Source organism: Cellulosimicrobium sp. GQ32, from assembly GCF_059758455.1.
In genome coordinates, this window is sequence record NZ_JCAXEP010000012.1 from 57264 (window position 1) to 114638 (window position 57375).

48 protein-coding genes (2 of these 48 running past the window's edge) are annotated in these 57375 nt (G+C 74.7%); 27 read left to right on the forward strand and 21 right to left on the reverse strand.

The window, feature by feature from the left end:
* On the forward strand, positions 1-168 hold the final stretch of the coding sequence (locus AC6CH9_RS17460) for an outer membrane protein assembly factor BamB family protein (protein ID WP_498156034.1). The gene continues 1554 nt to the left of window position 1, outside the view; 168 of the gene's 1722 nt are visible here — the last part of the coding sequence; its start codon lies off the left edge, out of view; its stop codon occupies positions 166-168.
* A gap of 39 nt (positions 169-207) precedes the next feature.
* On the opposite strand, the gene AC6CH9_RS17465 is transcribed toward AC6CH9_RS17460, so the two are convergent.
* Positions 208-1143 (reverse strand): transglutaminase-like domain-containing protein, encoded by a 936-nt coding sequence (locus tag AC6CH9_RS17465; protein ID WP_498156035.1) that lies wholly within the window; start codon positions 1141-1143, stop codon positions 208-210.
* 140 nt (positions 1144-1283) lie between these two features.
* Between AC6CH9_RS17465 and AC6CH9_RS17470 the strand changes: the two genes are divergently transcribed.
* Both AC6CH9_RS17470 and AC6CH9_RS17475 read left to right on the forward strand, forming a co-directional pair.
* On the forward strand, positions 1284-2753 hold the full coding sequence (locus AC6CH9_RS17470; protein WP_498156036.1) for a DUF1254 domain-containing protein: 1470 nt from the start codon (positions 1284-1286) through the stop codon (positions 2751-2753).
* Positions 2754-3127: 374 nt separating this feature from the next.
* Positions 3128-3358: a PIN domain-containing protein gene (locus tag AC6CH9_RS17475; protein ID WP_498156037.1), complete on the forward strand. Its 231-nt coding sequence runs from the start codon at positions 3128-3130 to the stop codon at positions 3356-3358.
* Between the two features lie 92 nt (positions 3359-3450).
* Here AC6CH9_RS17475 and AC6CH9_RS17480 read toward each other — a convergent pair whose 3' ends face one another.
* Entirely contained in the window at positions 3451-4278 is an 828-nt protein-coding gene (locus tag AC6CH9_RS17480; protein ID WP_498156038.1) for a MerR family transcriptional regulator, read from the reverse strand.
* Positions 4279-4351: 73 nt separating this feature from the next.
* Between AC6CH9_RS17480 and AC6CH9_RS17485 the strand changes: the two genes are divergently transcribed.
* A complete protein-coding gene (locus AC6CH9_RS17485) occupies positions 4352-6724 on the forward strand; it encodes a S9 family peptidase (RefSeq protein WP_498156039.1) in 2373 nt (790 codons plus the stop codon).
* Positions 6725-6763: 39 nt separating this feature from the next.
* The gene (locus AC6CH9_RS17490) at positions 6764-7726 is read left to right on the forward strand and encodes a hypothetical protein (protein ID WP_498156040.1); all 963 of its coding nucleotides are present in this window, start codon (positions 6764-6766) and stop codon (positions 7724-7726) included.
* Between the two features lie 80 nt (positions 7727-7806).
* Here AC6CH9_RS17490 and AC6CH9_RS17495 read toward each other — a convergent pair whose 3' ends face one another.
* The 3 genes from AC6CH9_RS17495 to AC6CH9_RS17505 form a co-directional block, all read right to left on the reverse strand.
* Positions 7807-8451: a zinc ribbon domain-containing protein gene (locus tag AC6CH9_RS17495; protein ID WP_498156041.1), complete on the reverse strand. Its 645-nt coding sequence runs from the start codon at positions 8449-8451 to the stop codon at positions 7807-7809.
* Positions 8452-8602: 151 nt separating this feature from the next.
* Entirely contained in the window at positions 8603-9520 is a 918-nt protein-coding gene (locus AC6CH9_RS17500; protein ID WP_498156042.1) for a diacylglycerol kinase catalytic domain-containing protein, read from the reverse strand.
* Positions 9521-9522: 2 nt separating this feature from the next.
* Entirely contained in the window at positions 9523-10593 is a 1071-nt protein-coding gene (locus tag AC6CH9_RS17505) for an SPFH domain-containing protein (protein WP_498156043.1), read from the reverse strand.
* Positions 10594-10689: 96 nt separating this feature from the next.
* On the opposite strand from AC6CH9_RS17505, the gene AC6CH9_RS17510 reads away from it, so the two are divergent.
* From AC6CH9_RS17510 to AC6CH9_RS17525, 4 genes are all read left to right on the forward strand, one after another.
* The gene (locus tag AC6CH9_RS17510; protein ID WP_498156044.1) at positions 10690-11541 is read left to right on the forward strand and encodes an NUDIX hydrolase; all 852 of its coding nucleotides are present in this window, start codon (positions 10690-10692) and stop codon (positions 11539-11541) included.
* A gap of 63 nt (positions 11542-11604) precedes the next feature.
* Entirely contained in the window at positions 11605-13353 is a 1749-nt protein-coding gene (locus tag AC6CH9_RS17515) for a hypothetical protein (protein WP_498156045.1), read from the forward strand.
* Between the two features lie 247 nt (positions 13354-13600).
* Positions 13601-14902, forward strand: a complete 1302-nt coding sequence (locus AC6CH9_RS17520) for an inorganic phosphate transporter (RefSeq protein WP_498156046.1) — start codon at positions 13601-13603, stop codon at positions 14900-14902.
* A 25-nt stretch (positions 14903-14927) separates the two neighbouring features.
* Positions 14928-15206, forward strand: a complete 279-nt coding sequence (locus AC6CH9_RS17525) for a hypothetical protein (RefSeq protein ID WP_047231082.1) — start codon at positions 14928-14930, stop codon at positions 15204-15206.
* A gap of 28 nt (positions 15207-15234) precedes the next feature.
* Here the strand turns inward: AC6CH9_RS17525 and AC6CH9_RS17530 are convergent, their stop codons facing one another.
* The 3 genes from AC6CH9_RS17530 to AC6CH9_RS17540 form a co-directional block, all read right to left on the reverse strand.
* A complete protein-coding gene (locus tag AC6CH9_RS17530; protein ID WP_498156047.1) occupies positions 15235-16287 on the reverse strand; it encodes a LacI family DNA-binding transcriptional regulator in 1053 nt (350 codons plus the stop codon).
* A gap of 236 nt (positions 16288-16523) precedes the next feature.
* Positions 16524-18299 (reverse strand): discoidin domain-containing protein, encoded by a 1776-nt coding sequence (locus AC6CH9_RS17535; protein WP_498156048.1) that lies wholly within the window; start codon positions 18297-18299, stop codon positions 16524-16526.
* 169 nt (positions 18300-18468) lie between these two features.
* Positions 18469-19683, reverse strand: coding sequence for a glycoside hydrolase family 3 N-terminal domain-containing protein (locus AC6CH9_RS17540; protein ID WP_498156049.1), 1215 nt, complete (start codon positions 19681-19683; stop codon positions 18469-18471).
* Positions 19684-19887: 204 nt separating this feature from the next.
* Between AC6CH9_RS17540 and AC6CH9_RS17545 the strand changes: the two genes are divergently transcribed.
* A complete protein-coding gene (locus tag AC6CH9_RS17545) occupies positions 19888-23484 on the forward strand; it encodes a DUF5979 domain-containing protein (RefSeq protein WP_498156050.1) in 3597 nt (1198 codons plus the stop codon).
* A gap of 97 nt (positions 23485-23581) precedes the next feature.
* On the opposite strand, the gene AC6CH9_RS17550 is transcribed toward AC6CH9_RS17545, so the two are convergent.
* Entirely contained in the window at positions 23582-24010 is a 429-nt protein-coding gene (locus tag AC6CH9_RS17550) for an SRPBCC family protein (protein WP_498156051.1), read from the reverse strand.
* Positions 24011-24094: 84 nt separating this feature from the next.
* Here AC6CH9_RS17550 and AC6CH9_RS17555 point away from each other — a divergent pair, with 84 nt between their 5' ends.
* Positions 24095-25021 carry a hypothetical protein gene (locus AC6CH9_RS17555; RefSeq protein WP_498156052.1) on the forward strand — a complete coding sequence of 309 codons (927 nt, stop codon included), beginning with the start codon at positions 24095-24097 and terminating at the stop codon, positions 25019-25021.
* Between the two features lie 13 nt (positions 25022-25034).
* Here AC6CH9_RS17555 and AC6CH9_RS17560 read toward each other — a convergent pair whose 3' ends face one another.
* The 3 genes from AC6CH9_RS17560 to AC6CH9_RS17570 form a co-directional block, all read right to left on the reverse strand.
* Positions 25035-25535, reverse strand: a complete 501-nt coding sequence (locus tag AC6CH9_RS17560; RefSeq protein ID WP_498156053.1) for a nucleoside deaminase — start codon at positions 25533-25535, stop codon at positions 25035-25037.
* A gap of 19 nt (positions 25536-25554) precedes the next feature.
* Complete coding sequence (locus AC6CH9_RS17565; protein WP_498156054.1) at positions 25555-26691, reverse strand: threonine aldolase family protein; 1137 nt, start codon at positions 26689-26691, stop codon at positions 25555-25557.
* Positions 26692-26759: 68 nt separating this feature from the next.
* Positions 26760-27155 (reverse strand): hypothetical protein, encoded by a 396-nt coding sequence (locus tag AC6CH9_RS17570; protein ID WP_498156055.1) that lies wholly within the window; start codon positions 27153-27155, stop codon positions 26760-26762.
* Between the two features lie 221 nt (positions 27156-27376).
* Between AC6CH9_RS17570 and AC6CH9_RS17575 the strand changes: the two genes are divergently transcribed.
* The gene (locus AC6CH9_RS17575; protein WP_498156056.1) at positions 27377-27616 is read left to right on the forward strand and encodes a hypothetical protein; all 240 of its coding nucleotides are present in this window, start codon (positions 27377-27379) and stop codon (positions 27614-27616) included.
* A gap of 49 nt (positions 27617-27665) precedes the next feature.
* On the opposite strand, the gene AC6CH9_RS17580 is transcribed toward AC6CH9_RS17575, so the two are convergent.
* Positions 27666-29369, reverse strand: a complete 1704-nt coding sequence (locus tag AC6CH9_RS17580; protein ID WP_498156057.1) for an alpha-amylase family protein — start codon at positions 29367-29369, stop codon at positions 27666-27668.
* Positions 29366-30349, reverse strand: a complete 984-nt coding sequence (locus AC6CH9_RS17585) for a TIGR03885 family FMN-dependent LLM class oxidoreductase (protein WP_498156058.1) — start codon at positions 30347-30349, stop codon at positions 29366-29368. The genes AC6CH9_RS17580 and AC6CH9_RS17585 overlap by 4 nt, the downstream gene beginning before the upstream one ends.
* 118 nt (positions 30350-30467) lie before the next feature.
* Between AC6CH9_RS17585 and AC6CH9_RS17590 the strand changes: the two genes are divergently transcribed.
* Positions 30468-30929, forward strand: a complete 462-nt coding sequence (locus AC6CH9_RS17590) for a VanZ family protein (protein ID WP_498156059.1) — start codon at positions 30468-30470, stop codon at positions 30927-30929.
* A 21-nt stretch (positions 30930-30950) separates the two neighbouring features.
* Here the strand turns inward: AC6CH9_RS17590 and AC6CH9_RS17595 are convergent, their stop codons facing one another.
* Positions 30951-31412: a YchJ family protein gene (locus AC6CH9_RS17595; RefSeq protein ID WP_498156060.1), complete on the reverse strand. Its 462-nt coding sequence runs from the start codon at positions 31410-31412 to the stop codon at positions 30951-30953.
* Between the two features lie 143 nt (positions 31413-31555).
* On the reverse strand, positions 31556-33361 hold the full coding sequence (locus AC6CH9_RS17600; protein ID WP_498156061.1) for a carbohydrate-binding protein: 1806 nt from the start codon (positions 33359-33361) through the stop codon (positions 31556-31558).
* A 111-nt stretch (positions 33362-33472) separates the two neighbouring features.
* Between AC6CH9_RS17600 and AC6CH9_RS17605 the strand changes: the two genes are divergently transcribed.
* Entirely contained in the window at positions 33473-34195 is a 723-nt protein-coding gene (locus AC6CH9_RS17605) for a DUF305 domain-containing protein (RefSeq protein WP_498156062.1), read from the forward strand.
* A 219-nt stretch (positions 34196-34414) separates the two neighbouring features.
* Here the strand turns inward: AC6CH9_RS17605 and AC6CH9_RS17610 are convergent, their stop codons facing one another.
* The gene (locus tag AC6CH9_RS17610) at positions 34415-35395 is read right to left on the reverse strand and encodes a glycoside hydrolase family 19 protein (protein WP_498156063.1); all 981 of its coding nucleotides are present in this window, start codon (positions 35393-35395) and stop codon (positions 34415-34417) included.
* A 340-nt stretch (positions 35396-35735) separates the two neighbouring features.
* Here AC6CH9_RS17610 and AC6CH9_RS17615 point away from each other — a divergent pair, with 340 nt between their 5' ends.
* The 11 genes from AC6CH9_RS17615 to AC6CH9_RS17665 all read left to right on the forward strand — a co-directional run bounded on the left by AC6CH9_RS17615 (position 35736) and on the right by AC6CH9_RS17665 (position 50795).
* Complete coding sequence (locus tag AC6CH9_RS17615; RefSeq protein WP_498156064.1) at positions 35736-36845, forward strand: LacI family DNA-binding transcriptional regulator; 1110 nt, start codon at positions 35736-35738, stop codon at positions 36843-36845.
* Positions 36842-37804 (forward strand): carbohydrate ABC transporter permease, encoded by a 963-nt coding sequence (locus tag AC6CH9_RS17620; RefSeq protein WP_052877368.1) that lies wholly within the window; start codon positions 36842-36844, stop codon positions 37802-37804. The genes AC6CH9_RS17615 and AC6CH9_RS17620 overlap by 4 nt, the downstream gene beginning before the upstream one ends.
* A gap of 3 nt (positions 37805-37807) precedes the next feature.
* The gene (locus AC6CH9_RS17625) at positions 37808-38635 is read left to right on the forward strand and encodes a carbohydrate ABC transporter permease (protein WP_277513661.1); all 828 of its coding nucleotides are present in this window, start codon (positions 37808-37810) and stop codon (positions 38633-38635) included.
* Positions 38636-38706: 71 nt separating this feature from the next.
* Positions 38707-39993, forward strand: coding sequence for an ABC transporter substrate-binding protein (locus AC6CH9_RS17630; RefSeq protein WP_498156065.1), 1287 nt, complete (start codon positions 38707-38709; stop codon positions 39991-39993).
* Between the two features lie 110 nt (positions 39994-40103).
* On the forward strand, positions 40104-41333 hold the full coding sequence (locus tag AC6CH9_RS17635) for an ADP-ribosylglycohydrolase family protein (RefSeq protein WP_498156066.1): 1230 nt from the start codon (positions 40104-40106) through the stop codon (positions 41331-41333).
* Positions 41330-42826 (forward strand): ADP-ribosylglycohydrolase family protein, encoded by a 1497-nt coding sequence (locus AC6CH9_RS17640; protein WP_498156067.1) that lies wholly within the window; start codon positions 41330-41332, stop codon positions 42824-42826. The genes AC6CH9_RS17635 and AC6CH9_RS17640 overlap by 4 nt, the downstream gene beginning before the upstream one ends.
* Positions 42823-43803: a ribokinase gene (locus tag AC6CH9_RS17645; protein ID WP_498156068.1), complete on the forward strand. Its 981-nt coding sequence runs from the start codon at positions 42823-42825 to the stop codon at positions 43801-43803. The genes AC6CH9_RS17640 and AC6CH9_RS17645 overlap by 4 nt, the downstream gene beginning before the upstream one ends.
* A gap of 53 nt (positions 43804-43856) precedes the next feature.
* Entirely contained in the window at positions 43857-46040 is a 2184-nt protein-coding gene (locus AC6CH9_RS17650) for an SUMF1/EgtB/PvdO family nonheme iron enzyme (RefSeq protein WP_498156069.1), read from the forward strand.
* Positions 46037-47257 (forward strand): CaiB/BaiF CoA transferase family protein, encoded by a 1221-nt coding sequence (locus AC6CH9_RS17655; RefSeq protein ID WP_253054470.1) that lies wholly within the window; start codon positions 46037-46039, stop codon positions 47255-47257. Before AC6CH9_RS17650 ends, AC6CH9_RS17655 begins: the two co-directional genes overlap by 4 nt.
* Positions 47254-48117 (forward strand): HpcH/HpaI aldolase/citrate lyase family protein, encoded by an 864-nt coding sequence (locus tag AC6CH9_RS17660; RefSeq protein WP_498156070.1) that lies wholly within the window; start codon positions 47254-47256, stop codon positions 48115-48117. The genes AC6CH9_RS17655 and AC6CH9_RS17660 overlap by 4 nt, the downstream gene beginning before the upstream one ends.
* 149 nt (positions 48118-48266) lie before the next feature.
* Positions 48267-50795 carry an alpha/beta hydrolase-fold protein gene (locus AC6CH9_RS17665; RefSeq protein ID WP_498156071.1) on the forward strand — a complete coding sequence of 843 codons (2529 nt, stop codon included), beginning with the start codon at positions 48267-48269 and terminating at the stop codon, positions 50793-50795.
* 150 nt (positions 50796-50945) lie between these two features.
* On the opposite strand, the gene AC6CH9_RS17670 is transcribed toward AC6CH9_RS17665, so the two are convergent.
* Positions 50946-51632, reverse strand: a complete 687-nt coding sequence (locus tag AC6CH9_RS17670) for a chitinase (RefSeq protein WP_498156072.1) — start codon at positions 51630-51632, stop codon at positions 50946-50948.
* A 209-nt stretch (positions 51633-51841) separates the two neighbouring features.
* Complete coding sequence (locus AC6CH9_RS17675) at positions 51842-53461, reverse strand: asparaginase (protein ID WP_498156073.1); 1620 nt, start codon at positions 53459-53461, stop codon at positions 51842-51844.
* A gap of 183 nt (positions 53462-53644) precedes the next feature.
* On the opposite strand from AC6CH9_RS17675, the gene AC6CH9_RS17680 reads away from it, so the two are divergent.
* Positions 53645-55072 carry a pyridoxal phosphate-dependent decarboxylase family protein gene (locus tag AC6CH9_RS17680; RefSeq protein WP_498156074.1) on the forward strand — a complete coding sequence of 476 codons (1428 nt, stop codon included), beginning with the start codon at positions 53645-53647 and terminating at the stop codon, positions 55070-55072.
* 126 nt (positions 55073-55198) lie between these two features.
* A complete protein-coding gene (locus tag AC6CH9_RS17685) occupies positions 55199-55741 on the forward strand; it encodes a hypothetical protein (RefSeq protein WP_498156075.1) in 543 nt (180 codons plus the stop codon).
* 97 nt (positions 55742-55838) lie between these two features.
* On the opposite strand, the gene AC6CH9_RS17690 is transcribed toward AC6CH9_RS17685, so the two are convergent.
* The gene (locus AC6CH9_RS17690; RefSeq protein ID WP_498156076.1) at positions 55839-56984 is read right to left on the reverse strand and encodes a ScyD/ScyE family protein; all 1146 of its coding nucleotides are present in this window, start codon (positions 56982-56984) and stop codon (positions 55839-55841) included.
* 277 nt (positions 56985-57261) lie between these two features.
* Positions 57262-57375 carry the 3' end of an endonuclease/exonuclease/phosphatase family protein gene (locus tag AC6CH9_RS17695; protein WP_498156077.1) on the reverse strand. 1200 nt of this gene lie beyond the right edge of the window, so only the last 114 of its 1314 coding nucleotides appear in the window; the start codon falls outside the window, past its right edge; the stop codon is at positions 57262-57264.

Consider the following 57375-nt stretch of genomic DNA (forward strand, 5'->3'; position numbering starts at 1 on the left):
GTGCTCGTCGACCCGGCCACCGGCACGGACCCGCGCGTGGTCGCGCTCGAGCTGTCGTCGGGATCGGTCGCCTGGGAGCAGGACCTCGAGGGCGAGTGGGCCTCGTTCGTCCCCGCGCAGGGGCGGCTCCTGCGCTGGGACGGCCAGACGGTCGCGCTGCTGGGCTGAGGCGCGCCCCGGCTCGGCCGACGAGACCGCCCGCCGTGCTCACCCGACGAGCACCGCGTCCCGCGGGACGGCGGCCCAGCCGGTCCGGCGCCCGACCAGGTCGGTCCAGCCGAGCCGGCCGGTGGGCGACCACGTCGTCACGTAGCGCCCGGGCCGGAGGCGGTCGTCCGTCGCCCACAGGACGGTGAGCGCAGCGTCGGCGGTCCGGTCGCCCGCGTCGGCCAGGACGGTGAGCTGCGCGACCCGGTCGGTGAGCGCGACGGTGGCCGGGTCGGGTGCGGCGCCGGGCATCGTGGACGCGCCCCACACGTCCCACAGGAGGAGCTCGTGCCGCTGCCGGTGCGCGAGGTCGGCGAGCACGTACCGCTGGACGAACCCGGGCCCGGCCAGCCAGGGCAGGTCGGGGCCGGCGCCGTGGTCGGCGAGGTCGCGCCGCCCGGCGCGGAAGGCCGTCCAGACCTCGGCGGCGGTCTCGAAGGGCGCTCCCTCGCCCGTCGGCAGGTCGTGGAGGTCGAACGCGCGGGAGCCCTGCTCGAGCTCCGGGTCGGACCGGACCCAGCGCTCGCCGTCGTGCCGCTCGACCACGACGTGGTCGTGGTGGAACCCGCCCTCACCCAGGTAGTCCGTGAACCCGAGCCGCGTGCGGGCGGGGACGTCGTGCTCGCGGAGCACGGCCACGGCGAGGAGGGAGTGGTCCCGGCAGCACCCGCCGGCCCGCTGCTCGGGGGAGCGCGGCGCGGCGAGCGGGCCGGGCGCGCGCTCCGTGACCGCGTCGAGGATCGACGAGACCCACCGCCGGTCGACGTCGTCGAGCTGGGCGGGGGTGGGTGCGGTCGCCCCGGCGCGGTAGTGCACGACGGCGGTCGTCACCGCGGCGTGCAGGCTCGCCGGGTCGGGTCGGACACCCGCGAGGAGGGCGCTGTGGTCGCCCGGGTCCGAGTACGGGCTGTGGTCGGCGTAGCGCGAGACGTCCATGCGTCGACCCTCGGGCCCGCCCCAGGGGCAGGGTCAAGCCTCCTTCCGGTGGCGGTGCGGTGGCCCCCGACCTACGGTCGGCGCAGCCGCTCGGCGTCGAGCGCGCGAGCCGTGCACCGACCGACGAGGGAGCCTGAGCCATGTCCGACGCGAGTACCGGGTCGAGCACCGAGGAGAGCACGGCGACGAGCGCCGCGGCCGACGCGCTGGCGGCGGCGGTCGCCGCGGTGAGCACGCCCTCCCCGGTGGACACCCCGCTGGGTCGGTTCGAGCTGGTGGACGGGGTCCCGACCCCGGAGTCCGTCGAGCGGCTCTACGGCTCGCTGGACTTCCTGCGCGGCGTGGAGGCGTTCCTCAGCGCGATGCCCGGGGCGTCGCTCGTGGCGATGCGGCGCGGGTTCCGCGAGCTCGGCCTCCTGCGCTCGAACCAGGTCGGCTACACCGACCCGCGGGCCGACTCGGGCGGCATCTTCCTCACGCCGAACACGGCGACCACGTACGGGTCGCTCTTCGTCGACCTGCGCGAGACGGGCCCGCTCGTCATCGAGCCCCCCAAGAACTCGCTGTGCGTGGTCGACGACTTCTGGTTCCGCTACGTCGCCGACATGGGCATCGCCGGGCCGGACCGCGGCGAGGGCGGCCGCTACCTGTTCCTCCCGCCCGGCTACGACGGCGAGGTCCCGGACGGCTACTTCGTCTACCGGACGCCCACGTTCACCAACTGGGTCGTGCTGCGCGCCCTGGGCGGCGTCCCGGCGATGAAGGAGACGCGGATCTACCCGCTCGCCGACGCGGGGGACCCGCCCCCGACCGAGTTCGTCAACATCGCGGGCACGCGCGTCAACACGGTCCACGCCAACGACGCCTCGTTCTTCGACGAGGTCGCCGAGATCGTCGCGGAGGAGCCGACGAGCGCGCTCGACCCCGAGCGCGCCGGGCTGCTGCGCGCCGTCGGCATCGTGCCCGGGCGGGCGTTCGACCCGAGCCCGGAGCTGCGCGCGACGCTCGACACGGCGGCGCGGGCGGGGGCGGCGATCAGCCGCGCGCTCGTCTACTCGCCGCGCGATCCCGAGGCGCGGGTCGCGCCCGGGTCGAGCTGGCTCCAGGCGTTCCTCGGGGGGTCGTACGAGTTCCTCGCCGACGGGGCGCGCCTGCTCGACGCGCGCGCGCAGTTCCACTTCTTCGCCACCGTCATCACGCCGGCGATGGCGCACGCCCAGGTCGGGGCCGGGTCTGCCTACGCCTACACGGCCCACGACGCGCAGGGCCGCATCCTCGACGGCGCGCGCACGTACCGGCTCGTGCTCCCCCCGAACCCGCCCGCGAAGAACTTCTGGTCGGTGGACCTCTACGACACCCAGACCCGGTCGCTGCTCCAGACCGACGACCCGTACCCGAGTCTCCTGAGCCTGAGCGGGACGGTCGCGACGGAGGAGGACGGCAGCACCGTGCTGTGGTTCGGCCCGGAGCCCCCGGCGGGGCGCGAGTCCAACTGGGTCGGGACCGTCCCGGGCAGGTCGTGGTTCCCCATGCTGCGCCTCTACGGGCCGCTCGAGCCGTGGTTCGACCGCACGTGGCTCCCGGGGGACCTGGAGCTGGTCGAGGACTGACACCCGAGGACTGTCTCCAAGACCGCCACGCGAGATCACGTCGACCTGCGGGCCGGTGAGGCCAAGCCCACGGTTGTGCGCGCGAACCCGCAGGCGTTGGCCCGGGCCCAGAAGCCCCTCGGCTACAAGTCCAACCAAGAGATGGTCATCGATCTGATCCAGAACGCCGTCGACGAGGAGGAGGCGCGAGGAGCGAGTCCACGCTCAGCGCAAGGCGCTGTCGATGCTCGACGACCTGGACGTCTCCGACCTCGCGGAGGTCACCCAGTTCCGACCCTTCGAACGGACTGTGTGAGGCGTGGCCGGCTCCATCGTCGACAACTCGGTCCCCGGAGGACTTCGACGAGCAGCAGCAGCTCCTCGACGCCGTCGGGGTGTACCTCGAGCCCGCTGACGACCTCGACGACACCTGCGAGGACATCCAGCGAGCGTTGGCGACACACGGCAAGCTGCGGTCGGTCGGTCCCGTCGACGTGATGATCGCGGCATACGCCTACCGGCACCGTCTCACCGTGCTGCACTACGACTCCGACGTCAGCGACCACATCGCCGCCTCCATCCAGGGGTTCCAGCAGGAGTGGGTCGTCCCTCGCGGCTCGCTCTGACCGAGGACCACGCCCTCCCGACGACCGACCCTCTCGTCTGCACCCGGTCGTCGGACGTCGCGACGCGCTGGTTCGCGACGAGACGGACACCCTCATGGCAGCCCGACGGCGAGCGCGACGTCCGCGACGATCGCGTCCGGCTCGTCGGACCACGGGACGGCGTACACCTCGCGGGACGTGGCGTGCGCCAGCCCGGTCGCGACGCGCAGCGCGTCGAGGTACCCGACGATCTGCGGAAAGCGGCAGTCGCGCGAAGGGACCTCGACGTACGCCTCCGTGCGGGCCGGGTCCTCGCGGAGCACGACCGGCCCGGCGGGGACGACCGCCCCGCGGTAGGGGACGCACGCCTCGACACGACCGGGGACGTCGCGGCCGACGGGCGAGTGGTAGATCACCCAGTGCGCGGCGCCCGCCTCCGCGCCTGCCGCGGCGAGGTGCGCCCGGATCGTCAGCAGGTCGGCGCTGAACGTGGGCACGAGGTCGGCCTGGGTCGTGGACGACGTGATCGTGGCGACCGTGCACGCAGGGACCTCGCGCCACCGGACCTCGGCCTCCCCGCGCCCGGTCGCGAGCGCGCGCGCGAGCTCCTCGGCGGTCGCGCGCTGCTCCGCGAGCGACCGCTGCCGCTCGTCCCACCACCCGAGGAGGACGTCGCGCACGTCGCGCGGGTCGGCGTCGAGCACCTCGGGGACGCGCGCGAGCGGCACGTCGATCCGGCGCAGGAGAGCCAGGGCGCGTCCCCGCTCCACCTGCTCGGGCGCGTACGCGCGGTAGCCCGTGCGGGGGTCGACGCCGGCCGGGACGAGCAGGCCGTTGGCGTCGTAGAGCCGCAGCGCCTTGATGGACAGACCCGACGCGCGCACCATCTCGCCGCTCGTGAGCGTCTCCGCCGTGGGGCCCTCCCCCTGCTCCTGCGTCACGCGTCGAGCGTAACGACGGGCGCGCGTCGCGCCACGGCGACGGCGCGCCGCCGGGCGGCACTACCCTGGCCAGATGCCTGACGACCTCACGCAGACCGCCACGCCGACCCCCGCGGAGCGGGAGGAGCCGCAGGCGCCCGTCGCGCCGCGCCGCCCCGCGCCGCGCACGCACCACGGGGAGACCGTGGAGGACGACTACGAGTGGCTGCGGGACAAGGAGTCGCCCGAGGTCGTCGCGCACCTCGAGGCCGAGAACGCGTACACCGAGGCGCGGCTCGCGCACCTCGAGCCGCTGCGCGAGCGGATCTTCGAGGAGATCAAGGCGCGCACGCTCGAGACGGACCTGTCCGTCCCGGTGCGCCAGGGCGCGCACTGGTACTACGCGCGCACGGTCGAGGGCTCGCAGTACCCGATCCGGGCGCGCGCGCCGATCGACGCGAGCCTCGGCAGCGACGCACCGTCGTCCTGGGTGCCGCCCGTGCTGGAGCCGGGCGTGCCCGTGCCGGGCGAGCAGGTGCTGCTCGACGACAACGTCGAGGCCGAGGGCCACGACTTCTTCTCGCTCGGGTCGTTCGACGTGTCGGTCGACGGGACGCGGCTCGCGTACGCGGTCGACATCGTGGGCGACGAGCGGTACACCCTGCGCATCCGCGACCTGGAGTCCGGCACGGACCTCGTCGACGAGGTCCCGGGCACGTTCCCGGGCGCCGTCTTCTCCCCGGACGGGCGGTACGTCTTCTACCCGACGGTCGACGACGCGTGGCGGCCCTGGCGCGTGTGGCGCCACGAGGTGGGCACGCCGGCGACGCAGGACGTCGTCGTGTTCGAGGAGCCCGACGAGCGCTACTGGGTCGGCGTGGGCGTCTCGCGCTCGCAGCGGTTCGTGCAGATCGACGTCGGCTCGAAGATCACGTCGGAGACCTGGCTGATCGACGCCGCGGACCCGACGGGCGAGGCCCGCGTCGTGTGGCCGCGCCGCGAGGGCGTCGAGTACACCGTCGAGCACGCGGTCCTGCCGAGCACGTGGTTCCCCACCGTCGAGCACGAGGAAAGTGGCGGGAGGGACGGGAGAACGACGGCGACATCGGGTTCGGTGGGGGAGCGGCGGGACGTGCTGCTCGTGCTGCACAACGACGGCGCGGAGAACTTCGAGCTCGTCGTGACCGGCGTGCCCGACGGCGGTGCCTCCGCGGGCGGGCCGGCCGGCCCGGGCGACGCGACCGTCGTCGTGCCGCACGACCCCGGGACCCGGCTGGAAGCGGTCGACGCCTTCTCCTCGCACCTCGTGGTGTCCTACCGGCGCGACGCGCTGTCGCGGGTCGGGGTGATCGATCTCGCGTCGGCCGAACCGCCGCGCCCCGCCGGTCTGCCGACACCGATCCGCACGGGCGACACCCCGGCACCCTCGGGCGACCACTGGCACGTGCACGAGGTCGCGTTCGACGAGCCGCTGTACACCGCGGCGCTCGCCGGGAACCCGGAGTGGGACCAGCCGAACGTCCGCCTGTCCTACGCGAGCTTCGTCACGCCGTCGACCGTGTACGACCTGCGGGTCGAGACCGACGAGCTCACGCTCCTCAAGCAGCAGCCCGTGCTCGGCGGGTACGACGCCGCGGACTACGTGCAGCGCCGCGAGTGGGCCACGGCCGAGGACGGCACCCAGGTGCCCGTCTCGCTCGTGTGGCGGCGCGACGCCGTCGGGCTCGACGCGACGGGCACGGGCGCGGAGCCCGCGCCGCTGCTGCTCTACGGGTACGGCTCGTACGAGATCAGCATCGACCCGGGGTTCTCGATCTCACGACTGTCGCTGCTGGACCGAGGGGTCGTGTTCGCCGTCGCGCACGTGCGCGGCGGGGGCGAGATGGGGCGCCGCTGGTACGACGAGGGCAAGACGCTCGCGAAGCGCACCACGTTCACGGACTTCGTCGCGGTCGCGCGGCACCTCGTCGACGCGGGCTGGACGAGCCCCGAGCGGCTCGTCGCGCAGGGCGGGTCCGCGGGCGGCCTGCTCATGGGCGCGGTGACCAACCTCGCGCCCGAGCTGTTCGCGGGCGTGCTCGCGCAGGTCCCGTTCGTCGACGCGCTCACGTCGATCCTCGACCCGTCCCTGCCGCTCACCGTCGTCGAGTGGGACGAGTGGGGCGACCCGCTGCACGACCCCGAGGTCTACCGGTACATGCGCACGTACACCCCGTACGAGAACGTGCCCGACGACGCGTCGCACTTCCCGCGGATCCTCGCGGTGACGTCGTTCCACGACACGCGCGTGCTGTACGTCGAGCCCGCGAAGTGGGTCGCGCGCCTGCGTGCCGCGGGTGCGCCCGCCCTCCTGAAGATCGAGATGCACGCCGGCCACGGCGGCGTCTCCGGCCGGTACGAGGGCTGGCGCGAGGTCGCGTACGAGGACGCGTGGGTGCTCGACGTGCTCGGCCTGGCCGACCGGTGACGTGCGCGCGGGCGTGAGGCCGCGGGCGGAGGGGGAGCGATGACCGACGAGACCGTCACGCCCGACCCGCGGACGGCGCGCGACGCGACGCCGCCCGGGAGGGCCGCGCTGCTGCTGCGCCCGGTCGGGTACCTCGCCGTCGGGCTCGCGGGGACGGCGGTCGCGCTCGCCCTCCTGGGCCTGTACCTCGCGCCCGCGGCGTACGGCCTGCTCGCGCCGCCGCAGGACCAGGAGCCCTGGGCCGAGCTCGTCGCGTCGCCGGGTGCCGTGCTCGGGCGGCTCGCGGTCGTCGCGCCGGTCGCCGTGGCGCTCGCCGGCCCGGTCGCGTGGTACCTGTCGTGCGCCGTCTGGCCGCTCGCCGCGCTGTCGTTCGTGCACGCCGGGCGGGCGCTGCGACCGTCGTCCCGGGGCGACCGGCTGTCGTTCACGAGCCGGGTCGCGCCGGGCACGACGCTCGGTCCGCCCGTGCCCGGGCCGCTCCCCGTGCCACTCCAGCCGCAGCGGCGCTCACGGCTCACGGACCCGCTCGTGCGCTTCGCCGTCTGCGGCTGGCACCCCGACCGCCGCGAGGCCGGGGCCGCGGTCCCGGCCGGCGTCGCGTGGGTGCTCGCGAGCGCGGGGGCGTCGACGGCGTTGCCGTCCGGCTGGCGGGTCGCGCTGCTGGTGGCCGCGGTGCCGTTCGCCGCGTGGTCCGTGGTGGCCCTGCGGCGCCGGTGGGACTGGCGGTTCCACCGCGAGCGCGTGCGCGCGGCGCGGCGCGAGCGGTGGCTCGAGCGGCACGCCGACGGGTACGTCATGCGCGACGGCCCGCGCGTCGTCCGGTCTCGCCCGCAGTCGGCCGAGCACCGGGCGCGCGTCGAGGCGGAGCGCGCCGAGGCGCGCGCCGCGCAGGACCGCCTCACGAGCCTGACGAGCGACGCGATCGGCGAGCGCCGCGAGGCGGTGCTCCGCGCCCGCCGCCAACGCGAGCAGCACCAGAACGACCCCCCGCAGGGAGACTGACCCCGCGAGGCCGCCGAGCATGGGGTTGCCGCCCGTCCGGACTCGGGGACGGGCTGCGACCGCATGCTCGGCGGCGGGGGTCAGACAGACTGGGGGCTGCCGCATTCCGCGCAGTAGCGTGCGGCCGCGGCGTTCTGCGTGCCGCACTCGCGGCACGCAGCCACCTGCGCCAGGCGCTCGCCGCACTCGGGGCAGAACTTGCCGCCGTCGACCTTCGCGGCGCACGACGGGCAGCGCGTCACGGCGGCCGTCCGGAGGTCCGCGCCGCCGACGAGGTCGGTCGTGCGGAGCTGCTCCTGGACCTGGTACCGGCGGGCCTCGGCCTGGAGCTGGGCGAGCTCCTCCACCTGCTTGGGCGAGCAGCGCACGCACTGCCCGACGACGTCGTTCCAGCAGACCTCGTGGCACATCCAGTCGCCGCACCCGTGGCACTGGCGGAACGCGTCGCGCACCTCGCCGACGGCGGCGTCGAGCGCCTTGTCCTTCGCCTGCGAGTTGGTCTGGCGGTCCGCGGCCCACGACCCCGCCGCGTAGGAGAGGTCGGCGACCTTGCCGCCGAAGAACCGGCCCGCCGCCTGGATGAGGCTGCTGCCCTTGGCGACCACGTCCGTCTGGTAGGCCGAGCGGTAGCCGTTGCCGCACCGCTCGCACCGGAACTCGAACTGGTACCCACCGGCGTTCGACAGGTCGCGGACGTTGTCGGTGAAGGCGATGGGCGCGCTCATGGCAGGGACCTCGGCAGGCTCGGGGGTCGGCGTCCCCGCAGGCCAGGCCCGCGGGAGGGGGACGTCATGGGGATCCCATGACCGCAGCGATGCTACCCACGGACCCTCGTCACCCGGACGGACCACCCGGGTGAAATCGGGCATCCGGAGGTCAGGGGCGGACGAGGCGGAGCGGGGCGTCGGCGGTGCGGACCGTCACGGTCTGACCCCAGGCGGCGACGAGGCGGTCGTCCTCCATGCCGTCGCCGAACACGACGAGCCGGTCCGAGGTGACGGTGAGCGCGACGTCCGCGCCGTCGTCCACGACGCCCTCCGTGAGCGTGGCGCCCGTCGCGGGCGACGGCCACGCCTCGCGCACGAACCAGCCGAGCCGGTGCTCGGTGCGCCCGGGCGCCGGGCGGCCGCCGCGGTCGTGCGCGAGCGACGCCCACCAGCCCGTCGCGCCGGTCCCCGTCGCGACCAGGACCCCTGACGACGACTGCCGCTCCTCGCCCGCCGCGCACCGGAGCGTGTAGCGCGCGCTCTGGTGGCTCGGGTGCCCGACGAACACCTCGTTGAGCGCCGTGAGGTGCTGCCCGTCGTCGAGGTCGGCGCGGACCATGGTGAGCGCGTCGACGGGCAGGACCGCGGCGGGATCGGGCGCGCCCGCGGCGACGTCGGCACCGAGCCCGCGCAGGAGCGAGGTCGCCGCCCGCACGGAGTGCCGCACGAGCACCCCGGCGTTGACCCCGGGCTCGGGGTCGACGCCGAGCACGGGCTGTCCGAGCAGGTACTTCGCGACGTTCGCGACGAGGCCGTCCTGCCCGACGACGAGCACGACGTCCTCCGGCGCGAGGAGGAACCGCGACAGGTCGGCCCGCTCGACGTCCGCGCGGGCCCATCCGTCGGGCACCGCGGCCGCGACCGCCGCGCGGGCCGTGGTGAGCGCGTCGTGCCGGGCCTGCACCTCGGCGAGCGACCGCCCGCGCGAGCGGAGGAAGAACTCCGCCTGGCCGCGGGTACCGTGACGGTCCAGCAGGTCGTCGAGCTCCGTGCGGCGGTGCACGACGACGGCGCGTCGCCGCAGCACGGTCAGGCCGCCTTCCCCGTGGTCCCCGACGCCGTCCCCGACCTCGAGCCGCCCGGTCCGCCGTCGGGCCCACCGAGCGCGCCGCTCAGCAGCGAGCCCAGCACACCCGTCAGGAGGTCGGGCGTGATGGTGAGGTTCTGGACGTCGGGGAGCGCGCCCGCCGCCTCGCGGACCGCGAGGGCGAGGAGCGTGCCCTGGCCGGCGCTCGCCCAGACGTCCATGCGGGCCTGCTCGGCGGCGGCCTCGGCCGCGCCGACGACGCGCACCTGCTCGGCCTTCGCGTCGGTCGCGAGCTGCGCGCGCTCGGCGGTCGCGCGGGCGTCGACCAGCGCGGCGGCGGCCTTCTCCTCCGCCTCACGCCGGGCGTTCGCGCCCTCCTGGGCGACGAGGCGCTCGCGGCGGGTCGCGAGCTCGATCGTGCTCGCGAGCTCGTTCTCGGCGATCGCGCGCTCGCGCTCGACGGCGAGGGCCCGGCGCTCGTACGTCGCGCGGTCGGCCTCGGCCTGCACCCGCTCGCGCGCAGGCGTCTGGAGGGCGCGCTCGACGTCCTTCTCGGGTCGGACGGCGAGCACCTGGACGCCGATGACGACGATGCCGGTCGCCGTGAGGCGCGGGTCCGTGGTCAGCGCGTCGGTGAGGACGTCGCGCACGCGCGGCACGCCGACCGTGAGCGCGTCGGCGAGGGGCATCGCGGCGAGAGCGTCGGCGGCGCGGCTCTGCGCGAGCCGTCCGACGATGCTCGTCACCTGGTCCCGGCCCGCGGTGCTCGTCTCGCCGCTGCCGGGGTCGACGGCGAAGTCGAGGCGCTGCGAGACGGTCACGGGGTCGGCGAACCGGTACGTGACGCCGGCCTGGACGGTGACGTCCTGGTGGTCGGCGGTGACGGCGTGGAAGAAGACGGGCAGCTCCTGGTCGTCGACGGGGACCTCCGAGAGGACCGACGTCGTCGGGCGGAACCAGAACGCCTGCCCGACGCCCTCGTGCGCGACGCGCCCGCGGCGCAGGTGCACGACGTGCCCGGTGGGGCTGCCGAGGAAGTGCCGCGTCCACGGGAAGGTGCGGATGGTGGCCATGGTCGTCTCCGTTCATTATCGTCGTTCTGACGATAATGACGCTAGACCGTCTCCATCGTTCTCGTCAATCTGACGCTAATGTGCGACGATGGCCGCATGACCTCCTCCGTCAGCTCGACGTCCGGCGTCCCGCCGACCGCCGCGCTGCTGCCCGTCACGGTCGACGTCGTCGCGCTCACGGTCCGCGACGACGCCCTGCACGTGCTCCTCGTCCAGCGCGGCATCGAGCCGTTCCGCGGCGCGCTCGCGCTCCCGGGCGGGTTCGTGCTGCCGGAGGAGGGGCTCGCCCGGGCGGCCCGGCGCGAGCTCGCGGAGGAGACCGGCGTCCGCCCCCCTGGCCACCTGGAGCAGCTCCGCACCTACGGGCCGCTCGACCGCGACCCGCGCGGCCCGGTCCTCTCCGTCGCCTACCTCCTGCTCGCCCCGGAGTTCGGCGTCGTCCACGCGGGGTCCGACGCCGGGGGAGCGGCCTGGCATCCCGTCGAGCCCCTGCTCGCGGCGGCCCCGGGCGGCCCGACGGCGTCGGGCGACCGGGCGTCGTCGGCCACCGGGCTCGCCTTCGACCACGCGCGGATCCTCGCCGACGGCGTCGAGCGTGCCCGCGCCAAGCTCGAGTACTCGGCGCTCGCGACGGCGTTCTGCCCGCCCGAGTTCACCGTCGCGGACCTGCGGCGCGTCTACGAGGCGGTGTGGGGCGTGCGGCTCGACCCGCGCAACTTCTCGCGCAAGGCCACGACCACCCCGGGCTTGCTCGCCGACACCGGCCGCACGACGTCGGGCGGCACCGGCCGCCCCGCGACCCTCTACCGCGCCGCGCCGAACCCGGGGTCCCTCCCCACGACCGGCCCCGCCTGGGGAGCGACCCCGGGTTCGGCAGCGGACCCGGACCTCGCGCCCGCGAGCGTGCCCGCCGTCCTCGACCCGCCGCTCATGCGTCCGCGACGCTGACTGCCCTGACGCGGGGGAGAACTCCCCCTCGACAGCGGCGCGGGGCTGAGTACGCTCGCGCGCATGTCGACGTACAGCTACTGGCGCAGCGACCAGGGCAACATGCAGGCCCTCTCGGACGAGCTCGCCGCGCAGGCCGCGATGGCGCGGTCGCGCGAGGCGTCGCTCAGCCGGCGGCTGCGCTCGCTCGAGGGTGACCTGTCGAGCCGCGTGGAGGTGCTCACGCGCCTCGTCAACGCGCTCATCGAGCTCGGTGAGGTGCGTGAGGAGCTCGCGCTGTTCACCCCCGCCCGACGTGCCCGGGACGCGGCACGCGCCCTCACGCGCGCGGTCGTGGCGGGCGAGGGCGACGTGTCGCACCTGCGCCGGTCGCCCGACCTCGCCGACGTGCCCGGCTACTGGCTCGTCCCCGCGGCGCTCGCCGTCGCCGAGCTCCCCGCGGGCAGGCTCGACGCCGAGGCGGCGCAGGAGGCGCTGCTGCGCGACCGCCGTCGGGCCGCGACGTACCTCGTCGCGGTGTGCGCGCTCGTCGGACAGCCCGGCCTCGCGCGCGAGTGGACGCCCTGGGTGCTCGACGCCCCCGTCGTCCCGGCGGCCGGCTGGGGCAGCGCCGACGGTGCGCCGGAGGCGGCGCCGGAACACCCCGGCGAGGCGCCGGACGAGGTCCTCGTGACGACCTCCGAGCGGGCGCTGTGGCGCGCGGCGGCCGCGGGGCACCTCGGGGACGACGGCGTCGCGGTCGTCCGCGCGGCGCTCGCCGAGCGCGTGGCCCTGCTCGACGACGACGCGCACGCCCGCTGGCGCGCCCGGCTCCTCGAGGCGGCGCCCGCGCTCCCCGGGAGCGGGGACTCCTGGGGCGCGCCCGACGCCGGGGCCCCCGACGGGTCCGGGACGCGTCGCCGGGCTGCGGCGCCCGACGCCCTGCCCCTGCTGCGGTCCTGGACCGCGTGGTCGCGGGCCGTCGTCGCGGGGGAGGTCGCCCTGCCCGCGGCGGCGCCCGGCCCGCTCGCGCTCGGGCCGTCGTCGGGCGGCACGGGCGCGGGCACGGCGCCCGGCGCCGCCGCGACGCCGAGCGGCGCACCGGCCCCGGGCGCGGCGCTGCTGCGGGTCGTCGGGTCGCTCGTGAACGAGGGGGCGCCCGTGGAGCGCGGGCTCCTCGAGCGGGCGGAGCTGCTGGCCGACCGGGTGGGCCGCGCGCCCGAGGACGACGGCCCGGAGTGGGACGCGTCCGCGGGGACGCTCGTCGACCTGCTCGTGGACGACGCACGCGGCACCGACCCGGGACTCGCGGCGCTCGCGGCGCCCCTGCTCGTGGACGACCTGCGCGTCGCGAGCCACGCGCGCGCCTCCGAGCTCGCGGCGACCCCGGCACCGTCGCGTGCGCTGCGCCTCGCCGGCCGGACGGTCACGATCACGCCGACCGAGGACGGTGCGGCACTCGCCGCGACGGCACGGTCGGAGCTCCTGGCGCGCCCCGTCGACGGGGTGTCGTGGGGCGTCGTCGGCGGGGTCGGGGCGATCGCCGTGGTGACGCTCGTGCTGGGGATCGCGGTCGCGCCGGCCTGGTTCGCGGTGGCCGTCGTCGCGGGCGTCGTCGCCGCGTGGCAGTGGTTCTCGGGCGAGCAGCGCGCACGGGACCAGCGCGCGGCCGCGCAGGCGAGCGCCGAGCGGTTCGACGCCGAGCTGGCCGAGGCGCGCACCGCCGTCGCGGCGGAGGCGGAGCGTGCGCGGACGCAGCGCGAGGCGGTCGCGACCGTCGTCGACGACCTCGACGACGCCCTCGCCGACCTGGGCGCGCCGACGCCCGCCTGACGCGAGCGACCCGGGCCTGCGCGGGGCCGGTCCGACGACCCGTCCGCCACCCCGCCCGACGCCCCTCGCGCGCGCCCGCCAGGGCCGGACCGCCCGTGCCCGCGGGCCGTCCGGCCTGCTCGGTACCTGCTCGAACAGGCCCTCGTGCGGCGTTCGAACAGCGGCTTCGAACACCGGATGAACTGTCGGTGAACAGTGGCGGAAGAATCCACAGGATGGTCGAGCGCGCTCCGGGGATGACCCCACCATGGACGACGTGACCGAGACGCTCCTGCTGGTGCTCGTCGTCGTGACCGCACTGGCCTTCGACTTCACCAACGGCTTCCACGACACGGGCAACGCGATGGCTACGTCCATCGCCACCAAGGCCCTCAAGCCCAAGACCGCCGTCGCCCTCTCCGCCGTCCTCAACATGGTCGGGGCGTTCCTCTCCCTGGCCGTCGCGGCGACCATCGCGAAGGGTCTGGTCGACGCGAACGTCATCACCCTCGAGGTCGTCCTCGCGGGGCTCGTGGGCGGCATCACCTGGAACCTGCTCACGTGGCTGCTCGGCATCCCGTCGAGCTCGTCGCACGCCCTCATCGGCGGCGTCGTGGGCTCGGTGCTCGCGGCCGTCGGCACGCAGGGCGTCATCTGGAGCGGCGTCGCCGCGAAGGTGCTCATCCCCGCGCTGCTCGCCCCGCTCGTCGCGGTCGGAGTCGCGAGCGTCGGCACGTGGGCGGTCGCCCGCCTCACGCGCGACGTCCCCGAGGACGTCTCGACCCGCGCGTTCCGCTGGGGCCAGGTCGGCTCGGCCTCGCTCGTCTCGCTCGCGCACGGCACCAACGACGCGCAGAAGTCGATGGGCATCATCCTGCTCGCGCTCATCGCGGCGGGCGCCGTCCCGGCGGACTCGGGCGTGCCGTTCTGGGTGATCCTCGCCTGCGCGTCCTTCATGGCCCTCGGCACGTACCTGGGCGGCTGGCGCATCATCCGCACGCTCGGCAAGGGCCTCGTCGAGATCGACACCCGCCAGGGCATGGCCGCCGAGACGTCGTCCGCGGCCGTCATCCTCATGTCCGGCCTGTTCGGCTACTCGCTCTCGACGACGCACGTCGCGACCGGCTCGATCCTCGGCTCGGGCGTCGGGATGCCGGGCGCCAAGGTCCGCTGGGGCGTCGCGGGCCGCATGCTCGCCGCGTGGGGCCTGACGCTCCCGGCCGCCGGACTCGTCGGCGCGGCCTGCTACGGCATCCAGCACGGGATCGGCGGCACGGCCGGCACGGTCGTGGTGTTCGCCATCCTCGTCGCGACGTCCGTCGCCATCTGGGTCGCGTCGCGCCGCAAGCCCGTGGACCACAACAACGTCAACGACGCCTGGGAGGAGGGCGCGGTGGACGCCGGGCTCGAGACCGAGGTCGTCGAGGCGCGCGAGGCCGCGCTGGAGCGCCGCCTCGACGCGGCCGACCCCTTCACCGACGCCGAGCCGCAGGCCGCCGCGTCGCCCGTGCCCCCCTCGGGCGCACCCACCGTGACCCCGACCGCCGCGCGCCAGCGCGCGAGCGTCTGACCCCGGCAGCCCGGAGGAGAGAACCGTGTTCGTCGAGATCGACTCGCTGCTCAAGGTCGTCGTCGCCGGCCTCGTCGTCGGCGCGGGCCTGCCCGCCCTCTTCGCGCTCGGGGTCCGGCTCGCCGCCGGCCGCGCCGTGCCCGTCGAGGTCGGCACCCCGGACGGCCGTTTCACGTCCGACGGTCGCACCGTGCGCGTCGAGCGCGCCACCCGCGGTCGCCAGGTGGGCGCGCTCGTGTGCTTCGCCGTCGTCGTCGTCGCGATCGCCGCGGGCATCGCCTTCATCGCGAGCGGCGGCCACTGACCCGGCTCAACCCCCGCTCGGCGCGGGGTCAGGCGGAGTCGCGCACCACGAGGGTCGGGTCGAACAGGACCGAGCGGGCCTCGGTCTCCGGGTCGTCGATGGCGGCGAGCAGGAGGCGCGCCATCTCGGCCGCCATCTCCTCGACGGGCTGACGCACGGTCGTGAGCGGGGGGTGCGCCTGGTGCGCGACCGTGGAGTCGTCGAACCCGACGACCGCGACGTCCTCCGGGACGCGCCGCCCGGCCTCCTGGAGGACCGTGGACGCGCCGTCGGCCATGAGGTCGCTCGCGCCGAACACGCCGTCGACGTCGGGGCGCGCCGCGAGGAGCTCGCGAGCCGCCGCCTCGCCGCCCGCCCGCGTGAAGTCGCCCTCCGCGACGTACGGCTCGGGGAGGCCCGCGGCCCGCACGGCGTCGAGGAAGCCCTCGAGCCGGGCGCGCGCGAAGGGGACGTCGGCGGGTCCGGCGACGGTCGCCAGGCGCGTCCGGCCCTGCGTCACCAGGCGCTCCGCCGCGAGCCGCCCGCCCGCCGCCTGGTCGAGGTCGACCCAGCTCACGCCGGCCGACTCGTCCGCGCCGTCGAGGTGCGTCGAGAGCACGACCGGCACGGTCAGCGCGGCGAACCGCGCGGGGAGCGGGTCGCCGGAGCTCGACGTGATGAGCAGGACGCCGTCGACGTGGCCCTGGCGCACGTAGCGCACGACCTGGTCGTGCGCGGGCGGGTCGGCGGGCAGGATCGCGAGGTGGATGTCGCGCGGCCGGAGCACCTGCTGCGCGCCGGCCGTGACCCGGCCGATGTAGGGGTCGGTGAACAGGCGCTCCAGGAAGGGGCTGGTGTGCTGCCGCTCCGTCGGCTCGGAGACGACGAGCGCGACCGATCCGGTGCGTCGCGTCACGAGGGTGCGCGCCGCGAGGTTGGGCACGTAGCCCGTCTCGTCGATCGCCTTCTCGACGACCTCGACGATCGCGGGGTCGACCGTCGGCACCCCGTTGATGACGCGGGACACCGTGGCACGGGAGACGCCCGCGACGGCCGCGACGGCCTCGAGCGTCGGGCGGGGAGAGGAGCGACGAGCAGCCATGGCGTCAGTTATACCGCCCGCCCGGGCCGTGCGACCGGCTGTCCCCCGCGGGCGGGGAGCGGCCTCGCCACGGCCGGGACAGCGGGTGGTGCCCGACGGCGCGGGAGCAGCACCGCGCCGTCGGGCACCGGGTGCGGGCGCCGGAGGGGCGCCCGCCGTGGACCGGTCACCGGGGGAGGCGGAGCCTCACCACGGGAACGGGCCGGCGACCTGCAGGGGCCGCCGGGTGCGGGCGCTCACCGGTACACCCGCACGTAGTCCACGAGCATGCGGGACGGGAACGGCGTGCTCGCGTCGGGAGCGCCCGGCCAGTCCCCGCCGACCGCGAGGTTGAGGATCAGGTAGAACTCGTGGTCGTAGACCCACGGCCCGCGCGTCGACTCGACGGTCTCCTTCGACGCGTAGAACGTGTCGCGGCCGTCGAGCGAGAACTGGATGCCCTCGCTGTCCCACTCCGCGGCCCACACGTGGAAGTCGTCGGCGAACCGCGCGCCGCCCGGGAGCGTCGCCGGGCCGCCGTAGCCGCCCGCCCCCCAGTACGCGGGCGCGTGCAGCGTCGAGTGCGTGATCGTGGGCTCGAACCCGACGTTCTCCATGATGTCGATCTCGCCGTTGTACGGCCACGGGCGACCCTCGAGGAAGTCGGAGCCCATCATCCAGAACGCCGGCCACAGTCCCTGGCCCGCGGGGATCTTGATCCGGGCCTCGAAGCGGCCGTACTGGGTGTTGAGCGACGTCGACGTGTTCATGCGGTGCGACGTGTACTCGCGGCCCTCGGCGTTCTCGCGGCGCGCCTCGAGGACGAAGTGCCCCTGGCCGTCGTGGAAGCCGTTGCCCGACGCCGTGTAGACCTGGTGCTCCGCGTTCTGCGGCATCCCGGGGTCGATGTGCCACCTCGTGGCGTCGGCGGGCGTGCCGGCCGGGGCGTCGAACTCGTCGGACCAGACGAGCTCGAGGTCGTCGAAGTCGGGGTCGGCGGGTCCTGCGGGCGGCGTCGTGGGCGCGCCGCCGGTGCCGTAGACCTGGAGCTCCCACAGCGAGTAGCCGTACGGGCCGCTGCGGTCGTTCATGTGCACGCGCACGTGGCGACCGTCGGCGTCGAGCGGGATCGTCTCCTTGAACCCGCTGCCCGTCGTGGTGGAGAACACGGACCGCCACGACGACCCGTCGTCCGACACCTCGATGTCGTAGCCGGTCGCGAACGCGGGGTCCCACTGGAGGACGACCTGGGTGACGTGCGCGGGGGCGCCGAGGTCGACGGCGATCCACCCCTCGTCGACCCAGCCGGTGTCCGGGGACGTGGCCCAGCGCGACGCCGGGTCGAGGTCGAGCGCCTTGTCCGGGGTGCAGTCCCAGCAGTTCGGGTCGAGCGTCTGGGAGCTCGACGCCGACCCGGGCCTGCCGTAGGAGAGCAGGCGGGCGGCGCCGGGCTCGGGGTCTCCGGGACCGCCCGGCTCGCCCGTGCCGCCCTCGTCGCCGAACACCTGGAGCTCCCAGAGGGACACGCCCCAGACGGTCGCGCGCTGCGTCGCGGTGAGCCGCACGTAGCGCGCGGTGACGTCGAGCGGCAGCGTCTCGTCGCCGCCCTGGCCGTTCGTGGTCGAGTACGCGGTCGCCCACGCGGCGCCGTCGGTCGAGACCTCGATGCGGTAGCCGGACGCGTACGCCGTCTCCCAGTCGAGCTCGACGCGGTCGAGGTCGTGGACAGCGCCGAGGTCGACCTGGATCCAGGCGCCGTCGGCGTGCGCGCTGGACCAGCGCGTGCCGCGGTCGCCGTCGACGGCGGCGGCCGCGGTGCTCCAGTCGAACTCGGTGCTCGACGACGTCGCGGCGCGGCCCTGCGAGAGCGGGTCGCCGGGGGCGGCGGTCGCGGGCGCCTGGACGAGCGCACCGAGGGCGAGGAGCCCGACGGCGGTCGTGGCGGCCGCGAGGGCGCGGCCGCGGGGCCGTGGTCGGGGCCGTCGGGAGGTGGTGCTGGCGGTGCTGCGGGTGCCGCGGGACGCGGTGCGCATGGACGTGCTCCTTCGGACGTCGGACGGGTCACGAGCCGCTCGAGGAGTCGGGCGAGCCACTGTGCTCGCGCCGATAGAGCGCTCTCTCACACCCTGGACCAGCCGGTCCGCGGAGGTCAAGAGTGCGGAGCGATATTTCTTACTGACCAGTCAGCCAGTTGTTGTCGGGCTAGCTCAGGCGCTCCTTGGCGGCGAGCACGCGGAGCACCGCCGCGTCGACCTTCGCGGCGAACGCGGGGTCGGTCGTCGCGCGCTCGACGACCGCCGCGACCATGGGCTGCACGACGCTCGGGTCGGCGGACGCGAGCACCATGTCGCCGCCCGCGTCGATCGTCAGGACGGCGCGTTCGGCGGGTGACCACGCCTGCACCTGCTGCGCCGCGGACACGTCGTCCGTGATGACGACGCCGTCGAACCCCAGGTCGCCGCGCAGCATCCCGTCGACGACGACGGGCGAGAACGCCGCGGGCAGCGACCCGTCGATCTGCGAGTAGACGGCGGTGGACGTCATGACGAACGCGGCGCCCGCCTCGATCCCCGACGCGAAGACGGCGACGGACGGGTCGTCGCGCGTCGTCACGTCGTCCGTCACGCCCGCGTCGGTGTCGGTGTTCTCGGTGACGCGGCCCAGCCCCGGGAAGTGCTTGATCGTCACGTCCACCCCGGACGCCTCCATGCCGGCGCTGAAGGCGTTCGCGTGCGCCGTCACCGTGTCCGGCGTGGTGCCGTAGTTCCGCTGGAAGTACCCGATCGGCGGGTTCTGCGCCGCCGTCCCCTCGGGCACCAGGTCCATCACCGGCGCGAGGTTGAGGTTCACGCCCGCGGCGGCGAGCTCGCCGGCCCACGTCGTCGCGTCGGCCTGGAGCGCCGCGGGGTCGAGGCCCGCCTGGTCCGTGGCCGTGGGGATCTGCGAGAACCCGGGACCGCGCAGCACCTGGACGTAGCCGCCCTCCTGGTCGGTCGCGACGAACAGCGGCGTGCTGTTCGTGGTCTCCGGCGAGACGAGCGCCGTGAAGCTCGCGACGAGGTCCGCCGTCGGGCCGGTGCCCGCCTGCGACCGACCGGCGAGGAACACGTTGCCGACGTGGAGCTGCGACACGGCGTCGTAGCTCACCTGCCGGGGGTCGCTCACGTCGACGCCGACCATGAAGAGCTGACCGACCTTCTGCTCGAGCGTCCACCCGGCGAGCGGGTCCTCGGGCGGGGTGGACGGCGTCGGGGGCGTGGGCGACGGGATCGGGTCGGGCGAGGCGGTCGGCGCGCCCGAGGGCGACGGCGCCGGGGCGGGAGCCGGGCGGGTGAGATACCACGCGACCGCCGAGACGGCGGCGAGCGTGGTGACGACGGCGACGACGATCCAGGTGGTCCGGGCACGGGTGGTCACAGGGCGGGCACCTCCAGCGGCCACCGTAGCCCGCTCCGTCGCTCGGGAGGTCGCGGACACGTGCGCGCCGGGTGCTGACCGGAGCCGCGGGTATGACGCGCATCACCTCGATGCTCCCGTCATGATCCTCACGGGGGAGCGTCTCGTGTGTGAGAGGTACGGCCCGATCGGGCCGTACCGCATCGTCCGACCTTGGAGCCAGGCATGTCCCGTCGCCCACCCGCCCGCACCATCGCCCTGGGGGATCGCACCCGTCGCGTCGTCGCCGCGACGGTCGCCGCCATCCTCGCCCTCGTCGGGGCGGTGGTCCTGGTCACCGGGCCGCAGGCCCGGTCGGCCTCGGCGGCGCTCGGGTTCTGCCCGGACCCCGGCGAGATGCCCAACATCGGTCAGGCCCCGCCGCTCTTCACCGACAGCAACGTCACGGTGTACAGCGGCGGCGACTATCGGGCCACGGCGAGCGCCGCCGAGTCCGAGGGGCTCCTGGTCGTCGCCGGGGAGGCGACCATCGACGCACCAGGCAACTTCAGCATCGGTGCGGTGGGCGCCGGCTCGCAGATCACGCCGCCCGACGGCGCGGTGATGCTCGCCGTCGGCGGCGGGCTCGAGATCGCGGCCGGGACAGGTGTCACGGTCGGCTCGACGCTCCCGAACGGCGGTGCCGTGAACGTCGGTGCCACGGTCACGGGCGGGGGCACCCTCTCGACGGCCGGGACGACGCCGGGCGCGGACGCACCCGTCACCGAGGGCATGGGTCCGGCGGCGGTTGCGGACTGGGCCGACTTCGGCGACGTCATCGCGGACGCGTCGGCGACGATCGCCGGATGGCCGACGACCGCGGCAGGGGTCGTCGCGGGCAACCGCGTGACCTTCACCGGCTCCGGCACGGACGACCCGCAGGTGTTCACCGTTGGTGCGTCCGAGCTGGCCGGGGTCACGGAGGTCGTGTTCGCGGACATCCCGGAGGGTGCCGCCGTGGCGATCAACGTGGTCGGCTCCGCGCCCGTGAGCCTCAGCCCGAACTACTGGGAGGGCAACGGCTCGCCGTTCATCAACGACTTCAACTCCAACCCGCGCTTCGGCGACTGGGCGGCGCGCACGCTGTGGAACTTCGAGTCGACCCCGGAGCTGGCGCTGGGACGGGCGGACCAGTTCCTCGGGACCATCCTCGCCCCGGTCGCGGACGCGACGATCATGACGAGCACCAACGGCCGGGTCCTGGTCGGGGGCGACCTCACGTTCGGGGACCCCAGCGTCGAGGGCGGGCTCGAGATGCACAGCTACCCGTGGATCGGTCCGGGGCCGTTCGACTGCACCTCGGCCGCGAGCTTCGTCGTCCAGAAGACGGTGACGGGCGAGGCCGCGGCCGACGTGCCCGCCGACACGACGTTCGAGGTCGCGTACACGTACGAGGAGCCGGACGGGACGACCGGTGGCGACACGCTCGTCGTGCCGATCAGCGGCGCGCTCGTGAACGGTCCGACGCTGCCGGTCGACACCGTCGTGACGGTCACCGAGACGGACCTTCCTTCCGTGCCCGGCGTCGAGTGGGGAACGCCCGTGATCCAGGTGAACGGCGAGCCGCTGGGCGACCCCGCGCAGTTCACGATCCAGGAGAACCAGACCGTCACGGTGACCGTGGTGAACACGGCGAACGGCGGCGCCGTCCCGACGGTGGGCGGGTTCTCGGTGGCCAAGGCCGTGACGGGTGACGCCGCGGGGCTCGTCCCCGCCGACACCGCGTTCCTGGTCGACTGGGAGGCGGGGCTCCCCGAGGGGGCGACGTACGACGGCGACCTGTCCGGCACGCTGACCGTCCTCGCGGACGGGACCGTGACGAACGGCCCCTCCGACCTGCCCGTCGGCACCACCGTCGCGCTCGCCGAGCGGACGCCGCTGCCCGAGGTGGACGGCGTCGAGTGGGGGGATCCGGTGCTCAGCCCGGCGTCGCCCGTCACGATCGTCGAGGGCGCGACCGGGGTCGCGGTGACCGTGACGAACGTCGCGGCCGCCGTCGTCGGGGGATTCACGGTTCAGAAGGCTCTCGAGGGAGGCGCGGCGAGCGCCGTCCCCGGTGACACCGCGTTCCTGGTCGACTGGACCGCGACCGTCCCCGCGGGCGTCGCGTACGACGGCGCCACGTCGGGCACGCTGACGGTGCGCGCCGACGGGACCGTGGCGAGCGGCCCGACCGACCTGCCGGTCGGCACGACGGTGACGCTCGCCGAGCAGCAGCCGCTGCCCGAGATCCCGGGCGTGGTGTGGGGTGTACCGACGCTCGAGCCTGCCTCCTCGATCACGATCGTCGAGGGACCGACCGGTGTCGCGGTGACCGTGACGAACACGGCGGACGTGCCCGCGGAGATCGGCGGGTTCGCGGTGCAGAAGTCCGTCACGGGCGACGCGTCCGGGGCGGTGCCGCCCGACACCGCGTTCGTCGTCGCGTGGGAGGCCGAGCTCCCCCCGGACTCCGGCTACGAGGGAGCGACCTCCGGGACGCTCACCGTGCTCGCGGACGGGGCCGTGGTGGACGGGCCGCAGGACCTGCCCGAGGGCACCGTCGTGACGTTCACCGAGCAGGCGATCCCCGACGTCCCGGGCGTCGACTGGGGCACGCCCACCGTGTCGCCCGGCACCGTGACGATCGGTGACGGCGACGTTGTCGCGGGGGTCGTCGTGACGAACACGGCGACGGCGCGGACGGGCGGGTTCTCCGTCGCAAAGGCGGTCGAGGGCGGCCTCGCCGGGAGCGTGCCGCCGGGCACGCAGTTCGAGGTCCAGTGGTCCGCGACCCTGCCCGCGGGCTTCACGTACGACCGCCCGCTGACGGGGGCGCTCACCCTGCTCGCGGACGGCACCGTCGTCGACGGCCCGCAGGACCTCCCGGTGGGGACGGTCGTGACGTTCACCGAGATCAACCTGCCCGAGGTCGACGGCGTCGTCTGGGGCGCCCCCATGTTCTCCCCGGAGTCGGTGACGGTCGGGGACGGCGCGAACACCCTCGTCACGCTGACCAACACCACGCAGGACGTGGCCGAGGTCGGCGGGTTCTCCGTGGCCAAGGAGGTGACCGGCGACCGCGCAGAGCTCGTGCCCGCCGACACCCTGTTCACCGTCGCGTACTCGTACGAGCTCGACGGCACCCTCGTCGGTGGCTACCTCCGGGTCCCGGCCGACGGGACGGTCGTCGCCGGCCCGCAGAACCTCCCGGTCGGCACGGTCGTCACCTACACGGAGGCCGACCTGCCCGACATCACGGGCGTCGCGTGGGGCGTCCCGACGTTCAGCCCGCAGTCTGTGGTCGTCGGAGACGGGGACGACACCCTCGTCACTGTGACGAACACGGCGAACCAGGCGGCGGGCGGGTTCTCGCTGGTCAAGCGGGTGACCGGCGAGGCGTCCGCCGCCGTCCCGGCGAGCACGGAGTTCGTCGTGTCCTACGCGTACGACTCGCCCACCGGGACAGTCACCGGGACGCTGACCGTCCGCGCCGACGGGGTCCCGGTCGACGGGCCGCAGGACCTCCCGGCCGGGACGGTCGTCCGGCTCACCGAGACGGAGCTGCCCCAGATCGGTGGGGTCGACTGGGGCGCGCCGGAGTTCACCGTGGACGGCAGGGCGGTCACCGAGGTGACGGTCGGTGGCGGCACGGTGGTCGTGACGCTCACGAACACGGCGGGTGAGCAGGGTCTCGCGGTCACGGGCTCCGACGCGGTGCTCGTGACGACGCTCGCGCTGCTGTTCCTCGGGACCGGCGCCGCGCTCCTCGCGATCCGCGCCCGACGCGGCCGCACCGCCTGACCCTCGGGACGCCGTCGCCACCGCGACGCGCGACGGGCCGGTCACCCCGCGGGGTGACCGGCCCGTCGTCGCACGGCTCGCGCGAGGGTGCCCGACCTCAGTCGTGGCCCGCGAGCGTCGCGAGCGCCTTGGTCCACAGCGCGTGGGCGCGCTCGGCGCGGTCCGCCGTCTCGATGTTGCGCTCGACGACGCGCACGCGCGTCCCGGAGTCGTCCGGCTCGAGCGTGATGGCGATGTCGTGGTAGTTCTCCGGGACGTCGGGCAGGCCCATCGTCGGGGAGAAGTGCGTGAAGTGCAGCAGCCGCGGGCGCTCGACCTCGACGACGGTGCCCCAGTCCGCGAACTCGCGGCCCATGTAGTGGCCCTCGAACGTCACGGGGCTGCCGGGCATGAAGTCGGTCTCGACGTTCATGCCGAGCATCCAGCGGGCGCTCGGGTGCATGAGCTCGGCCCACACGACCTGCGGCGGTCGTGCGACGTGGATCTCGGCGGTCGTGCTGTGGTCGGTCAGGGTGGGGTCGCTCATGGGTACCTCGGGGGCTCGGGGGCGCGCTTCTGGGGCCGACGGTAGACCCTCCGGGCGACACCGGCAGCCGGTAGGTTCGGGCGCGTGACCCGACTCGTGCTCGTCCACGGCCGCGACAACCAGGGCCTCGACGCCGACGTCCTCGACCGCACGTGGACCGCCGTGCTGGACGCGGGCCTGAGCGCGGCGGGGTCCGGCCGCGTGCTGCACGACGACGACACGTCGTTCGTCTTCTACGGCGACATCCTCGCGGGGCTCGTCGCGGGCGACGCCGAGCCGCCGCCGGTGACCGTGCACGCGCTGGCGGCCCTGCCCGACGACGAGCTCGCGTTCGTCGCGGCCGTCGCCGAGGAGGTGCTGCGGGGCGCGGGAGCGGGCGTCCCGGCGCGCCCCGAGGGTGCCGGGACGGGCGAGGGGACAGAGAGCGGGGTCGACGTCGGGGCATGGCTGAACCTGCTGCTCTCCGCGCTCGACCGGTACGTGCCCGGCCTGAGCAGCGTCGTCGTCGTGCTGCTCGCGCGGGACGTGTGGGCGTACCTGCACGACGACTCCGTGCGCACGAGGATCGACGACGCCGTCGCGGCGGCGATCCCCACGGACGGCCCGGCCGTCGTGGTCGCGCACTCGCTCGGGTCGGTCGTGGCGTACTCGGTGCTGCGCGAGCACCCCGATGCCGCACGGTGGGACGTGCCCCTGCTGCTCACGCTCGGCTCCCCGCTCGCGATCCGGGCGATCCGCGACGTCCTCGCCGCCCGCGCCCCGCTGCGCGTGCCCGCCCCCGTGCGGCGCTGGGTCGCGGTGCGCGACCGCCGGGACGCGCTCGCGCTCCACGGCCTCGGCCCGGACGCGTTCCCGCTCGACCCGGCGACGCCGGCGATCGAGGACCTCGTCGTCGCGAACGCGGCACCCGGGCACCACGCGGCGGCCGTGCTGCTCGCCGACGGCAGCCCGGCGGGCTACCTCGCGCTCCCGGAGGTCGCGGGCGCGGTGGCGGCCGCGCTGGACGGCTGAGGCGACCTCGCCGTCAGGCTCGGGACACGCCGTGCAGGCGCGCGTGCAGCGCCCGGATCTCGGGCGCGAGCTCGTACGCCGGGCCGCGGACGGCGACGCCGGGGGCGACGTCGCCGATCGCGAGCGGGCGCACGGGTCCGGGCGCCACGCCCCACTCGTCGAGCCAGCCGACGAGCTGCGTCGTGCTCGACGCGTAGACGATCGGGCCGAGCCCGACCCAGGCGTGGGCCGCGCTGCACATCGCGCAGTGCTCTCCCGACGTGTACACGACCGCGGCGCGCCGCTCGTCGGGCGTGAGGTGCTCCGCGGCCCAGCGGGCGATCTCGAACTCCGGGTGCCGGGTCGCGTCGCCGTCCTTCACGCGGTTGCGGTCCTCGAAGCGCACGACCCCGTCGTGGTCGACCAGGAGCGAGCCGAACGGCTCGTCGCCGTCGTCGAGCGCCTCGCGCGCGAGCTCGACGCAGCGACGCAGGTGCAGGAGGTCGTCAGGGGTGGGCAGCGTGTCGGGTGTCATGGCGCCCATCCTCGCCCGGTCAGCGCGCGACCGCGAGGACGCTGCGCACGTCCGCGACGAACCCGTCCACGTCGTCCGGGGTCGTGTCCCACGCGCACATCCAGCGGACCTCGACCCGGTCGGGCGACTCGCCCGGCCCCCAGTCGTAGAAGCGGTGCCGCTCGCGCAGGCGCTCCACGGCGGCGCGGGGGAGCGTCGCGAAGACCGCGTTGACGAGCGTGGGCTGCGTGAAGGCGAGGCCCGACGCCGGCGCGGGGACGGCGTCGTCCGGCCCGAGCGCGGCGGGGACGACGACGTCCGCGAGCCCGGCGCGCAACCGCCCTGCCATCGCGTTGGCGTGCCGTGCGTTGCGCAGCCACAGCTCGTCCTCGTCCGCGATCTCGTCGACCTCGGCGACGGCGTCGCCCACGGGCTCGAACAGCGCGAGGAGCTGCGCGGAGACGTAGCGCATCTTCGACGCGAGCTGCATCGTCGCCTTGCGCACGAACTCGACGCCGTCGACGGCCGACGGGTCGAGCACGACGACCGCCTCCCCGAGCGCGAGCCCGTTCTTGGTGCCGCCGAACGACAGCACGTCCACGCCCGCGTCCGTGGTCAGCGCGCGCAGCGGGACGTCGAGCGCCGCGGCGGCGTTCGCGAGCCGCGAGCCGTCGAGGTGCACGCGCATGCCGCGGGCGTGCGCGGCGTCGGCCACCGCGCGGAGCTCGGCGGGCGTGTAGAGCGTGCCGAGCTCGGTCGACTGCGTGAGCGACACGACGAGCGGCTGCGCGCGGTGCGGGTCGCCGAGGTCGCCCGCGAACCGCTCCACGGCGTCGGGCCGGAGCTTCCCGTCCGGCGCCGGGACGGCGAGCACCTTGACCCCGCCGACGCGCTCGGGCGCACCGTTCTCGTCCGTGTTGAGGTGCGCGTGCTCGGTCGCGACGACCGCGCCCCAGCGCGGCAGCATCGCCATGAGCGCGACGACGTTCGCCCCCGTCCCCGTGAGCACCGGGTAGGCGGTGGCGTCTGGGCCGAAGCGGGCTCTCACGGCGTCCTGGAGGCGCGCCGTCCAGGGGTCCTCGCCGTACGAGATCTCGTGCCCGGCGCTCGCCGCGGCGAGCGCGGCGAGGACGTCGGGGTGGGCGGGGGAGTAGTTGTCCGAGGCGAACGACGTCACGTGCCCAGGGTAGGCCGCGGCCGGTCACCGCCGCCCCGTGCGGGCCGTGACCCGGCCGGGCGACCGGTTCACGCGACGAAGGTCCGCCAGGCGCCGCAGTCCTTGATCGGGCCGCCTGCCGAGAGGTCCTGCCGGCACGCACGGACCGACACGGACTTCCCCTTCGACATGCCGCCCGAGTACCAGTACACGCTCGAGCCGACCCCGTCGCTCGCACGGACGGTCCTCGTCGTCCCGTCGAACCGGACCTGCGCGACGGCGCTGGCGCCGTCCTTGCGGTTGTCGACGACCGCGACGTACGCGCTGTGGCGCCCCGGGTCGTTGGGGGCGAACGTCGCCCTCGCGTAGTACGGGCTGCCGGCGCTGTAGACGGTGCCCGAGGTGCCCGCGGAGGCACCGATCGCGGTCCCGAGCACCAGGGCGCCGGCCATGGCGGCGACGGCGACGAGCTGACGAGTCCTCATGCGTGCTCCTTCCAGGGGCCGCTCCGTCCGGAGCGGCGAACAGCCGTGACGGCGGACGTCCGGATCGTAGGCACCACCGGCTCGGGCCGGCCATGGGCACCCGTCCCCATGGGGGAGGAGCGGCGGCCCGCCGCGCGCGAGCGGGGCCCGGCGCGCCTAGCGTCGAGGAGGGACGCCGCGGGCGTCCCGAGGAGCCGCACGAGCAGCACGGAGGTGCAGCCATGACCACGAACCCTGACGAGCCGGGCACGGAGCCGGTCCCTCCGGTGGAGCCCACGGTCGAGCCGCCGAAGTCCCCGGGACCGCCCCCGGACCCGTCGGAGCCGCCCCACGACCCGAGCCACGCGGACCCGGTCCCCGGCGAGCCGCGGCCCTCGGACCCGACCCCCGACTCACCGCCCGACTGGCCGTCGTCGCCCGGCCGGCCCGTCGGCCCGGACGAGCCGAGCCACGACGACTGAGGACGGTCCGCGCGTCGCGCTCCCCGGGTGCGGCTGAACGGCCGGCGGATCACAGGAGCCGGCGCGAGCCCGGGTGCGTGACGCGCAGCCAGCGGTAGCCGTAGCCGTCGAGCCGGACCTCGGCGGTCCCGTCGGGGTCCGGCTCGACGTCGTCCGCGTCGAGCAGGTCGACGAGGCGCACGTCGTCCGGCAGGTCGTCGAGCGCGAGCCGGACCACGACGGGGTCCGGGGACAGGTTGTGGACGGTCACCATGGACGCCTCCTGCCACGTGCTGCGCAGCGCGAGGACCGACGGCTCCGGCTGGTCCAGCACGTCGACGTCGCCCCAGCCGAGCTCGGGGCACTCGCGGTAGCGGTGCGCGAGGAGGCGCACGAAGGTCAGCAGCGAGTCGGGGTCGCGTCGCTGGTCCGCGACGTTGACGTGCTCGGGCGCGTAGCCGTCGCCGGGAACGGGCCCGGAGAGGCGTCGGGCAGGAGCGCGCGAGAACCCGCCGTTGCGTCCGGACGTCCACTGCATCGGGGTACGCACGGCGAGCCGACCGTCCGCCGCGAGGTTCTCGCCCATGCCGATCTCCTCGCCGTAGTAGAGGACGGGAGTCCCCGGGAGCGCGAAGAGCAGCGAGTACACCATCCGCACGCGGCGCGGGTCGCCGCCCAGCATGGGCGGGAGCCGACGCCGCAGCCCGCGCCCGTAGAGCTGCATGTCCTCCTCGGGCCCGAACGCGGCGAAGACCTCCTGACGCTCGTCGTCGGACAGCTTGTCGAGCGTGAGCTCGTCGTGGTTGCGGACGAACGTCGCCCACTGCGCGTCGTGGGGGATCGGGGGGCGCGCGGCGAGCGACGCGGCGAGCGGGCCGGCGTCGTGCCGCGCGAGAGACAGGTACAGCGCCTGCATGCCGTTGAAGTCGAACTGGAGCGTCAGCTCCGAGCTCGACGGGCCGGACTCGCTCCCGTCGCCCTCCCCGTCGTCGCCGAAGTAGAGGCGCTGCTCCTCGAACGGCAGGTTGACCTCGCCCATGAGGATCGAGTCGCCCGTGCGGCGCGAGAGGAACGAGCGCAGCGCGCGCAAGAAGTCGTGCGGGTCCTCGATCTCGTCCGACGGGTTCGCCGCGGCGTCCCCGAGGAAGAAGGGGACGGCGTCGACGCGGAACCCCGAGAGCCCGAGCTGGATCCAGTAGCCCATGGTCTTCGCGATCGCGTCGCGGACCTGGGGGTTGGCGGTGTTGAGGTCCGGCATGTGGCGGTAGAAGCGGTGCCGGTACCACTCGCCGGTGCGCTCGTCCCTCGTCCAGATGCCCTCCTCCTGGTCGGGGAAGACCACCTGGTCCTTCGTGGGCGGCGGCTCGTCGGCGCGCCACACGTAGAAGTCGCGGAAGGGGTTGTCCGTGCTCGCCCGCGAGGCCTTGAACCACGGGTGCCGGTCGGAGGTGTGGTTGACCACGAGGTCGGCGATGACGCGGATGCCGCGGTCGTGCGCCGTCCGGATCAGCTCGACGAGGTCGCCCACGTCGCCGAGCCGCGGGTCGACCGCGAGGAAGTCGGTGATGTCGTACCCGTCGTCGCGGTCGGCGGTCGGGTAGAACGGCATGAGCCACAGGCACGTGACCCCGAGGTCGGCGAGGTGGTCGAGGCGCTGCACGAGCCCGGCGAAGTCGCCCACGCCGTCGTCGTCCCAGTCCATGAACGTCTCGACGTCCAGGCAGTAGATCACCGCGTTCTTCCACCACAGGTCGCCGGTGTCGCTGATCCTCACGACGCACCCCCGTCGGTCGTCGCCGTCCGCAGGAGCGGCAGCAGCGTCTCGCCCGCCGCGTCGAGGAACGCGTCCTGCTGCTGCCCCACGTGGTGCAGGTACACCTCGTCGAACCCGCAGGCCGCGAGCTCGGCGACGCGGTCCGCGAACCGCTCGGCGTCGTGCTCGACGAGGACCGTCCCCCGCACCTCCTCGGGACGCACGAGGTCCGCGACGGCGTCGAACTGCTCGGGGGTCTCGAGGTGCCAGCTCACGCTCGGGGGCAGCAGGTTGGAGCGCCACTGGTCGTGCGCGACGGCGAACGCGGCTGCGTCGTCGTCGCCCCACGCGACGTGGACCTGGAGGGCGAGCGGGCCCCGCCCGCCCGCGTCGCGGTACTCGCCGACGACGCGGCGCAGCGACTCGACCGGCTGGTTCACGGTGACGAGGCCGTCGGCCCAGTCCGCGTGCCGGCGTGCCGTCGCCGGGGTGACGGCCGGGCCCACGAGGCGCGGGACGACGTCGGGCAGCGACCAGACGCGCGCACGGTCCACGGTGACGTGCCCGCGGTGCGTGACCTCCTCGCCCGCCAGCAGCGCGCGGATCACGTCCACGCACTCGCGCAGGCGGTCGTCCCGGTCGGCCTTGGTGGGCCACGGGTCGCCCGTGACGTGCTCGTTCATCGCCTCGCCCGAGCCGAGCGCGGCCCAGAACCGGCCGGGGAACATCTGGCCGAGCGTCGCGATCGCCTGCGCGACCACCGCGGGGTGGTAGCGCTGGCCGGGCGCCGTGACGACGCCGAACGGCAGGTCGGTGCTGGCGAGCGCGGCGCCGAGCCAGGACCAGGAGTGGCCCGACTCGCCCTGCCGCACGCTCCAGGGCGCGAGGTGGTCGGAGCACATCGCGACGTCGAACCCCACCTCCTGGGCACGCCGCGCGGCGCCCAGGAGGGGGCCCGGGGCGATCTGCTCGTGGGACGCGTGGAAGCCGAGAGAGACCATGGCGCCAGTGAACCGAGGGTCCGGGTGACACGCTCGGCGGGGAGAGGGAACGGTGGAGGGTCCGTGCTCGTCCCGAGGGTCCCCGCGCGGGTCGTACCCGCCCCCGTACGCTGACGCGATGCGACTGCTGACCTGGACGTTCGCCGCCTACCTCGCCGCCGTCCTCGTCGTCACGCTGTGGCCGTCCCCGCAGTCCACCGACGCGCCCGGCTGGGCGACGTCGACCCTCGGCTTCCTCCAGGGCCTCGGCATCCCGATCACGCTGCCGGTGCTCGAGGCGCTCGCGAACGTCGTCATGTTCGGGCCCTTCGGCGTGCTCGGGGTGCCGCTCCTGCGCGGCGCGACGGCACGACGGCGCGGCGCACCGCTGGGCGTGTGGCACGCCGCCGGGGTCGTGACGCTCGCGGGCTGCGCGCTGTCGGTCGCGATCGAGCTGACCCAGAACCTCCTGCCCGGCCGCGTCCCGACCGTCCAGGACGTCGTGATGAACACCGCGGGCGCGCTGCTGGGTGCGGTGCTCGTCACGGTCGTGCTCGTCGCGGTGTCGGTGCGGCGCCCGGTGTCACCCGGGGTCGGCTGACGGTGGTCTGCGGGACCGGCGTCAGCCCACGACACCGTCCACGTAGAACCAGCGGTCGTCCTCCCGGACGAACCGGCTGACCTCGTGCAGGCGCCCGCGGTCGGTGCGGTTCGTGCGCGACCGGTGGTGCGCGACGAACTCCACGACACCCGTCGCGTCGAACGGGCCGCCGGTCTCCGTGCGCACGACGTCGAGCCGACGCCACTCGAGGTCGTCGTCGAGGTCGAGCGACTCCGGCCGGGTCGACGCGTGCCACGTCGCGCGCAGGTAGCCGGCGTCGCCGACGGCGAACGCGCTGTAGCGCGAACGCATGAGCGCTTCGGCGGTGGGCGCGAACGGCCCCGGGGCCGTCCCGTCGGCTCCGGGACGCAGGCCCGCGTGGAGGCGGCCGCAGCACGACCCGTACGTCTCCCCGGACAGGCAGGGGCAGCGTGCGTCGTCGGGCGGGGGAGCGGGCGTCTCGGGGAGCGGGTGTCGCGCCATGCCGAGGAGCGTAGCGCCGGCGTCCGGGGCCCGGTCCGCACCGGGGGCTCGACGCCCGGTGCGCGACGACGCCCGCCCACCCCGAGGTGAGCGGGCGCCGTCGTCCGCGGCTCATCCGGGCATGCGGCCCGGGCGCGGTCGCGTCAGTCCTGCGCGGCCCACGGGCCCCAGCGGTCGCCGGGCTCCTGGTTCCGCGTCCACCACTTCGCGGTGTACGTCGTCCCCTCGTGGGTCACGGTGTCGCCCTTGACGTAGACGCGGCTCGGCTTCCACGCGCCGACCCCGTCCGCGTCGACCCCGGCGATCTCCTCCCAGGGGCCCCACGCGTCGGCGCCGGGCACCTGGCCCTTGGTCCACCACTGCGCGCGCCAGACGGCGCCCGCGTAGGTGACCGTGGCGCCGCCCGCGTAGGCGGTGGACTTCGACCACGCCGGCGGCTCGGTGTACGTCGGCTGGGCCTGCGGGTTGAACTCGTCCGTCACGACCGACTTCGCGGCGTTGGTCACCGGGTCGTCGAGCAGCAGGACGTCGAGGCCCTGCTGGATGTCGTTCGAGATGATCGCGCCGTTGTACCAGTACGCCGACCACGAGCCGCCGAGGATCAGGCGCTCCGAGGAGAGCGGGCCGCGGTCGAACCACGCGATCTCGACCGGGTTCGCCGAGTCCGTGAAGTCCCACACCGAGATGCCGCCCTGGTACCAGGCCTGGACCATGATGTCGCGGCCCGGGACGGGGATGAGCGAGCCGTTGTGCGCGACGCAGTTCTCCGTCGCGGCCTGCTCGCGCTCGATCTTGTAGTAGCTCTTGAACACGAGCTCGCCGCCCACGATGTCGTAGATGGCGTCCGCGCCCTTCTCCGGCCCGACCGTCGGGTTGCACGTGGGCGCGCCGCCGCCGCCGAGCTCGTCCGTGAAGACGACCTTGGTGCCGGCGTTGTTGAACGTCGCCGAGTGCCAGAACGCGAAGTTCGTCGTGTCGCGGACGACCTCGGTGACCACCGGGTGCGCGCGGTCGGAGATGTCCATGAGGATGCCGTCGCCCATGCACGCGCCTGCCGCGAGGTCCTTCGACGGGTAGGTCGTGATGTCGTGGCAGCCCGACGTGGTGCTCGAGCCGTTGCCGCCCGGGTTGCCGCCCTCCGGGAAGAGGACGGGCGTGGAGACGAGCTCCGCCGCGGCGGGGTCGTCGAGCGGGATCTGCACGACCGAGATGAGGTCGTGCGGCGGGAGGCAGTCGGGGAACGCCGCGTTGGGGCTGTACGACGAGACGTAGACGAACAGCTCCTCCCCGTCCTTCGACGGCGCGAGGGAGTGCGTGTGCGAGCCGCACTGCGTCTCGACCGACGACACGTACTCGGGCGACGTCGGGTCGGAGATGTCGAAGACCTTGATGCCCTCCCACGAGTCCTTGATCGTGGCGCTCTGGGCGACGTTCTCGCACGAGTCGTTGCTGCGCGAGGAGTCGGTGCTGAGCACGAGGAGGTCCCCGTAGACCGAGATGTCGTTCTGCGACCCGGGGCAGACGACCTGGGCGACCTGCTGCGGGGCCGTCGGGTTCGCGACGTCGTAGACCGTGAACCCGCCGTAGTTTCCGGCGAACGCGTAGCGGCCCTGGAACGCGAGGTCGCTGCTGTACTGGCCCTCGGGCGCGAACTCGCCGTTCTTCGGGATGTTCGCGACGTGGGTCAGGTTGGGGCTGCCGGCGACCTCTCCGGGTGCCAGGACGTCGGTGGCCTGGGCGAGCGGGGCGAGGCGCTGGGCGGGAAGGTCGGCGAGCGAGCCGGCGGCCTGCTCGGTGAGCGCGGCCACCGCCTCGGGAGAGCCGTCGGACGGCTCGGCGGCTGCCGACGTCGCGACGGCGAGCGAGGAGACGGCGAGCGAGGCCGCCATGGACGAGGCGAGCAGGACCCGGCTTCTTTGCCGGCGCGTCTTGTTCGTCGTTCGATGCACGAGCGAAACACCTCCTTGGTAGTGTTCTGCGAATTCTGTCCGGCAGGTGTGATCTGGACCACCCCAAGCGCGCGAATCGCGGTGACTTTTTACACGGAGGGAACGGGGCGGGTGCAGAGTTTTCCCAGCGGTAACGCAGTCCCGACCGTCGGCGCACGTGTCCTGACCTGTGGCGCCGTCGTGCTCGTGGTCGTGCTCGGCGCCTCGGCGTGCACGCCGGACCCGGCGCCGACCTCGACGCCGTCGAGCGTCGTCGTGCAGCCCGGCAGGCCGGGCGAGGAGGCGACGACGGTCGCGCCCGAGGACTACGACGCCGCGCCCGCGGAGGACTCCTGGAACCAGGCGGACGCCGCGTTCGTGACCGGGATGATCGAGCACCACCTCCAGGCGCTGGAGATCGCGGCGCTCGCGCCGGACCGCGCGGGGTCCGACGCCGTCCGGTCGTTCGCAGAGCGCGTCACCGCAGCGCAGGGCCCGGAGGTCCACGCCCTCGCGTCGTGGCTGCAGGCGCGCGACCTCGCCGTCCCGGAGGGGGCGGAGGGCGACGGCGGCACGGGCCCCCGCGCGCCCGGAGGGTCGGGGCACGAGCACGGTGGGGGAGCGTCCGGGATGCTCACGGACGAGCAGCTCGCCGCGATCGAGGGCGCGAGCGGCACGGAGTTCGACCGCCTCTTCCTCGAGGGGATGATCCAGCACCACCAGGGGGCGCTCGACATGGTCGACGTCGTGCTCGTCGAGGGTCAGGACCTCTTCGCGAACGAGATCGCGGCCGAGACCGCCGCCGGCCAGGGCGGCGAGATCGACCGCATGCACGACCTCCTCGCCACCCTCTGACGCACCGAGCCGGAGCCGAGGCCCCGCGAGGTAGAGCCGTGGTCGCGCGAGGTAGAGCCGTGGTCGCGCGAGGTAGAGCCGTGGTCGCGCGAGGTAGAGCCGTGGTCGCGCGAGGTAGAGCCGTGGTCCGTGCGCAGGTCCTCTTGCCCGGGGTGTGCGCGACCGTGGCCCGCCCCGACGTCGGGACGGGCCACGGTCGCCTGCCCGCGGCGGGCGAGGTCAGCAGTAGAGGTTCGCGCCCGTCGTCGTACCGAGGATCTGCGCGAAGCGCTGGAACGCGGTGACGCGCGACTGGACCTGTGCCGGGTTGCCGCCGTTGCACTCGATCGAGCCGTTGATCGAGCGGATCGACTCGCCGAAGCCGGCGCCGGAGACGATCGCCTGGTGCCCGGACATCGAGCCCGCGCCGGACTGCGTGTTCCAGAACCAGAGTCCGGTCTTCCACGCGACCGCCGAGTTCTGCTCCACGAGGTACGGGTTGTTGAGCAGGTCGATGCCGAGCGCGTCGCCCGCGGCCTTGTAGTTGTAGTTCCAGCTCAGCTGGACCGGGCCCTTGCCGTAGTACGCGCTCTGGCCCGCCGGGCAGCCGTAGGGCTGCGAGTAGTCGCAGTAGTGCGGGTAGTTCGCGGTGTTGATCTCCTTGATGTAGACGAGGCCGCCGGTCTCGTGGTTGACGTTCGCGAGGAACGCCGCGGCCTCGCGCTTGGCGACCTCGGTGCCGCCCGTCGTCGCGAAGCCCGGGTATGCGGACAGCGCGTCAACGAGACCCTGGTAGGAGTAGAACGCGTTCCGGTTCGGGAACATCTGGTTGAACTGGGCCTCGGAGACGACGAAGCCGCTCGGGTTCCCGGGGTTCCCCGGGTTGCCCGGGTCGGTCCCGCCGCCGCAGGCGCCCTGGGTGCGCCAGACGCCCCACTCGCCGGTGGTGCCGGGCGTCTCGCCCTGGGTCCACCAGCCGGCCTTCCAGTTCTGGCCGCCGTGCGAGACGACGGCGCCGCCCAGGTAGACCGTGCCGGAGCTCCACGCGGGGGCGCAGGCCGCGGCGTGCGCCTGCTGCGCCGGGCCGGCGACGGCCCACGAGAGCGCTCCCACGAGCGTGAGAAGAGCGGCGAGGAGGAGGGCGAGAGGGCGGGACACGGGCCGCTGGGCGACCGCGGCGGACGCCGCGGGGGAGGACGACGCCGGAGCTCGGGTGTGCATCGGTGCACCTTTCGTCGGTGGTCGGGTCGGTTCGAGCCTGGCGGCGCCCCACCGAGGTGGACAACCCCCGTACGCAGAACCCCGTACCTGTGGGAGACGGCGAGGTAGGCGCGTGGTTCGCCGTGACCGGAGCTCCATCTCGCGTGGCCAGGGCTCTACCTCGGCGAACCAGGGCTCTACCTCGCGCGACCGGGTTTCTCCTTCGCGCGGGCCCGGGGTTGACGTCCCGCTACGACGGGTGCGAGAGTGTCCGCAACCCGGAAACGTTTCCAGGCCGTCGAGGTCGTCAGTCTGGAAACGTTTCCAGAACGACGGTCCTTCGACGACGAGGTGGACGACAGTGACGTCATCACGCGCCACGCTGATCCAGGTGGCACAGCGGGCCGGGGTCTCCCTGGCCTCGACCTCCCGCGCCCTGCACGGGACGGGCGCGAGCCCGGCGATGGTCGAGCGCGTGCGCGCCGCGGCCACCGAGCTCGGCTACAGCCCGGACGCCATCGGGCGGTCCCTGCGCCTGAAGAAGACGTTCCAGGTCGCGTTCGCCGTCGCCGACATCGGCAACCCCGTCTACGTCGAGATGATGACCGCGATCCACGAGGTCCTCGCGCCGCACGGCTACCGCGTCGTCGTCATGACGACGGGGGACACGACGACCTCGACCGTCGAGCTCGTGCGCAGCCTGTCGAGCGGGTTCGTCGACGCGATGATCCTCAGCCCGCTGCGCACCGACGACGAGCTCGTGGAGGAGATCCGGCAGGCGCCCGTCCCCGTCGTCGTCATCGGCCGCACCCTCGCGGACCGCGGCATCGACTCCGTCTCCACCGACTCGGCGGGCGGGATCGGCGAGGCCGTGCGCCACCTGCTCGGACTCGGCCGCCGCCGGCTCGCGTTCCTCAACGGCCCGCTCGACACCACGCCCGGTGAGGCGCGCCAGCGCGGCTTCGACGCCGCGACGCGCGCCGACGACTTCGCGGGCGAGCGCGCCGACGCCGTCGTCGCGACGGACTTCACCGTCGCGGCGGGCCTCGCGGCCACGCGCGCGCTCCTCGACGCGCCCGACGACGACGCCCGCCCCGACGCGATCGTCGCCGCCAACGACCTGCTCGCCATCGGCGCGATCCGGGCCGTGCGCGAGCGCGGGCTGTCGGTCCCCGAGGACGTCGCGGTGACCGGCATGGACGACACCGAGATCGGCCGCGTGTTCCAGCCCAGCCTGACGAGCGTCTCGCTCGGCTCGACCGAGCGCGGGCGGATCGCGGCGGAGCTCGTGGTCGACCTCGTGGACGGCGACGCGCAGGCCGGGCGCCACACCGCGGTCGGTCCGCGCCTCGTCGTGCGCGAGTCGACCGCCGCACCGGCCGCGACGCCCCAGGCGTCCGGGCAGGACCGGGCGAGCGACGCCGTCGTGCACGAGGCAGCCGCCGACGCCGCGGGAGGGGTGACCCGATGAGCGCTCCGACCCTCGCGGGCGACCCGCACGCCGCCGCGGCTCGTCGACCCGACCGCGGCGCCCCGCGCCGGACGGGCGGCATGGCCCGCGCCAAGCGGCGCGAGGCGATCGCGCTCGTCATGCCGTCGCTCCTGCCGATCCTCGTGCTGAGCGTCGCGCCGCTCGTCATGGGCGTCGCGCTCGCGTTCACGGACGCGCGGCTCGTGCGCCACCCGGACTACCAGTTCGTGGGCGTCGACAACTTCGTGCGCCTCGCGGACAACTCGTTCTTCTGGGACTCGTTCCGCATCGGCATGATCTGGGCCGTCTCGGTGACGCTGCTCCAGCTCGTCGCGGCGATGGGCCTCGCGCTGCTGCTGAACTCCGGCCTGCGGCTCCAGGGGCTGACGCGCGTCCTCGCGCTCATCCCGTGGGCCATGCCGCCGGTCGTCGTGGCGATCATGTGGCAGATGATCTACTCGCCCAACGCCGGGCCGCTCAACGCGTTCCTCGGCGCCCTAGGCCTGCCGGACGACATCAACTGGCTCGCCGACTTCTCGACAGCGCTGCCCGCCGTGATCGTCGTCGGGGTGTGGGTCGGCATGCCGCAGACCACCGTGACGCTGCTCGCCGGGCTCCAGCAGATCCCGGACGAGCTGCACGAGGCGGCCGCGATGGACGGCGCGGGCGCGTGGCGCCGCTTCACCGCGGTGACGCTCCCGAGCCTGCGCCCGATCATCACGTCGATCACGTCGCTGAACTTCATCTGGAACTTCAACTCGTTCTCGCTGGTCTACGTGCTCACCGAGGGCGGGCCGGGCGGCCGCACGATGCTGCCGATGCTCTTCACGTACCTCGAGGCGTTCAAGAACCGGAACATCGGGTACGCCGCCGCGATGGGCGTGGTGCTCGTCGTCGTGGTCGTCCTCCTGCTCGCGATCTACCTGCGGTCGCAGTTCCGCTCCGAGAAGGAGAGCTGACCCGTGCGCGCACTCGTCCGCCCGGCCCAGTACGTGGCCCTCGCGTTCTACATCCTCTTCCTCGGCTTCCCCCTGCTGTGGCTCATCTCGGCGTCGCTCAAGTCGTCGGGCGAGCTCAACTCGCTGACGGTGAGCCTGATCCCGCAGGACTTCCACTGGGAGAACTACTCCCAGGCGCTCTCGCGCCAGGGTCTCGTGCGCTCGGCGTGGAACAGCGCGATCGTCGCGGTCGTCTCGACGGCGCTCGTCATCGTCATCGCGCTGCCCGCGTCGTACGTGCTCGCGCGCCTGCGCGGCAAGATCCGCGCGGCGGGCGTGGGCTGGATCCTCGTGAGCCAGGTGTTCCCGGTGATCCTCATCATCCTGCCGCTGTTCCTCATCCTGCGGACCGTCGGGCTCACGGACTCGCTCGTCGGGCTCACGCTCGTCCACACCACGTACACCCTGCCGTTCGCGCTGTGGATGATGCAGGGCTACGTCTCCGCGATCCCGGTCGACCTCGAGGAGGCGGGCTCGATGGACGGCGCGAGCCGGTTCACCGTGCTCCGCACGATCGTCTTCCCGCTGCTCATGCCGGGCGTCGTCGCGACGGCGATGTTCAGCTTCGTCTCCTCGTGGAACGAGTTCTTCTTCGCGCTCGTCCTGCTCCAGTCGCCGGAGAACTACACCCTGCCCATCACGCTGAAGATGTTCATCGGCGGCGAGGGCAAGGTGGCGCTCGGTCCGCTCGCCGCGGGCTCGGTGCTCGCGGCCATCCCCAGCATCGTCTTCTTCTCGATCATGCAGAAGAAGCTCACCGGCGGCCTGCTCTCGGGCGCGGTGAAGGGCTGACCGTGACCCCCTCCACGCCCGGTCCGGCCCCCAGGCTCTCTCGACCCCACCCCCACCCGAAAGGTAGAACCATGAAGACTCGTGGTGCGTCCATCGCCGCATGCCTCACGATCACGACCCTGCTCGTCGCGTCCTGCTCGAGCGGGGGCGGCAGCGACGACGGCGCCGACGGCGGCCCGGTGACCCTCAAGTTCCAGTCGCTGTCCGACCAGCCGGCCGCCATCGAGGCGACCGAGAAGATCGTCGCGGACTGGAACGAGGCCAACCCCGACGTCCAGGTCGAGATCGTGCCCGCGGGATGGGACGGGATCTACGACAAGCTCATCACGCAGTTCAACGGCGGCGCCGCGCCGGACATCATCCACTACGAGGCCGCGAGCATCGTGCCCTTCGCCGTGGACGGCTACCTGGCCGACCTGTCCGAGTACATGTCGGACGAGAAGCGCGCCGACATCCCCGAGGGCATCCTCGACTCCGTGACGGTCGACGACCAGGTCATCGCGTACCCGACCGAGCTCCAGTCCTACATGGTGTTCGCCAACAAGAGCATGCTCGAGGCCGCGGGCGTCGAGATCCCCACGGGCGACACGATGACGTGGGACGAGCTGCGCGAGATCGCGAAGGCCACCACGAAGGACGGCGCGTACGGGCTCGGGTGGGGGCTCGCGAGCCCGACGGCCGCGTTCATGGCCATGGCGCCCGGCTTCGGCGGCCAGTACTTCGAGGGCACCGGCGCCGACGCGAGCATCACCATCGGCGAGGGCGAGATGGCGCTGCCGGAGCTCGTCGACGAGATGGCGCACACCGACAACACCGTGCTGCCGGTGACGCTCACGCAGTCCGGCTCGGAGACGCTCGCGTCGTTCTACGCGGGCCAGGTCGCCATGACGATCCAGGGCTCGTTCCAGGCCGCGAACATCGCCAACGACGCGCCCGAGGGCTTCGACTGGGTCGTGCTGCCCCCGCTCGAGGGTCCCGACGGCGCCGAGCAGGCCGCCAACCCGCAGACGCTCTCGGTGAACATCGACTCCGAGCACGTCGAGGAGTCCGCGGAGTTCATCGAGTTCTTCACCGACACGGAGAACCTCGCCGCGCTCAACGAGGCGGACGCGCTCATCCCCGCCACGACGTCGGCCCAGGAGGCCATGGCGGCCTCGCTCGGCGACGAGAACGGCTGGTCGACGATCCTCTCCTCCGGCCAGTACCTCACCTCGGCGCCGTACCTGTTCGTCGACGCGTACGCGCAGTGGAAGGACACGGTCGCGACGCCCGCGTACCAGAAGTTCCTCGCCCAGGAGATCGACGCCGACCAGCTCGCGACCGAGCTCGAGGCCGGCTGGGACGAGATCACCAAGTAGCAGGACAAGCGGCGGGGCGGTCGACGGACGACCGCCCCGCCGGGAACCGCGGCCCTCACGGGTCGCACCGGGCGCGACCGGCGCCGAGAGAGATCGACAGGGAGTGGACCGTGACCTGGCTGGACGACCGAGCGGTGGCAGTGATCACCGGAGCGGCGGTGGGGGACGCGCTGGGGGGCGCCACCGAGGGCTGGACCCCCGAGCAGATCGAGGAGCGCCACGGGGGGCGCGTGACGGGGATCGTGGAGCCCTGGTACCCGAACTGGCAGGACGCGCGTCCGATCGCGCCCTACCACAAGGGTGACGGGCACATCACGGACGACACCCTCATGACCCGCGCGCTCGTGGAGGTGTACGCGAAGCGCCGCGAGCACCTCGACGCGTACGCGATGGCCGAGGACCTGGTGCCGCTCATGATCGGCGAGCCGCGCTGGATCCCCGAGCTCGAGTCGACCGCGCTGCTGCTCCAGCGCGTGTTCCTCGCCGAGAAGTGGATCGTCGCGCGCCTGCACTACGGGCACGTCGACCCGCGCGAGGCGGGCGTCGGGAACGTCGTCAACTGCGGCGCGGCGATGTACGTCGCGCCCGTCGGCCTCGCGAACGCGGGGGACCCGCGCGGCGCGTACGCCGAGGCGATCGACCTCACCGGCGCGCACCAGTCGAGCTACGGCCGCGAGGCCGCGGGCGTGTTCGCGGCCATGGTCGCCGCGTCCGTCGCGCCCGGGGCGACGGTCGACGACGTCGTGCACGCGGCGCTCGACGTCGCGCACGACGGCACGGCCGCCGCGCTCCAGGCCGTCGTCGAGGCGTTCGACGGCTGGACGACGGCGCCCACCACGGACGAGGAGGAGCGCGCGCTCGCGCGGCTGATCCGCGAGACAGTCGCGCCGTTCGACTCCGTCGGGCCCGCGTACCGGCAGATGTCGATGGACGCGCGGCGCCCGTCGCGCACCAAGTCCATCGAGGAGCTGCCCGCGGCGCTCGGCTTCGTGCTGGGTCACCGCGGCGACTTCCGCGGCGCGGTGCTCGGCGCCGTGAACTACGGGCGCGACGCCGACTCGATCGCCGTCATGGCGGGTGCCGTCTGCGCGGGCCTCGGCGGGACGGCCGTCGTGCCGGACGAGTGGCTCGACGCGATCGAGGAGGCGAGCCGCATGGACATCCGGGAGACGGGCCGCCTCATGGCGTCCGCCGCGGCGGACATCCTCCGCGCCGACCGCGAGCGCGCCACGTCGCGCCTGCGCGCGCTCGCCGAGCTCGGTGGCGCCTCCGCGGACGGGAGCGGCCTCGGGGTGCCCGACGGCGCGGCGCAGGCCGCGCGGGCGGGTGACCCGGCGTGAGGCTCACGTGGGCCCAGCCCGAGGACCTGCTCGCGCACGAGCTCGTCCAGGCGGCGGCGGAGGGCAAGGACCCCGCCGCGCTCGCGGACGTCCGCGACCGCTGGGTCGCCGCGGGCGGCGACCCCGTCCCCGCGGTGAGCGGCGCCGGTCCCGTCCCCGCGACCCCGGCGCTGCGCGCGCTCGCGCGCGACCTGCTGGTCGAGCTCGACGCGCTGCCCGCGGCCCCCGCGCCGCACGAGCCCGACGACTGGGACGCGATCCTCGCCACGCTCCCGGCGGCGCCCGGCCTGCCCACCCGCCCGGGCGCCGTCGGGTCCTCCGGCGGCATCGCGGCCGGTGCGCCGACCGGAACCGCCGCCGCCGACGCCGCGTACGCCGACCGCGTGCTCGGCGCGTGGACCGGGCGCGCGGCGGGCTGCCTGCTCGGCAAGCCGGTGGAGAAGATCCCGCGCGCCGGGATCGAGGAGATCCTGCGCGCCACGGGCCGGTGGCCGCTGGACCGCTGGTTCACCGCCGTCGGGCTGCCCGACGACGTCGCCGCGCGCTGGCCGTGGAACCGGCGCAGCGCCCCGACGTCGCTCGAGGAGAACATCGACGGGATGCCCGAGGACGACGACCTCAACTACCCGATCCTCGCGCTCGCGCTGCTGGAGAAGCACGGCCGGGGCTTCACGACGGACGACGTCGCGCAGCTCTGGCTCGACGCGCTGCCCGCGGGCCGGGTGTTCACGGCCGAGCGCGCCGCGTACCGCAACATCCTCGACGCGCGGCCGGTGCCGGAGACGGCGACGCACCACAACCCGTTCCGGGAGTGGATCGGCGCGCTCATCCGCACGGACGTGCTCGGCTGGGTCTCGCCCGGCGACGTGCGCGAGGCCGCGCGCCTCGCGTGGACGGACGCGCGCCTGAGCCACACCCGCAACGGCGTGTACGGCGCGATGTGGGCGGCCGCGCTCGCGTCGGCGGCGATGGTCTGCGAGACGGTGGACGAGGTGCTCGACGCGGCGGACGCCGTCGTGCCGCCGGGCAGCCGCCTGGCCGCCGCGATCCGGCTCGGGCGGGACGCGGGCCGCGACGGCGACGCGTCCGAGGCGGGCGTGCGCGCCGGGCTCGACACGATCCACGCGGCGTACGGCGACCTGCACTGGGTGCACGTGCTCAACAACGCCGCGGTGATCGCCTACGCGCTCACCGCGGGGCGCGGCGCGGACGGCCGCGGCGACTTCGGCGCGAGCGTCGCGATCGCCGTCACCGCGGGCTGGGACACCGACTCGGCGGGCGCGACGGTCGGCGGCGTGGTGGGTGCGCTGCGGGGCGTCGAGGGCATCGGCCAGCGGTGGACGCGCCCGCTCGACGGCCACATCGCGACCTCGCTGCCCGGCGGCGAGCAGAGGATCGTGGACCTCGCGGCGCGGACGGTCGCGCTCGCGACGACGCCGGTCGTGGTGGCCGGGGGAGCCGTGCAGGGTCCCACGGAGGAGGCACAGGCATGAGCACGACGGCGGACGGGGAGCAGGGCGCCACGGTCCCGGGCGGGTCGGGACGGGTCGTGGTGGTCGGGTCGGCGAACGTCGACCTCGTCGTCGACGTGCCGCGGCACCCCGGCGGCGGCGAGACCATCCTCGGCGGCGAGCTGCGGCGCAACCCCGGCGGCAAGGGCGCGAACCAGGCGGTCGGCGCGGCGCGCGCGGGCGGTGCCGACACGACGTTCGTCGGCGCCCTCGGGCACGACGACGCGGCCGACCTGCTGCTCGCGTCGCTCGACCGCGGCGGGGTGCGGACCGACCTCGTCGAGCGCGTGGACGCCGCGACGGGCACCGCGCTCATCACCGTCTCGCCCGACGGCGAGAACGCGATCGTCGTGGCGCCCGGCGCGAACTCGCACGTGACGGTCGGCGCGGCGCAGGCCGAGCGGATCGCCGCCGCGGACGTCGTGCTCGCGCAGCTCGAGATCCCGCTCGACGTCGTCCGTGCCGCCGCCGCGGCGCGCCGACCGGGCGCGCTGCTGGTCCTCAACGCGGCGCCGTCGCGCGACCTGCCCGACGACGTGTGGGCCGCGCTCGACGTGCTCGTCGTCAACGAGCACGAGGCGGCGGACCTGGCGGGCGCCTCCGGCGACGCCGACCCGAGCGCGCTCGCGGGGCTGCTGCTGGAGCGCGTGCCGGCCGTCGTCGTGACGCTCGGCGGAGAGGGCAGCCTCGTCGCGGAGCGCCGCCCGGCCGGGCCCCTGCTCACGACCGTCCCCGCGATCGCCGTCGAGGCGGTCGACACGACCGGCGCGGGCGACACGTTCTGCGGCGTCCTCGCCGCGGCGCTCGCGCGCGGCGCGGACCTGCCCGACGCCGCGCGGCTCGCCGCCGCCGCGGGCGCGCTCGCCGTGACCCGGCCCGGCGCGCAGGACGCCGTGCCCGACGCGGCGGACGTCGTCGCGCTCGCCGAGCGCGCCGCGAACCCCGACCGACCGACCTGAGCCCGTCCGCAGCACGTCCGAGCGCGGGCCCGGCCCGCCGAGGGAAAGACACCATGACCTACACGTTCGACCCGCTGGTCCCGCGCCCGATCGACCTGCCGACCGAGGTCGCGCTCGACGGGCCGCTCACGCCCGAGCAGTCCCTCGCGCTCGACGAGGCGAAGATCTTCGTCGGCCCGGCCGACCCCGCCGACCGCCCGGCCTGGCGCGAGCGCCTCGCCGCGTGGCGCGACGACGCACGCCGCCGCCACGGGTACACGGGCGCGGCGTACGACCGCCCGGACGCGGCGTGGGCCGCGGGGTGCTCGACGGTCGCGCAGGTGTGGCTCTGGGACGAGCTGCTGTACTCGTTCGAGGAGCACCGGTTCACGCCGGAGCGCTTCCTCGCCGACGCGCGCGAGCGGTTCGGCGGCCTCGACGCCGTCGTCCTGTGGCACGCGTACCCCGTCATCGGGATCGACGACCGCAACCAGTGGGACTTCTACCGCGACGTCCCGGGCATCGTCGACCTCGTGCGGACGTTCCACGACGCGGGCCTGCACGTGTTCGTCGACTACAACCCGTGGGACGTCGGCACGCGCCGCGGCGACGACGACCTCACCGAGCTCGCGGCCGTCGTGCGCGACCTCGGCGCCGACGGCGTCTTCCTCGACACGCTGAAGAAGGCCGAGCCGGAGCTCGTCGCGCGGCTCGAGGCCGCGCGCCCCGGCATCGTCCTGGAGGGCGAGTCCAAGCTCCCGGTCGAGCGCATCGAGGACCACTCGTCGTCGTGGGCGCAGTTCTTCGCCGACTCGCCCGTACCCGGAGTGCTGCGCGCGCACTGGTACGAGCGCCGGCACATGCAGCACCACGTGCGCCGCTGGCACCGCGACCACTCCGAGGAGCTCCAGTCCGCCTGGCTCAACGGCGTGGGCGTCATGGTGTGGGAGGTCGTGTTCGGCGTGTGGGTCGGCTGGTCGCCGCGCGACGCCGCGACGGTCAAGCGCCTCGTCACGGTCCAGCGCGCCGCGCGACCGCTGCTGCTGGAGGGGGTGTGGACGCCCCTCACCGAGCTCGCCCCCGAGGCGGAGGAGGCGGGGGTCTACGCGTCGCGGTGGGACCTCGACGGCGTGACCCTGTGGACGCTGGTGAACCGCGGCGCCTCCGACTACGCCGGCCCCCTCCTCCCGGCCGACCAGCCCTCCCGTCGAACCGGGGCTTTCGTGGCACCCGGCGCCCCCGATGACGCGCAACCCGGGGTTCGGCACGTTGTGGATGACGCGGAACCCCGGGTTCGGCCCGGCGGGGGTGTCGACGGCGTGCGGGTACCCGCGCGGGGCGTCGCCGCGGTGCTGCACGTGGCCGACGGCGTCGGCGAGCCCGGCTGGCTGCCGCACCTGCGCGAGGTGGTCGCGTCGCTCGACGAGTCCGCGCGCCACGACCCCGACGCGCGGTTCCCGCACCGGCTCGCGCGCCGCCTCCACGCGTCGCCCGCTGCGTCCGCGGCCGCGTCGGTGTCGGCGGGGGCGACGGACCCGACGGGGTCGAGCGCCGCCGTCGGGCAGGGCGGGACCCGGACGACGGGCGCGCCCGATCCGGGCGTCGTCGTCGTGCCCACGGGGCCGTACGTGCTGACCGTCCGGTACCGCGCGCGAGAGACCGGGATGTACCAGGGCGCGCCGTACGTGGACGAGTGGAAGCCGCTCCCGCCGCGCCTGCACGACGCGCGGACCCTCCAGCGCGACGGCGAGCTCGCCGCCCCGGTCGCGGTGGGCCGCGACGTGACGAACGCGGAGTTCGCGGAGTTCCTCACGGCCACCGGGTACGTGCCCCCCGTCGCGCACCGCTTCCTCGCGCACTGGGTCGACGGCCGTCCCGCGCCCGGCACGGAGGACGAGCCCGTGACCTTCGTCGACCTCGACGACGCGCGCGCGTTCTGCGCGTGGCGCGGCGGGCGCCTGCCCACCGAGGACGAGTGGCAGCTCGCGGCCGAGCAGCCCGGCTGGACGCGCGGCGAGCCCGCCGTGTGGAGCTGGACGGGCTCCGAGCACTCCGACGGCCGCACGCGGTTCGTCATGCTCAAGGGCGGCAGCGACCACCGCGCCGAGGGGTCCGACTGGTACGTCGAGGGCGGGCGCCACACCCCCGACTACGCGGTCAAGCTCCTCGTCCCCGGCCTGGGGCTCGCGCGCGGCGCGACCGTCGGGTTCCGCTGCGCGTGGGACCTCGCCGACGACGCGACGGGGGTGACGGCATGACGGACGCACCGCGCGTCTCGCGCGACCCCGCCGCGGGCGCGCTCGCGGGCCTGCGCGTCGTCGACGCGTCGACGCTGTTCGCCGGACCCATGGCGGCGATGCACCTCGGCGACCTGGGCGCCGACGTCGTCAAGGTCGAGCACCCCACGAAGCCCGACCCGTCGCGCACGCACGGCGCCGCGAAGGACGGCGTGAACCTGTGGTGGAAGACGCTCGGGCGCAACAAGCGCACCGTCACCGCGAACCTCGGGAGCGACGGTGGCCGCGAGGTGTTCCTCGCGCTCGTCGCCGAGGCGGACGTCGTCATCGAGAACTTCCGTCCCGGCACGCTCGAGCGCTGGGGCCTCGGCTACGACGAGCTGTCCGCGCGCAACCCGCGGCTCGTGCTCGCGCGCGTGAGCGGGTTCGGACAGGTGGGTCCGTACCGCACCCGCCCCGGCTTCGGCACGCTCGCCGAGGCGATGAGCGGGTTCGCCGCGATGACCGGCGAGCCCGACGGCCCGCCGACCCTCCCGCCGTTCGGGCTCGCCGACGGCGTCGCGTCGCTCGCGACCGCGTTCGCCGTCATGGTGGCGCTGTCCACGCGCGAGCGCACCGGGCACGGGCAGGTCGTCGACACGGCGATCATCGAGCCCATCCTCGCGATGCTCGGGCCGCAGATCACGCGCTGGGACCAGCTCCGCACCGTGCAGCCGCGCACCGGCAACCGGTCCGCGAACAACGCGCCGCGCAACACCTACCGCACGCGCGACGGGCAGTGGGTCGCGGTGTCGACGTCGGCGCAGTCCATCGCCGAGCGCGTCATGCGTCTCGTCGGGCGTCCCGAGATCGTCGACGAGCCCTGGTTCGCGAGCGGCGTCGAGCGCGCGCAGCACGCCGACCTGCTCGACGAGGCCGTCGGCGGCTGGATCGCGCAGCGCACGCGCGACGAGGTCGTCGCCGCGTTCGAGGAGGCCCAGGCCGCCGTCGCGCCGATCTACGACGCCCAGGACATCGTCGACGACCCGCAGTTCCGCGCGCTCGGCACGATCCACGAGATCGAGGATCCCGAGCTCGGACCGATGCTCATGCAGGGCCCGCTGTTCCGGATGTCCGAGAACGACGGCGTCATCCGCTTCACCGGCCGCGCGCACGGCGCCGACACCGACGCCGTGCTCGGCGAGCTCGGGTTCTCGCCCGAGCGCGTCGCGGAGCTGCGGGCCGAGGGGGCGGTGTGACGGGGCGGGGCGACCGGCCGGGCGCCGCGCCGCCGCTGACGCTGCTGTACGTACCCGCGGACCGGCCCGACCGGGTCGGCAAGGCGCTCGGGTCCGCGGCCGACGTCGTGCTCGTGGACCTCGAGGACGCCGTCGCCCCGGTGCGCAAGGACGAGGCCCGCGGGAACGCCGTCGGGCTGGTGGACGAGGCCGCCGCCGCGCGCGGGGTCCAGGTGCGGGTCAACCATCCCGCGACGCCCTGGCACGCCGACGACGTCGCGGCGCTCGGAGGGCTGCCGCTCGCCGTCGGGGCGCGCGTGCCGAAGGTCGAGTCGGCCGACGAGGTCCGCGCGCTCGCGGCGGCGCTGCCGGGTCGGGCGCTGCACCTGCTGGTCGAGTCGGCGCTCGGGCTGGAGCGTGCGTTCGAGCTCGCGACGGCGTCGCCGCAGGTCGCGTCGCTCGGTCTCGGCGAGGCGGACCTCCGCTCCGACCTGCGGGTCGACGGCGAGGCGGGGCTCGCGTGGGCACGGAGCCGGGTCGTCGTGGCCGCCCGGGCGGCGGGGCTGCCGTCGCCCGCGATGTCCGCGTACACGCACGTGCGCGACCTCGACGGGCTCGCGGCGTCGTGCCGTGCCGGGCGGGCGCTCGGGTTCTGCGGCCGCACCGCGATCCACCCGGGGCAGCTCGGCACGATCCGCGACGCGTTCCTCCCGACCCCGGACGAGGTGGACCGCGCGCGCGAGGTCGTCGAGCGCGTCGGCGACGCCGCGGCGTCGGGCACGGGCGTCGTCGCGCTCGCGGACGGCACGTTCCTCGACGTCGCGATGGTCGAGCGGGCCCGCACGGTCCTCGCGCTCGCCGCGCAACACCGCGCCGGGTAGCGCCCGGCGCCGAGCACGACCCCGCCCGCGGTCGAACACGACATGAAGGTCGCTATCGGCCCGATGGCGACCCTCATGTCGTGTTCGACGGGAGGGGGAGGGGAGGGGGAGGGGGCAGCACATCTACGGATCTCGACGAGGAGAACACGATGGACGCAGCACCACGAGATACGGCGCGACGAGCGGGCCGGCGGTCCGGGACGACGGCGGTCGGGACCGCGCTGGCGCTCGCGGTCGGGCTGGGCGGGCTGGGGCTCGCGCTGCCCGCGACGGCCGCTGAGCAGGGCACGGTCCAGGTCGGGCGGGTCACGGACTCCGCGGCCGGACCGATCGACTACACGGTCTACCTGCCGCCCGGCTACGACGATGCCGAGCACGAGTACCCCACCCTCTACCTGCTGCACGGTCGCGGGGACACGCAGGCCGCGTGGCAGCAGGTCACGGGTGACCTCGACGAGCTCATAGGTGCGGGCGAGATCCAGCCGATGGTCGTCGTCATGCCGGACGCGCCGTGGAGCGACCGCGGCTCCTGGTACACGGACTCGCTGTACACCGGGGACGCGACGGGCGCCGGCGCCGGCACCGCTGTCGAGACGGCGTTCACGCGCGACCTCGTCGCACACGTCGACGCCACGTACCGCACGGTCGAGGACCGCGAGGCGCGCGCCGTCGGCGGCTACTCCATGGGCGGCGCGGGCGCACTGCGGTTCACGCTCGCCCACCAGGACACGTTCTCCGCGGGCATCGTGCTGAGCCCCGCGGTCTACGTGCCGCAGCCTCCCGCGGACTCCTCGGCCCGCGACCACGGCGGCTACGGCGTCGGGACCGCGCTCTTCGACGCCGACCGGTACACGGAGCTGTCCTACCCGGCGGCGCTCGCGGCGCTCGACCCGGCGCTCCCGGTGCACCTGTTCGTCGCCGTCGGCGACGACGAGTGGGCCAACCCCGACCCGGCCGAGGCCACGCACGACATCGACTTCGAGTCCGCGCGCCTCTACAACCAGGCGCGCCGCGCCCCGGGCGTGACGGCCGAGCTGCGCGTGCTCGACGGCGGCCACGACTGGGACGTCTGGCGGCCCGCGTTCCGCGAGGGGGTCGTCGACGTCTCGGCGCGCCTGCGCACCACGCCCGCCGCGCCGTGGGACGCCGAGCTCCTCGGCTCCGCGGGCGACGACCGCGCGGGCGGGGTCGCGGCCCTGCCCGACGGCGGGACCGCGGTCGCGCTGAACCTCGCCGGCGCGTGGGACGGGTACGAGCCCGCGGGCGGTCTCGACACGGTCGTCGTGCGACGCGACGCCGACGGCGCCGAGGTCTGGCGGCACGCGGTCGCGACGGCCGCGGACGACCGCGCGTACGGCGTCGTGCCGGGAGCCGACGGCGGCGTCCTCGTCGCCGGGTACACGAAGGGCGACCTCGACGGCGCCCACGCGGGCACGACGCGCGACGACGGGTTCGTCGCGGCCGTGACTGCCGACGGCGAGCGGGCGTGGACGCTGCAGACCGGCGACCCGGGAGGGGCGGACCGCTTCTACGCGGTCGCGTCCGACGGCGCGGGCGGCGCCTACGTCGCCGGGTACACGAGCGGTGCCGTCGGCGACGCGCCGAGCGCCGGGGACAAGGACGCGCTGGTCGGGCGGGTCTCCGCGGCGGGCGAGCTGCAGTGGCTGCGCCAGGTGGGCGGGCCCGGCGAGGACAAGGCGCTCGCGGTCGCGGCCTCGCCCGACGGCGCGGTGTACGTGGGCGGGGTGTCCGGCGGCGGGATGCCCGGGGCCGAGCGTGCGGGCGCGAACGACGGCTGGGTCGCGCGCTACGACGCCGACGGCGGGCAGGAGTGGCTGCGCGCCGTCGCGACGAGCGAGAACGACCAGGTCAACGGCCTCGTGGCGCGCTCGGACGGGTCGGTCGTCGCGGTCGGGCACACGCGCGGCGGCCTCGGTGAGGACGGAAACCTCGGGGACAACGACGTCGTGGTGCGGGCGTTCGACCCCGCTGGTGAGGTCCTGTGGACGACCCAGGTCGGCACGTCGACCGACGACCGGGGCGTCACGGGCGTGCTCGGCGCAGACGACGCGGTGCTCGTCGTCGGCACGACGTACGGCGCCCTGGGCACGGCCGTCGGCGGGGTCGACGTCGTGACGTTCCCCGTCGCGGCCGACGGCACCCCGGGCGAGGCGACGCAGACCGGGTCGCGCGAGCGCGACGGCGCCGACGAGTGGGACGACGCGAACCTGTTCGCGGCCCCGGCCCCCTCCGGTCCGGGCTCGGCCGACCCTGCCGGCGCGACCGGTGAGGGAGCGGCGTTGCTCGCCGGGCTCACGTACGGCGCCCCCGCGGGCACGACCAACGCGGGTGCCGCGGACGTGTTCGTCGCGCGCGTGCCGTGGGACGCCGTCGTGCCGGGCGGGGCCGCGGGCCCGTCGCTCGATGTCACCGCCCAGGCGCGGTGCCTGGCCGGGAAGGCGTACGTCGCCGTGCGTGCGACGAGCACCGCGGACGCGCCCGTCGACGTCGAGCTCGCGACGCCGTACGGCACGCGGCTCGTCGCGGACGTCGCCCCGGGGGCGAGCGCGTACCAGTCGTTCGCCGTCCGGGCCGCGACCGTCCCGGCCGGGGAGGCGACCGCGACCGCGGACGGCCGCACCGCCGTCGTCCCGTACGACGCGCTCACCTGCGCCTGACCCCGCCCTGCCGCACGGCTGCCCAGAGCGACGGCCGGCCCGTCTGCCGACCACGACCCTGCCCGCGGTCGAGCACGACATGAGGGTCGCTATCGGCCGGATAGCGACCCTCAGGTCGTGTTCGGCGCTGGGGGGTGGGAGGAGGCGCGGTCAGCAGGTGAGGTGGTCGCCCGTCGTGGTGCCGACGATCTCGACGTAGTGGCGGAGGAGCCGGACGCGGTTGTTCATCTGGTGAGGGTTGCCGCCCTCGCACTCGAGCGGGCCGTTGATGGAGCGGATCGTCTCGGCGAAGCCGTGCCCGCCGACGATCGCGTCGTGGCACGTCATCGACGCCGTGCCGGGCTGCGTGTTCCAGTACCAGAGCGCGGTCTGCCACGCGACGGTCGGGTCCTGCTCGACGAGCCACGGGTCGGCGAGGAGGTCGACTCCCAGCGCCTCGCCGGCCGCCCGGTAGTTGAAGTTCCAGGAGAGCTGGAGCGGGCCGCGGCCGTAGTAGGCGTCCTGCCCGGCCGGGCACCCGTAGGGCTGCGCCGGGTCGCAGTAGTGCGGGTAGTTCGCGGTGTTCACCTCGACGACGTGCACCAGCCCGTGCGTCTCGTGACTCACGTTCGCGAGGAACGCCGCTGCCTCGCGGCGGGCGACCTGGTCGCCGCCGGACGTCGCGAACGCGGGGTACGCAGCCGTCGCAGCGACGAGCCCGGCGTACGTGTAGAAGGGGTTCCGCTCGGGGAACATCGCGTCGAACTGCTGCTCGGTCACGACGAACGTCGGCGCGGGGTCCGACGCCGGCGGCGAGGCGTGCGTCGTCGGGATGAGCGAGGGCGTCGGGTCGGCCATGGGGTCCTCTTCGTCGGCTGTGGCCGCGACGTCGCGGCCTCGACCACCCTACGTGATTCGTGAGGAGACCTGCGTAATGCCCGGCCAGAGGAGAAGCTCTCCACCGCCCGCCTCGACCCCGACGCCACCCGCCCTCGAGCACGACATGAGGGTCGCTATCGGCTCGATAACGACCCTCATGTCGTGCTCGGCGGCTGGGTGTCAGGAGGTCAGCCGCACGTCGTCTCCGGGTAGGGCGCCGTCGACTTCGTCTGGACGGCGTGGCCGTCGACGTTCTTGTACGCGACGAGCGACACCTCGCCGGCGCTGAGCGTCTTGCCCTTGACGGAGAACGTCTTCTCGACCGTCTCCCCGGCGGGGATCTTCGTGAACTTGTGCTCGCCCGAGACGGTCGTGACCCGGACGTCGATCGGCACCGTGTCGGTGTTCGTCACCGAGGTGGTCAGCCAGAGCTGCTTGCCCGCCGCCTTGCACGACGGCGTCGCGGTGCCGGAGAAGAGCACCGCGGTCGCGCCCGGCTCGGCGCCGATCTCGTCCGCCGTCGCGGACTGGTCGAACGACGCGTTGCCGTAGGTCGTGAACCAACCCTGCGCCGTCGCGAAGTCCTCGGTGAAGGCGCGCGACAGGAGCAGCAGGAGCCGCGCCTTGACGGCCGTGAGGTCGCCGCCCGCGATGATGCCGTTGCCGCCTCCGTACGACGACCCCGACCCGGTGCGCGTGGTCGACACGAACCACACGCCCTTGTCGCGGATCGCGGCGGTGCGCGCCTGGCTCATCGCGGACGAGATGCCCCCCGCGCCGGTGCCCGCGGTGACGATGCCCTTGACGCCCGCGTTCGCGAACGCCGCCACGCCCTCGCCGCCCGCCTGCTGGTAGGACGTGACGATCTCCACGCGCGGGAGCGTCTTGGCGTCGACCTTCGCGAGGTCGAACGGCGTGAACCACTCCTCCGTGTCGCACGACAGCACGCGGGCCGGCGCGCGGCCCAGGGTGATGTTGTCGCCGTCGATCCAGCCCAGCACGCCGTACTCGCGCGTCTGGAACGTGTCGGTCCGGTACGAGTTCGACTTGGTGACCTCGCGGGCCGCCTGGATCTCGTCGTTCAGCATGAGCACGGTGCCGAAGCAGAACGTCTGCTGCGACGCCGCGACCTTGATCGCGTTGTACAGGTTCGCGGGCGCGTCCGTCCCGAACACGAGGCTCGAGTCCGGCCCGGCGCCCGACCCCCACGGGCGCATCGAGCCGGACGTGACGACGGGCTTGCGCGACCGCACCGTGAGGTCGAGCCAGTACGCGAACTCCTCCTGCGTGTCGGTGCCCGTCGTGACGACGACGGCGTCGGCGGTCTTCAGCTGCTTCTCGACCTCGAGCGTGAGCGCGTGGAACTGCTCCATCGAGTAGCCCGACGAGCCGGCGTTGCCGAACTGGACTGCCGTGACGTCGGCGACGGCGTCGAGCTCCGGGCGCAGCGTGTCCAGCATGTCCTCCATGAGGTACGTGCCGGCCCGGTAGCTCGTGAACGTGTCGCGGCCGGTGGCCTTGCCGGCCATGGTGCCGCCGGTCGCCACGACGACGACCTTCGGCTTCTCCGCGGCGGCCGTCGCCGTCGCGGTCGCGTACTGCGCGGACGTGATGCCGAGCGGGTTGGCCGGCGCGGTCCCGGCGGCGAGCACCGGTGCCGCGGCGCCCTCGGCGCGGGCGGCGGCGGCCGACGCCCGGGAGTCGGCGACGGTGTACGCGACCGTCGCGGCGAGGGCCGCGCACGCCAGGACGAGCGCGACGACGGCCGCGACGGCGCGGCCGGACAGGGTCAGGGTGAACGTTCTCAACAGGGGCCTTCCGTCGGGGGAACATCTGGCCCGCCCGACGCTAGGGACGCCGTGTTGCCGGGTGATTGCCTGGGCGTAAGAAGTACGCGCGTACCGGATCGCCGCCCCACGGTTGACCGTGGCCCGGCGCGGGTCCAGCCTGGCGGGAGGGCCGGCGCGGGTCCGGCCCGGTCAGGAGCGGTCATGGACGATCGCGACGCCGCCCTCCTGCGGGCGCACGAGCACGCGGCGGCGTGGCTCGACTCCCTCGCGACACGGCCCGTCCCGCCGCGGGCGAGCGTGGCCGACGTCGTCGCCGCGCTGGGCACGGACCTGCCCGACGGCCCGACGACGGCCGCGGACGTCGTCGACCTGCTCGCCGCCGCGTGCGACCCCGGGCTCACGGCCATGCCGTCCGGTCGCTTCTACGGCATGGTCATCGGCGGCAGTCACCCCGCGGCGCTCGCGGCCGACTGGCTCACGAGCGCGTGGGACCAGAACTCCGCGCTGCGCACGGTGACGCCCGCCCACACCGCCGTCGAGGACGTGGCGAGCGCGTGGCTGCTCGACCTGCTGGGCCTGCCCGCCACGGGCGCGGTCGGGTTCGTCACCGGCGCGACGACCGCGAACTTCACGGCGCTCGCCGCGGCACGGGGCGAGGTCCTGCGGCGGGCCGGGTGGGACGTGCGCCGCGACGGCCTGACGGGCGCCCCGCGCGTCCGCGTGCTCGTCGGCGCCGAGCGGCACGAGTCGGTCGACCTCGCGCTGTCCTACCTCGGGCTCGGCGCGCCCGAGGTCGTGGCCGCGGACGACCAGGGTCGTATCTCGGTCGCCGCACTGGAGGAGGCGCTGTCGGACCTGGGCTCTACCTTGCCGGACCTGGGCTCTACCTCGCCGGACCTGGGCTCTACCTCGAGGGGGGCGGGCGGCCCGACGATCGTCGTGCTCCAGGCGGGCAACGTGCACTCAGGGGCCTTCGACCCGTTCGCCGCCGCGGTCGAGGTGGCGCACCGGCACGGCGCGTGGGTGCACGTCGACGGCGCGTTCGGGCTCTTCGCCGCCGCGTCGCCGTCGTACCGGCACCTCGTCGCGGGGTACGAGGCAGCGGACTCGTGGGCGACCGACGCGCACAAGACGCTCAACGTCCCGTACGACTGCGGGCTCGCGATCGTCGCCGACCCGGCGCCGTTGCGCGCGGCGATGGGGATGCACGGGGACTACCTCATCCAGAGCGACACGGGCGACCCGCTCGACAAGGTGCCCGAGCTCTCGCGCCGCGGGCGCGCGTTCCCCGTGTGGGCGGTGCTGCGCGCGCTCGGGCGCTCGGGCGTCGCGGACCTCGTCGACGGCTTCTGCCGGCACGCGACGTCCTTCGCGGAGGGGATGCGCGCGCTCGACGGCGCGGTCGTGCTCAACGACGTCGTCTTCACCCAGGTGTGCGCCGCGTTCGGCGACGACGCGCGCACGCAGGACGTGGTGCGCCGCGTGCTCGACGACGGCACGGCCTGGATGTCCGGGTCGCGCTGGCACGACCGCGCGGTGCTGCGCGTGTCGGTGAGCTCGTGGGCGACGACGGACGACGACGTCCGGGTGAGCCTCGACGCCCTGCGCCGCGCCGCGTCGCCGGGCTGAGGCCGGGCACCGAGTCGCACCGACCAGCACCGACCGGCACCGGACCAGCTCCGCACGGCTCCGCGCACCGACCGGCGCTGGTCCGGCGTGGCCGCGGACGCGGCCACGGCACCTACACTCGCTGCCGTGCCCACCGCCGAGGACCTCGCCGCCGCCGTCCGCGTGCGTGCCGAGGGGACGCCGTACCGGATCGTCGACGAGCGACCGGACGGGTTCGAGCTGCGCCTCGACCGCCCGGACGCGGCGTGGTGGCGGATCTTCTCGCGCAGCTACTACGCGACGCTCGTCACCCACGAGGTGCGCGTCCTGCCGGACGGCCTGCGGGTCGAGCTCACCGACGTCGTGCGGCGCACGCACTGGGCGCTCGATGCGGACGGGCGGTTCGTCGAGCCCGAGCGGGGCTGGGTGCGCTCCGTCTCGCGCGGGAACATCCGCTCGACGTTCACCGCGTCGATCACCGACGCGGAGTCGGGGGCACGGACGCGCGTCCTCTTCGACACGTCGGCCGGGCGCCGGATCGTCACCGAGGCGGCCCAGGGCCTCGGCATGAGCGTGGGCGCGTCGGCCGGGAGCCGCGCCGCGACGATCGTCGGCCTCGTGGCCGCGGGCGTCGGGCTGGCCGTCGCGCTCGGCGCGGTGGTCCTCGCGCTCACCGTCGGCCGGGGCTGACGGCCGGCCCGCGACCGCCCCGGCAGGGCGCGGCCCGGGCGTCCCCGCCGCAGCAGGGGCGCCCGGGCCGGGCAGGCCGGTCGGCGGCCTCCCGCCGTCAGCGACCGCGGTGCTTGCCGAGGTCGACGCGCACGAGGTGCCCGTCGGGCGGCGTCGTCTCGTCCGCGGGCAGCACGTTCGTCGTCGCGAGCAGGCCCTTGCCGTCCCACTCGAGCCCCGCGGGCAGCGGGACCTCCACGACCGTGCTCGGGCCGCGCTTGCCGACCTGCGAGATCCTCCCGCCGAACAGCTCGCTCACGTAGACCGTGCCCTTGTCCGTCACGGCGAGGTTCGTCGCACCGACGAACCCGGTCCCGACCTGGCGCACCTTCCCCTTCCAGGGGTCCACCGTGTAGACGGCGCCGCGTGCGCCGAGGCTCGCGTCCTCGGGCCCGCCGGGGAGCGTCGTCACGTAGAGCACGCCGCGCGGGCCCACCTCGACGTCGGTGGGGACGGGCTCGAACCAGTACGTCTCGCCGACCACGCAGTCGGGCCACCCGATGGCGGCCGCCGCCTCCGCGGTGACCACCGCGGGCTGGGCCGGGAGGACGGCCACCGTGCGGACCTTCCCGCGGTCGCTGATCGACAGGATCGCGTTCGCGCCCGCGTCGGCGACGTAGGTCGTGCCGCGTGCCGTCGTCGTCGCGTACGGGTGGGAGTCGGCGATGCCCGTGTACAGGCCCGGGACCGGCACCGGAGGCACCTGGGCGACGCACGCCGGGTCGGTCTCGCGCAGGCCGTACGTCACGCCCGCGTCAGGGTTGTTCGCCTGCTCGTACGCGAACGTGTCCGCCAGGACGCGAGGGGTGCCCGTCGGGTTGCCCCAGCGGTCCGTGCGCAGCGTCGAGACCTCCGACGCGACCGGTCCCTCCTCGCCGAGCTGCGTCTCCGTGAAGGTGATCCGGCGGTCCGTGTAGGAGACGCCGCCCACCTCGCCGCCGTCGGGCGACGCGTAGAGCACGCTCGGCGTGCCGTCGCGCCCGACGGCCGTGAGCAGGCCGGGGAAGTTCTGGGTGACGTAGGTCGTGCCGCGCGGGCCGACCGCGAGGCTGAGCGGGGTGACGAGCCCGGTCGCGACGTCGGTCACGGTGGGTGGGCGCGGGTCGTGCCTGCCGCCGTGCGCGACGGCGGGGCTCGCGACGAGCACGAGGGCGGCGGTCGCTGCGGCGACGCCTGCGGGCAGGGCGGTGCGGAGTCTTCTCATGGGTGCTCCAGGTCCGGCGGTCCCGGGGCGCGGCAGGGGTGTCGTCGCCGTGCTGCGGGGCAGCACGCGTGCGCGTCGCGCCGGGGGCGTGGGTGAGATGGTCGTCGGGCCGGACGACGTGGCGCGCCGCGGGCGTGCCGTGCGACCGGCGTGGCGCCGGCCGGGAGTCTGCTGTGCGTCGGCAGTGAGCACAGACCTCCGAGTGTGCACCCGACGGCCGTCCCGGTCCAGGACCGTCGCCCCGGGCGACGAGCACCCGGGGCGACGGCGGGACCGGTCAGCCGCGGACGGCCAGGTCGACCCAGACGAGCCGGTGGTCGCTGCTCGGGAACGGGAAGACGCCCGTGAGGCGCGACAGCGGGTCGGCCTGGACCGGCCAGAACACCCCGGC

Excerpts from the sequence above, each read along its gene's own strand:
- AC6CH9_RS17465 (WP_498156035.1), bottom strand. The coding sequence starts at position 1,143 with ATGGACGTCTCGCGCTACGCCGACCACAGCCCGTACTCGGACCCGGGC.
- AC6CH9_RS17470 (WP_498156036.1), top strand. The coding sequence starts at position 1,284 with ATGTCCGACGCGAGTACCGGGTCGAGCACCGAGGAGAGCACGGCGACG.
- AC6CH9_RS17485 (WP_498156039.1), top strand. The coding sequence starts at position 4,352 with ATGCCTGACGACCTCACGCAGACCGCCACGCCGACCCCCGCGGAGCGG.
- AC6CH9_RS17490 (WP_498156040.1), top strand. The coding sequence starts at position 6,764 with ATGACCGACGAGACCGTCACGCCCGACCCGCGGACGGCGCGCGACGCG.
- AC6CH9_RS17495 (WP_498156041.1), bottom strand. The coding sequence starts at position 8,451 with ATGAGCGCGCCCATCGCCTTCACCGACAACGTCCGCGACCTGTCGAAC.
- AC6CH9_RS17505 (WP_498156043.1), bottom strand. The coding sequence starts at position 10,593 with ATGGCCACCATCCGCACCTTCCCGTGGACGCGGCACTTCCTCGGCAGC.
- AC6CH9_RS17510 (WP_498156044.1), top strand. The coding sequence starts at position 10,690 with ATGACCTCCTCCGTCAGCTCGACGTCCGGCGTCCCGCCGACCGCCGCG.
- AC6CH9_RS17515 (WP_498156045.1), top strand. The coding sequence starts at position 11,605 with ATGTCGACGTACAGCTACTGGCGCAGCGACCAGGGCAACATGCAGGCC.
- AC6CH9_RS17520 (WP_498156046.1), top strand. The coding sequence starts at position 13,601 with ATGGACGACGTGACCGAGACGCTCCTGCTGGTGCTCGTCGTCGTGACC.
- AC6CH9_RS17530 (WP_498156047.1), bottom strand. The coding sequence starts at position 16,287 with ATGGCTGCTCGTCGCTCCTCTCCCCGCCCGACGCTCGAGGCCGTCGCG.
- AC6CH9_RS17535 (WP_498156048.1), bottom strand. The coding sequence starts at position 18,299 with ATGCGCACCGCGTCCCGCGGCACCCGCAGCACCGCCAGCACCACCTCC.
- AC6CH9_RS17545 (WP_498156050.1), top strand. The coding sequence starts at position 19,888 with ATGTCCCGTCGCCCACCCGCCCGCACCATCGCCCTGGGGGATCGCACC.
- AC6CH9_RS17550 (WP_498156051.1), bottom strand. The coding sequence starts at position 24,010 with ATGAGCGACCCCACCCTGACCGACCACAGCACGACCGCCGAGATCCAC.
- AC6CH9_RS17560 (WP_498156053.1), bottom strand. The coding sequence starts at position 25,535 with ATGACACCCGACACGCTGCCCACCCCTGACGACCTCCTGCACCTGCGT.
- AC6CH9_RS17570 (WP_498156055.1), bottom strand. The coding sequence starts at position 27,155 with ATGAGGACTCGTCAGCTCGTCGCCGTCGCCGCCATGGCCGGCGCCCTG.
- AC6CH9_RS17575 (WP_498156056.1), top strand. The coding sequence starts at position 27,377 with ATGACCACGAACCCTGACGAGCCGGGCACGGAGCCGGTCCCTCCGGTG.
- AC6CH9_RS17585 (WP_498156058.1), bottom strand. The coding sequence starts at position 30,349 with ATGGTCTCTCTCGGCTTCCACGCGTCCCACGAGCAGATCGCCCCGGGC.
- AC6CH9_RS17590 (WP_498156059.1), top strand. The coding sequence starts at position 30,468 with ATGCGACTGCTGACCTGGACGTTCGCCGCCTACCTCGCCGCCGTCCTC.
- AC6CH9_RS17595 (WP_498156060.1), bottom strand. The coding sequence starts at position 31,412 with ATGGCGCGACACCCGCTCCCCGAGACGCCCGCTCCCCCGCCCGACGAC.
- AC6CH9_RS17610 (WP_498156063.1), bottom strand. The coding sequence starts at position 35,395 with ATGCACACCCGAGCTCCGGCGTCGTCCTCCCCCGCGGCGTCCGCCGCG.
- AC6CH9_RS17620 (WP_052877368.1), top strand. The coding sequence starts at position 36,842 with ATGAGCGCTCCGACCCTCGCGGGCGACCCGCACGCCGCCGCGGCTCGT.
- AC6CH9_RS17630 (WP_498156065.1), top strand. The coding sequence starts at position 38,707 with ATGAAGACTCGTGGTGCGTCCATCGCCGCATGCCTCACGATCACGACC.
- AC6CH9_RS17645 (WP_498156068.1), top strand. The coding sequence starts at position 42,823 with ATGAGCACGACGGCGGACGGGGAGCAGGGCGCCACGGTCCCGGGCGGG.
- AC6CH9_RS17650 (WP_498156069.1), top strand. The coding sequence starts at position 43,857 with ATGACCTACACGTTCGACCCGCTGGTCCCGCGCCCGATCGACCTGCCG.
- AC6CH9_RS17655 (WP_253054470.1), top strand. The coding sequence starts at position 46,037 with ATGACGGACGCACCGCGCGTCTCGCGCGACCCCGCCGCGGGCGCGCTC.
- AC6CH9_RS17665 (WP_498156071.1), top strand. The coding sequence starts at position 48,267 with ATGGACGCAGCACCACGAGATACGGCGCGACGAGCGGGCCGGCGGTCC.
- AC6CH9_RS17670 (WP_498156072.1), bottom strand. The coding sequence starts at position 51,632 with ATGGCCGACCCGACGCCCTCGCTCATCCCGACGACGCACGCCTCGCCG.
- AC6CH9_RS17680 (WP_498156074.1), top strand. The coding sequence starts at position 53,645 with ATGGACGATCGCGACGCCGCCCTCCTGCGGGCGCACGAGCACGCGGCG.
- AC6CH9_RS17690 (WP_498156076.1), bottom strand. The coding sequence starts at position 56,984 with ATGAGAAGACTCCGCACCGCCCTGCCCGCAGGCGTCGCCGCAGCGACC.